Raw genomic sequence first — 57,671 nt, 5'->3', positions numbered from 1 at the left:
GCCTATGTCATCGAGACGATCGTCTTGATGGAGGGCCTCGGCATGATCATGGTCAAGGCGGGCAAGATCGCCACCTACGGCCACGGGCACGCCTCGACCGACTTCTTCACCATGCAGATCGCCAAGCTGCTGCCCGCGAGCCCGACCATGGTGTCGATCTTCGCGTTCATCAAGCTGATGTCGGGCATGGCCTTCCTGTACCTGGTCGGCCGCAACATCACCTGGGGCGTCGCCTGGCACCGCTTCTCGGCCTTCTTCAACATCTACTTCAAGCGCGAGGGCGACGGCACCGTCGCCCTCGGCGCCGCCGCGCCGATGATCTCCAACGGCAAGGTTCTCGACATGGAGAACGTCGACCCCGAGGTCGACACCCTGGGCGCGGGCCGCATGGAGGACTTCTCCTGGAAGGGCTGGCTCGACTTCACCACCTGCACCGAGTGCGGTCGCTGCCAGTCACAGTGCCCCGCCTGGAACACCGGCAAGCCGCTCTCGCCGAAGCTGCTGATCATGTCGCTGCGCGACCACGGTTACGCCGCCGCCCCCTACCTGCTGGCCGGTGGCCGCAAGGACGCCGGTGGCGACGAGGTCGGTCTGGTCGACGCCGACGGCAAGCCCGACGAGGCCGCGCTGGCCAAGATCCCCGAGGCCGCCCGTCTCGAGGCCGATCGCCCGCTGGTCGGTGGCGAGGACGTCCACGGCATCATCGACCCCGAAGTGCTCTGGTCGTGCACGACCTGTGGCGCGTGCGTCGAGCAGTGCCCGGTCGATATCGAGCACGTCGATCACATCATCGACATGCGCCGCTACCAGGTGCTGATCGAGTCGGAGTTCCCGTCCGAGCTGGCCGGTCTGTTCAAGAACCTGGAGAACAAGGGCAACCCGTGGGGTCAGAACTCCAAGGACCGCCTCAACTGGATCAAGGAAGTCGATTTCGACATCCCGGTGTTCGGTAAGGACGCCGACAGCTTCGACGGCTACGAGTACCTGTTCTGGGTCGGCTGCGCCGGCGCCTACGAGGACCGGGCCAAGAAGACCACCAAGGCCGTCGCCGAGCTCCTCGCGACCGCGGGGACCAAGTTCATGGTGCTCGGCGCGGAGGAGACCTGCACCGGCGACTCGGCTCGTCGCGCGGGCAACGAGTTCCTGTTCCAGCAGCTGGCGCTGCAGAACATCGAGGTCATCAACTCGGTGTTCGAAGGTGTCGAGCAGTCGAAGAAGAAGATCGTCGTCACCTGCGCGCACTGCTTCAACGCGCTCAACAACGAGTACCCGCAGGTCGGTGGCAACTACGAGGTCGTGCACCACACCCAGTTGCTGAACCGGCTCGTGCGCCAGAAGCAGCTGGTGCCGGTCGCGACGGTGTCGCAGAACATCACCTATCACGACCCGTGCTACCTGGGTCGGCACAACAAGATCTACAACGCCCCGCGTGAGCTGATGGAAGCCTCGGGCTCCACGCTGGTCGAGATGCCTCGGCACGCCGAGCGCTCCATGTGCTGTGGTGCCGGTGGTGCGCGCATGTGGATGGAAGAACAGCTCGGCAAGCGCATCAACGTCGACCGCGTCGACGAGGCACTGTCGACCAATCCGACCAAGATCGCGACCGGCTGCCCGTTCTGCCGGGTCATGCTCAACGACGGTGTGACCGCGCGTCAGGAACAGGGTCTGGGTGAGGGTGTCGAGGTTGTCGACGTCTCACAGCTGATGCTGGACTCGATCACTCGCATCGATGCCGCGCAACTGTCGGCCAATCTGGTTGTCGTCCAGGAACCCAAGGCCGAGCCGGAACCCGAGCCCGAACCGGAGCCGGTAGTTGCCCAGGTTGCCACCGAAGCCGCTCCGAAGGCCGCGCCTGCCGGTGGTGGGCTCGGCATGAAGGGCGCCGCGAAAGCTCCCGGCGGTGGACTCGGCATGAAGGGTGCGGCCAAGGCTCCGGGTGCGAAAGCGCCTGCCGCCGAAGCAGCTCCGACATCCGACGCCGCTGCGCCTGCGCCCGCCAAGGGCCTCGGGATGAAGGGTGCCGCGAAGGCGCCAGGTGGACTCGGCATGAAGGGTGGAGCGAAGGCGCCCGGTGCGAAGGCTCCTGCGGGCGAAGCGGCCCCGGCCGCCGAAACCGCGGCTCCGGCCAAGGGTCTGGGGATGAAGGGCGCCGCGAAGGCTCCGGGCGGACTTGGCATGAAGGGCGGTATCAAAGCCCCCGGTGCAAAGGCCCCCGTGGCAACTCCTGCGCCGACAGCTCCGGCCGAGGCGGAGACTTCCGCGCAAGCTCCCGAGGTTTCGGCCCCTGCCGAAGCCAAGCCATCGGTGCCCGCCAAGGGCCTGGCCATGAAGTCCGGTCTGAAACGACCGGCCGCCAAGGCTCCCGGCTCCAATGCCGCGGCCACCACGGCACCGGCAGCAGAGGCGACTCCCGCCGAAGCCACCGAGGCTCCCGAGGCGGCGGCCCCGACCGAAGCCACCGAGGCCGCGGCCCCGACCGAAGCCAAGCCATCGGTGCCCGCCAAGGGCCTGGCGATGAAGTCCGGTCTGAAGCGCCCCGGCCCGAAGGCCCCCGGCACCGCTGCGGCTCCGGCCGCAGCACCGGCCGAGACTCCCGCTGCCCCGGCTGAATCCCCGGCCCCGGCCGAACCGGAAGCCCCGGCGGCGGAACCGGCCGGTCAGGCCGATACCACCAACGGCAATGGCAACGGCACCTCGGCAGCCCCGCCGACCGCCAAGCCCGGCGGCCTCGGCTTCAAGTCCGGAGCGAAGTCCCCGGGTCGCAAGAACTAGTAACCGAACATCGAATACCCAGTGAGGCGCGGATTCCCGGGAATCCGCGCCTCACTGTTTCTTCGCAGTCACCCGGCCCGATGCCGCAGGCCCGCTCAGCAATCAGCGAACCAAGCCTTGACGAACCCCGCCGACTGATAGGCGTAATCCCACGCCCAGCGCACCGGCGACAGCTGAGGTTCGGGGTCGGTGAACAGCAACTCCCCCGCCCAGCATTTCCCGAGGATGTACCGGGCGCGGGAGATGTGTGGGGTGAAGGTGACCACGATGACGCGGTCCCAGTCGGCACCGAGACGGGCCAGCTCCCGCCCCTCACCGAGAGTCGTGCGGGGCGAGGGATCGAAGCAGATCACGTCGAAGCTGTAGCCCCCGTGACAGATTCGATTCACCATCGGACTGTGGTCATACGGGTTGGAGATCAGAACGCGTGGCGCGTACCCCTGCGCGGCCAACCGCAGCCCCAGTTGCTCGCGGCCGTCGTGCGCACCACCGAGGACAAGAATCGCATCGGCGACCCGCGGATCGTCCGTGCGTGGGCGCACATACACCGGCCACAGCGCGACCACCGCGATCAACACCATGACCAGTGAGCCGCCCGTGGCGATCAGGACCCGGCGCATAGTCGATGCTCCATCCGCGATGGCGTATTCCTGCGATCCACCCGATTATGCCAATCCGAGCGAACCGGCGCGGCTCGCCGTGAGTGCAGACCCACGATCCGAACCGTGCACCCGCCGGCTTCTCATTTCCCCAGGTGAGAGCCCCGCGACCCGATAGCCTCAGCGCGCGTTTCCCCCTGTACACCAGATGTTGCGCCCCCTCTTGCCTCACTGACGCGGCGTAGCCACGCGCGCCGCTTACCAACAGAACTATGCGATGCACAGTCTTCGGAACCGGGTACCTCGGAGCCACGCATGCAGCGTGTATGGCCGAGTTGGGACACGACGTGGTCGGGGTTGATATCGACCCCGGCAAAGTGGCCAAGTTGGCCGACGGTGTGGTGCCGTTCTACGAACCGGGGCTGGAGGACGTGCTGCAACGCAACCTCGCCGCCGGCCGCCTGCGCTTCACCACCGATTACGCCGATGCCGCGACCCATGCCGACGTGCACTTCCTCGGTGTCGGGACACCGCAGAAGAAGGGCGAGTACGGCGCCGACCTGAAGTACGTGCACGCGGTGGTGGATACCCTCGCCCCGATGCTGGAACGCCCGGCGATGATCGTCGGCAAGTCCACGGTGCCGGTGGGAACCGCCGCGGCTCTCGGCGTCCGGGCTCGCGCGCAGGCGAAGGTCGACGTCGAGGTCGCCTGGAACCCCGAGTTCCTGCGCGAGGGTTTCGCGGTGCAGGACACGCTGCGCCCCGACCGCATGGTCCTCGGACTCGATCACGACCGGGAGCGCTCGGCGTGGGTCGAGGAGCACATCCGCGAGATCTACGCCGACCTCATCGCCGCCGAGATCCCCTTCCTGCTCACCGATCTGGCCACCGCCGAGTTGGTGAAGGTCTCGGCGAATGCCTTCCTGGCGACGAAGATCTCGTTCATCAATGCCGTGTCGGAGGTGTGTGAGGCCACCGGCGCCGACGTCACCATGCTGGCCGACGCGCTCGGTTACGACGCCCGCATCGGCCGCCGATTCCTCAATGCCGGGCTCGGTTTCGGCGGTGGCTGCTTACCCAAGGACATCCGCGCCTTCATGGCCCGCTCGGGGGAACTCGGCGCCGATCATGCCGTGGCCTTCCTGCGCGAGGTCGACAACATCAATATGCGCCGCCGCACGAAGGTCGTCGACATGGCCGCCCGTGCCTGCGGCGGTTCGCTGCTCGGCGCGAACGTGGCGGTACTCGGCGCGGCGTTCAAGCCCGAATCCGACGATGTGCGTGATTCGCCCGCGTTGAATGTGGCGGGGATGATCCAGCTGCACGGCGCCGTCGTCACCGTGTACGACCCCAAGGCAGTGGAGAATTCGCGCCGCGTGTTCCCCACGTTGAACTACGCCACCTCGGTCTCGGAGGCCTGTGATCGCGCCGATGTGGTACTGGTCCTTACCGAGTGGAACGAATTCACGGCGTTGACGCCGGCCGACCTCGACCCGGTGGTCCGGTCCCGTTCGATCATCGATGGTCGCAACTGCTTGGACAGCGCGGCTTGGCGTGCCGCCGGGTGGGTATACGCCGGACTCGGCACCCCGTAGAGTAACGAGCCAAGCGGGGGCTGGGGCGGATCTCGGTCCGCATTATCGCAGTCCTTCGCATGTCGTGCAGTGCGGACGAGATGGGCAGCGGATGAGTTCGGTTCTGGGGATATCGGTGGGGGCCGGGACGGTGCGCCTCGCGTGTCCGCAGCACGGTGGCCCGCACGAGTCCGTTCCGCCGTATTCGTTCGACGTGCAGTCCATCTCGATGCCGGAGCGCCAGGCCGAGGAGTACGCCGCCGACGCGATCGCCGCCACGCTGGCCGCGGCGCCGGACGTCGCCGCCACCACCATCACCTTCCGCAGCGAGCCGCAGGCCAAGGCGGTTCGGGCCGCGATGGCACGGCGTCAGCTCACGAACTACCAGCTCGTTCCCGAAGCCGTTGCCGCCGTGCACTTCGCCCATGCCACCAGTGATATGCGCGAGGTGTCCACGCTGGCCGTCTACGACCTGGGCAGTTCGGGTCTCACGGTGAGCGTGATCAACGCCCGCACCAGCGATGTGTACCAGTGCGAGCGGATCAGCGATATCAGCGGCGACTACTTGGATTCGCTGATCAGGGAGCAGCAGATCGCCTCGGGCCGGATCGCGCATCCGGCCGATCCGGCGGGGTTGGCCGCTCTCGACGGGCTGTGCCGGGCCGCCAAGGAGCAGCTGTCCAACAGCAACGCGGTGGCCCTGCCCAGCGAGCAGGGCCTGGTACTGCTCACGCAGGAGAATTTCGAAGCGCTGATGATGCTGGCGATCGAGTCGTCGGCGCGGATGACCCGCGATGTCATCATCCGCGCGCAGCATCCGGTGCAGGCGGTGCTGGTTCTCGGTGGTGGAGCCCGGATTCCGCTGATCGCGCGCGTACTGGAGCGCACGATCGGCGTGCCGGTGATCGTGCCCGCCGAGCCGGAAACGGCCCTGGCCCGCGGCGCCGCGTTACTGGCGCGTCCCGCCCAGGTCCAGCAAGCGCCCGTGGCCCCGGCACCGATGCCGGTGGGCGAGCACGACGACGCCACTCCCGCCTGGCTCACCGCCCCGACCCGCGGTCGCCGCCCGCTCAGCGCGCTCACCAACCGCGCGCATTCGCGCCGGGAACTGAACGTGGCGGTGCTGACGGTGAGTTCGCTGGTGGTGGTCGCCGCGATCGGCCTCGGCCTCGGCTACGGCCCCCAGGTACTCGAGCGCGGTTCGTCGAGCGACGGTTCGCAAGCCGTCCCAGCGACCACTCCGCCGCGTCCGAGCGCTGTCGGCCCCACGACGGCCCCGGCCGCGACCACCGAGGCACAGCACGAAACCGTCGCCGCGCCACCGGTCAATCCGAATCAGGCCGAGGAGACCACCGCCGCGCCACCGACCCAGGGCCCCAACACCTTCACCGTGGTCCCCGGCCTGCCCCCGGTGGTCCTGCCGACGCTGCCCCCGGTGGTCCTGCCCGGCTTCCCACCTGCCGGTCAGTAACCGTTCCCGCCTGCTGGACGCCGAACCGAGTTCCGGACCGGCGTCCGAGCGGCCTCAGTTGCGCGCGTGCCTGGCCCGCACGGGCACGGTCGGCTTCGCGCCGAACGGGCGGGCCAGCATCACCGCGATCATCGTCGTCAACGGCACCGACAGGGCCAGCGCGATACCGCCCACCGCCGATCGGGTGATCTCGATGGCGACCGCGTCACCGGTCATCACATCGGTAATCGATCGTCCCGCCACGCTGAACAACAGCAGCAGCGGCAGCGCCCCACCGGCGTAGGCGAGCACGAGCGTGTAGACCGTGCTGGCGATGTGGTCGCGCCCGACCCGCATGGCCGCGGTGAAGATCTCGCGCCGCGACGCGCCCTCATCGAGGGCGGCGAGTTCGAAGGCCGCCGAGGCCTGGGTGATGGTCACGTCGTTGAGCACGCCGAGCGAACCGATGATGAACCCCGCCAGCAGCAACCCGGTGATGCTCACGTGCTGAATGTAGGTCGCCACGTTCGTGTTCTGTTCCTCGGACAGACCGGTGAGGTGGGTGACCTCGATCGCCAGCCAGGACAGCACTGCCGCCACCACCATCGACGCGAGCGTCCCGAGCAACGCCGAACTGGTCCGCAGATTCACCCCATGCGCGAGGTAGAGCACCACGTAGAGGATCAGCGCCCCCGACACCAGCGCGACCGGGATCGCCGACTTCCCGTCGAGCAGCGCGGGCAACAGGAACATCACCACCACCGCGAACGCGAAGCACAACCCGACCAGCGCCCGGAAGCCTCGCCACCGCGCGACCACACAGATCACCACGACGAAGGCCAGCACGATCAGGGTCAACGGCAGTCCACGCGAGTAGTCCTCGAACCCGTACATGGTGACCCCGGACGGATCCGCGGCGCGCACCATCCGGATGTCGTCGCCGGCCCGCAGATCGGGCTGGCCCGGCCCCGGCGCGATCTCGAACAGCGTCTTCTTACCCTCGTCGGGACCCGACCTGATGTCGATGATGCTGCGCTGGCAGGTGTAGGAGGCGGTCCGCGGCGGTTCCGGCTTGTCCGCGAACACCTTGCCGTTCGACGAGCTCCCGCAGGGCCCGATGTCCTGCATGACCACGGTCCCGGCCTCGGTCTGCACCGCCCCACCGGACATGGTCTGCATCGGCAGCGGAATCTCGACGTGCTGGGCGCTCGGCCACAGGAATACCGTTGCGACCAACACCACCACCCCGATGATCCCCAACAACCCGACAACGACCTTCGCCGCGGTGTCGCTGATGGCGATGGGCCCGGAATGATCGTGATGGTGATGATGATCGCTCACGGCCCGAAGCTTAAAGGATTTGATTTTCAAGAACACGCCGCGCGACACAGGATCTCACGTAGCTTCGCCGGGAACGAGAAAACCTCCCCGGGTCCAGTTCTTGCCTGGACCCGGGGAGGCGGGTTTGTGGGCGGCGGAGAGCAGGGGGGTGTCTCCGCCGCCGGAGGCAGGCGCCCAGGGGGGTAGGCGCGCGTACCTGAGGCTCTCGGTTGTCCAGGGGGGGTAGACAACCGGGCCGGGCGCCGAAGCGCCGAGGTCTACTGTACACAAAAGTTGGACTTTTGCACTAGTAGATCTTCAAAACATCCAAGATTCCAAACTCACAGTCTGTTTTACACGGCATACCAGGATGCTCACCCCGCCCAGGGCCCATAAACGCACTGGTCAAAGCCGTGACAGGTGAGCATCAGCTGTAACTCTACTGTCGGTAGCCTGCCAGGAAATTTCCGAACCGCTCGATCGCCACGGCCAGATCCCGCGCCCACGGCAACGTCACGATCCGCAGATGATCGTTCGCGGGCCAGTTGAACCCGGTGCCCTGCACCATCAGGATCTTCTCCTGCAACAGCAGATCCAGCACAAGCTTGCCGTCGTCGTGGATCTCGTGCACATTCGGATCCAACCGGGGGAAGGCGTACAGCGCCCCACGCGGCTTCACGCACGACACACCCGGGATCATATTGAGCCGCTCCCACGCCACATCGCGCTGCTCGAGCAGCCGACCACCGGGCAGGATCAGGTCCTCGATGCTCTGATGCCCACCCAGGGCCACCTGAATGGCGTGCTGGGCGGGAACGTTCGGGCACAGCCGCGACGAGGCGAGCAGATCGACACCCTCGAGGAACCCGGCCGCGTGCTCCTTGGGTCCGGTGATCGCGAGCCAGCCCGCGCGGTACCCCGCCACCCGGTACGCCTTCGACAGACCGTTGAACGTCAGGCACAGCAGGTCGGGAGCGAGCGAGGCCAGCGAGATGTGCTGGGCGTCGTCGTAGAGGATCTTGTCGTAGATCTCATCGGCCAGCAGCAGCAACCGGTACTTGCGCGCCAGGTCCACGATCTGCTGCAACACCTCCGCCGAGTACACCGCCCCGGTCGGATTGTTCGGGTTGATCACCAGCAGGGCCTTGGTCTTGTCGGTGATCTTCGATTCGATATCGGCGATATCGGGCTGCCAGCCGTTCTCCTCGTCACACAGGTAGTGCACGGGAGTGCCGCCGGCCAGGCTGGTCATGGCCGTCCACAGCGGATAGTCGGGGGCCGGGATCAGCACCTCGTCACCATTGTCGAGCAGGGCCTGCATCGTGACGGTGATCAGCTCCGACACCCCGTTACCGAGGTAGACGTCGTCCACATCGAGCTCGGGAAATCCGGGCACCAGTTCGTACCGGGTGACGATGGCGCGCCGGGCCGACAGGATCCCCTTGGACTCCGAGTACCCCTGGGCATACGGCAGCGCGGCGATGATGTCGCGCATGATCACATCGGGGGCCTCGAACCCGAACGGGGCGGGATTGCCGATGTTGAGCTTGAGAATGCGGTGGCCTTCGGCCTCCAGGCGTGCTGCCTGTGCGTGAACCGGCCCACGGATCTCGTAGACCACGTTCTGCAGTTTGGTCGACTGCTCGAGAACGCGCGGGGGTACATGCGGCGATTGAGGACTCACGCCTCCATGTTGCCATTCGGGGCAAACCGTTTACGCGTGCCCGTGACTGTGGGCCGAACCTGGGCCGGCGACAGCCAGGTCGACAGGCAGTCGACCCGTCCCCGGCTTACCCATGGTCGTGGGTAACCAGGCGTTGCCTGATCGACTACGGTCGCGGCCGACTGCCGAGCGCCGCGGTAGCCACACAGAACTCCTCGATGCGCTCGTCGAGCCCGCGTGCTTCCACCGCGTCGCGATAGGTCGGGGCGGCGATACGGCGGCGCAGGCCGACGAGACGTTCGCTCAGCTGGGCTATGCGTTTGTCCTCGGGAAGGTCCAGGACCGGGCGCAGCGCGTCGGCGGCGCCATCGATGCTGCCGTTGATGAGGTGGGCGGCCGCGTTGTCGACGCGGGCCAGCGATTCGGCGCCGTAGGACCGTTGCAGCGGGGGACCACTCGAATAGAGGGTGATCGCGCGTTCGGTGGCGGCCAGCGCCTGTTCGGCCCGGCCGAGCTGGATGCAGGTGGCGCCCGCGTAGTAGGCGGCCTTGGGCGGGCCGAACCCGAACACGCCGCCGATCTCGTCGTGCAGCTCGTCGCGGCGGTCACCGGCCGCCACCTCGGCCGCGCGCAGGCATCGGTCGGTCTCGGTATCGCTGCCCAGCCGCGCCCACACTCTGGCCTCGATGTTGAGCAGTCGCACCCGCCCGAGACCCGGACCGACGAATTCCTGTCCGCTGCGGGCTAATTGGACGGCGTTGCGCGGACGATCGGACCAGTTCTCGATCAGCGCGTGCATGCCGCGCGTCCACGCGCGCAACCCGTTGTGCCCGCTCAGTTCCGCGTAAGCCCAAGCGGCCCTGATCTGTTCACCCGCGGCGTCGAGATAGCCCAGGTCGGTACTCGCGTTGGCCAGCAGCCCCGACAGCGTTCCCGCCAGCAGATAGAGGTGGCTGGTATCGACGGGCTTCTGCTGCCCGTCGAGTAGTCGGTACACCCGCCTGCGCACCCGCAGCATCTCCACCATCATCGGTGCCGGTGCGGCATGGACGTATTCGTTGGCGATGCGCCGGACGTCGGCGTCGAGCTGGGCCAACGTCGTGGCCCCCACATTGGTGCCCTCCGCGGCGGCCGCGTGTTCGCTGGCCTCGTGCGCAGCCGCCATGATCAACTCCCTCTCCGACAACACCTCGGGCACAGCACCTTTGACAGTTCCCGCATCGACGAACGCGAGCAGGTCGGCATCACCCGCGGGCGCCAGCAGGGTCGAGAATCGTGCGCGCACAACATCATCGGATCGGGCCAGTGACGTGTCGAGCGCGGCCTGATTCACCGGACGCGGACGAACCCGCGCCCCGCCCGCCTCCCACTTCGACACCAGCCGCTCGTGCACACCGAGATGAGCCGCGAACTCCCGGATGCTCATTCGTTTGGCATCGCGAAGAGCTCTGGCCTCTCTCCCTGTCCACTCCCCGACCACAGCGTCACCTCATCCGACGGACAACTCCCTTCCAGAGTACGAGCGTGACAGTGAGACACGCCGCAAGTTCGTGGAATCGATTGCCAGAGGCAGTGAAAGGGCGGTGAGGGGCAGTGGTCACGCACTCGGGTATAGGCGATTCTGGAAACGTGGAAGCCAGAACTGTCAACGACTGGGTACGTTGTTACCAGCGTGAATTCCGGCTACCCGTCCGCGAGCGCGGCGGCTTTGTGATGCTGCCGATCACCGACCGGCTGTGCGTGGTGCATCTGCCGACCACGCGCGCCGAGAAGGTGCTAGCGGCGCTGCGCGAGCAACGCTGTGAGGGGCCGGTGCTGGCACGCCAGATCCGCTGGAGCGTGCTCGCCGTTCCCGACGCCAGGCCCTCCGAGGAAGAGGCCGCCGAGCTCGCGGGGCTCGATATCGATATCCCCGGCATCGGCAGCGCCGTGATGCTGCCGACCAACCTCGGCCGCTGGAGCCGGGAGGGCTGTCACTGGGTGCGCCCGCCGTCCGGCGGCGGCGACACCCTGCCCGCGCTGTCGCTGGTGCTGCGGATCGCCGTGGCGGCCGGTCCTCAGCGGGTCTCGACCGCGCTCAAGGAATCGGGCGAGAGAGGAAAGTTGAGGTACGACCGCGACGGTGTCGGCCCTCGCTGACCCTGATACTTCGACCCGGCCTTGGCGCTGCCGTACGGGTGCTCGGCCGGGCTGGACAGCCGGATCAGGCACAACTGCCCGATCTTCATCCCCGGCCACAGCGTGATCGGCAGATTCGCCACATTCGACAGCTCCAGCGTGATGTGCCCACTGAACCCCGGATCGATGAACCCCGCCGTCGAATGCGTGAGCAGCCCCAGCCGCCCCAAACTCGACTTGCCCTCCAGCCGCCCCGCCAGATCGTCGGGCAGCGAGCACACCTCGAGCGTCGACCCGAGCACGAACTCCCCCGGATGCAGCACGAACGGCTCCCCCGGCTTCGGCTCGACCAGGCTGGTCAGCTCGTCCTGCTGCTGCGCCGGATCGATATGGGTGTACCGACTGTTGTCGAACACTCGGAACAACCCGTCGAGACGCACGTCGATACTCGACGGCTGAACCATCGACTCGAGCATCGGTTCGACACCGAGCCGCCCAGCGGCGATCTCGGCCCTGATGTCACGATCGGAGAGCAGCACCGACCCAGTGTAGGCAGCTACACCCCAGGTAGAACCCCCACCCCTGAACCCCCACCCCACCAGACCCCCCAACAGTCACATCGCCCCGGCCGAGTTCTGATAGAGTCACCAGCGCACTGCCGATGTAGTTCAATGGTAGAACTTCTGCTTCCCAAGCAGATGGCGCGGGTTCGATTCCCGTCATCGGCTCAACGACGAAAGACCCCAGGATTTCCTGGGGTCTTTCGTCGTTTCTCAGCTCGAACGGTGGGTTCAGCCGGCGTGCAGGGTGCGGAACTTGCTGCCGTGGAAGACCAGTGGGTCGATGTCCTCGCGGGCGGCGACGCGGTTCACGCGCAGGATCACCACGAGATGGTCGCCCGCGAGGACCTGCGTTTCCGGTACCCCTTCGATCCAGGCGGTAGCGCCGTCGATGAATACCGCTTCGCCGGTTCCGCGGTGCAGGGCGGTTTCGCGGAAGCGGTCGCCGTTGCGGGCGCCCAGTGCCTTGGCGGCGGCCTGCTGGTCGGTGCCGAGCAGGCTGAGGCCGAGGTGACCGGCGTCGGCCAGTTTCGGCCAGGTCGACGACGAGTTCTGCACGCAGAACGAGACGAGCGGCGGGTCGAGGGAGACGGGCACGAAGGTGCTCACCGCCAGACCGTGCGGGACGCCGTCGATCTCGGCGCAGACGGCCACCACACCGCTGGGAAAGTTGGCGAAGGCGCGGCGTAGGCCGTTGCCGTCGGCGGGAAAGTCCAAGAGCTCATGCATGATTCGTTGCCTCCACCGGCCGCAGGGCCGGGTCTGTCAGTGCCGCGACGACGGGTCCCCATCGCCGCGCGTATTCCTCGATGACGCCGTCCTCGCCGAACGTCCGGTCGGACAGGTACAGCCCGGGCAGCGCGGCAGTGCCGCCGATCTCCACCAGGACGGGTTTGAGCAGCAGGTCGGGCGCGAGTGCGTGGGTCGGACCCGCGCCGAGCATCACCGGCACGGTCACCACACCGGCCAGCCCGGTGCCGCCGTCGAACTGTTCGAGGAACAGTTTCAGCAGCCCGGTGTAGGTGGCTTTGAAGGTGGGGCTGGCGAACACGACCAGCTCCGACGACGCGACGGTGCGCGCGGCCGCCGCCACCGCCGGGTCACCCCAGCCGAGCAGCCCGGGCCCGAGGGTGACCAGGTCGATCGTGGTGGGCTCGGTGTCGGGGCGCAGCGCCCGTGCGACCTGCACGGCCGCGGTGAGGGTGCGCGATGCCGGTTTCGGGTTTCCGACGACAACCGTCACTGTCATGGAATGTCCTTGTCTCGCATGGTGGTTCTAGATCACGCCGTGTAGCGGCGGCGGTCGGTTGTGCAGAAGAGCCCGCCCGATGTGCTGGTACTTCCAGCGAACGGGGTCGTGCAGCGTGTGGGTGCGCGCGTTGCGCCAGAAGTGGTCGAGTCGATGTTCGGCCGCGGCGCTGCGGGTACCGCCCACTTCGAATATCGCCGCGGATACCTCGTTCGCAGCGCGGTCGGCGAGAATCTTGGCCGTCGCGACCGCGATCGACGCGTGCGCACCGTCGCCGTCCGGACGTGCTTGCGTCGACTGCGCGGCCTCATCCGCCACCGGGTTCTTGCCTGCCGCGTCCGCCCCCGGCCGGATCGCCGCGTCCACGGCCGCTCCCGCGACGATCAGCGTCGCTTCGGCTGCCGCCACCGCGACGGCCAGTTCCCCGAAACGCTGCACGACGAGCGGATCGTCCGCCGCGCGCGCGACCTCGGCCTCGAACCACGGCCTACTGCGGGTGCGCACGAACTCCGCCGCCGCCGCCAGCGCACCGCGCGCGATACCCGCGTCGATGGCGGCGTGCAGGAGCTGCGCGAAAGCGCCGTACCCGGTCGGCGCGTTGACCGCGGACGCCCGCGAGACCAGCTGCTCCCGCCCGACCTCCACCGCGTCGAACTCGACCGTCCCGCTACCGGTTGTGCGCTGCCCCAGCGCGTCCCAGTCATCGACGATCCGCACGCCCGGTTCGAGCGCGGGTACGAAAGCCACGTACTCGCCGGGCGACACGCCCGAAATATCTTGGGGGTCATCGAGTCTGGCCAACACCGCGAGCACATCGGCGAACAGCGACCCGGTGCAATAGAACTTCGTCCCCTCCACCACAAACCGCTGGGCCCCGACAGCGCCGACCGGCCGCAGCACCGTCGCGATCTCCGCGACTGTCGCCCCACTGCGCTCGGACTGCGCGTTGGCGATCCGCGCACCCGTGAGCACCTTGCCGAAGTAGTCCCGCTGCTGTGTCCGAGTTCCGGCCAGCCGCAACAGGTTCAGATACACGAAGTGGCTGTGCGGTACCTGCGCGATGTTCGGGTCGGCCGCGGCCAGGATCCGCACCACGTCGGCGACCACGCTCGGCGGCAGGTCAGCCCCGCCGAATTCGGCCGGAACCGTGATCGCGAGCAACCCACTGGCCGAGAGCTGATCGAGCTCTTCGTGCGGCAGCCGACGCGAATGGTCACGCTCAGCGGCACCGGCGGCGAACGCCTCCGCCAGCTCGGTCGCGATCCGCACCGCCTGGTCCGCCGTGGTGATCCGCTCGGCGGTCACCACCGTCATCAGCGTCCCGCCGCGACCGGTGTCGCGGCGGCCTCCAATTCACGCACCAGCGGCAGCACCTTGGCGCCGAAGTACTCGACCTCTTCCTGGAAGTGCAGGAAGCCGGCCAGGATCAGGTCGACGCCGAGCGCCCGGTAGGCCACGATCCGCTCGGCGATCTGTTCGGGCGTGCCGATCAGCCCGGTTCGGAAGCCGTCGTTGTATTGGACCAGGTCCTCGAAGGTGGAGTCGGCCCACATGCCCTTGCGGTCACCGGTGGACGCACCCGCCTGCTGCACCGCGTCGCGGAACCCTTGCACCGCAGGCTTGTTCGCCTTCTCGACGATCTCGCGCAGGGTGTCGCGCGCTTCCTTCTCGGTATCGCGGGCGATGATGAACCCGTTGAGCCCGAACTTCACCTCGCGCTCGTTCTCCCTCGCCACCGCGCGCAGATCGTCCAATTGCTCTGTGACGCCGTCGAAGTCCTTGCCGTTGGAGAAATACCAGTCGGCATGGCGCCCACCGTTGCGCCGGGCGGCTGTCGAGTTACCACCCTGGAACAGTTCGGGATTGGGGCGCTCGGGGGTGTTGAGCGGTTTCGGCTTCAAGGTGAAGTCGCGGATCCGGTAGAAGTCGCCGCCGAAGTTCACCGCGTCCTCGGTCCAGATCTTGCGGATCACCTCGAGGAACTCGGCGCTGCGCCGGTACCGCTCGTCGTGTTCGAGCCACGGCTCACCGAGCGCGGTGAACTCGCCGGCGAACCACCCCGACACCACGTTGATCGCGAACCGGCCGCCGGACAGATGGTCGGCCGTGGCGCCGAACTTGGCCAGCACCGCCGGATGCCACAGCCCGGGATGGATGGCGGCGATCACCTTGAGCCGCTCGGTGGCGGCGAGCAGCGCGAGGCTGAACGAGGTCGACTCGTGCTGGAACTCGGCGCCGTAGGAGGCGGTGTAGCGCACCTGGGTGAGCGCGTAGTCGAAGCCGTTGCGTTCCGCGGTCTGGGCGAGCTTCTTGTTGTAGTCGAAGTCCCAGCTCGTGCGTTGCTCGATATCGCTGGTCACGAGCCCGCCACTGACGTTGGGTACCCAGTAGGCGAACGAGACCTGGTCGGCGATTGTCTCCGTGGTCACGGGCGGTTCCTCCTCGTCGTCGGCTGTTCCAGTGCAACACCGGCGGCCGAACCCGACGAGGGTTTGAATCGACGCGATCGATAGGGGCCGGCGATCAGCTCCCCACGCGCACGCAGTCCGCCGCGATCTTCGACTGCGCCGCGCTCACCTTGGACGCGTCGCCCTCACTGAGCAGCTTGGCCGGATCATCGGACTTGGCGTTGGACACCATCACCCGTAGCCCGGCCTGCGACATCCCCGAGTCGAGGAACACCTGCGCGGCGCAGTCGGCCAGCACGGGATTGCCCAATCCCTTGTCCTGCAACGACCTCGACAGCTCGGCCTGAGTAACCGGTGCCTCGTCGTCGCTGCCGCAGGCCGCGAGCACGGGCAGCGCGAGCAGCGCCGCGGCCATCAGACAGATCCGCATTCGGTGAGTCCTCTCGATCCTCGCGCGCCGAACGACGCGTGATGCGGTTCGGATCATGCCGCACCTGAGGTCCGCGTGGCCACCCCCTCCAACTGACTCACGAGTAAGATGGCGAGATGGGAGACCACATCACCGTCCGCTTCGACGACAACCGCGCCTATGTCGAGTTGAACAGGCCCGGCAAACACAATGGGCTGACCCTGGAAATGCTCCGCGATCTTGTCGACGCGGCCCGAAAAGTGGCCGATTATAGGACAATCCGCGCCGTCATCCTGACCGGGAAGGGACCGAGTTTCAGTAGCGGGCTCGATATTTCCGCCGCGAGTAGCAATCCATTGGCTATCGTCCGAGAATTCCTTCCACGCCCCCTGCGCGGCACCAATACCTTCCAGGAAGCCTGCTGGGCTTGGCGCCGCCTCGACGTCCCGGTGATCGCCGCGATCCACGGGCGCTGCTTCGGCGGCGGCCTCCAGATCGCACTGGCCGCCGACTTCCGGATCGCCACCCCCACAACCGAATTCTCGGTCATGGAAGCCGCCCACGGACTCGTGCCCGATATGACCGGACCGGCCACGTTGTCACAGCTCATCGGTATCGACCAGGCCAAGCTGCTGGCCATGACCGCCGACCCGATCGACACCGACTACGCGCTGCGCATCGGCCTGATCACCGATATCGCCGACGACCCGGCGCGGGCCGCCGAAGCCCTCGCCGACCGAATCACCGCCCGCGATCGCACCGCCGTGGCCGCCGCGAAGCACCTGTTCGACCACTCCTGGAACCGAGGGTCGCGCGCCACCTTCGCCGCCGAGCGGATGGCCCAACTGCCATTGTTGCTGCGTAAAGCCATGGCCAGTAGCGACTGACAAGCAATCCACCGGGAATTCATGGCGACTACCAAAGTTATGTGCCACATATCACTGTTAGCGGCTGTTAGCATCGCATCAATTCGCTGACCAGTCGATAAGTGGTACGTGACGGCAAGCCTGGAACGTGCCCCGATTTCGGCCCGAAACCGGAGGCTCGAACACCTGTGAACAAGACCGGATCCATACTGATGTCCGCACTCGCAGGAACGACGGCCTTGCTCGTGAGCGCAGCGACTCCCGCGGTCGCGAACCCCAACGCCATCAACCCGATTCCCGTTCTCAACGGCACCAACGGCCTGCCCGTCCTGCACGGGCGCACCCAGGCGGTGTTCCAGGTCACCGGCATGGCCAGCCCCAACAGCACCCAGAACTACAACGTCCTCGGGACCGACCTCGGCATCATGTGGGACAACGGGCGCGGCGAGATGCTCACCGCCTTCGGCGACACCGCGGGGATCGGCTTCCCCAATCTGCTCGCGGGCAGCACCTGGGCGTGGCGCTCCAATATCCTGGTCCGCACCCACGACCAGAACCCGGCCGACGGGATCATGTTCGACAACGCGGTGCGCGATGTCATCGGTCAGGCGCGCGACCTGATCCCCAGCCCCAAGATCCCCTTCCTGGAGATCAGCCGCATCCCCACCGCGGGCATCTCGATCAACGGCGTGCAGTACATGTCGCTGATGTCGGTGCGGACCTGGGACGCGCCCGGCGAGTGGACCACCAGCTTCTCCGGCCTTGCCGCGTCGGCCGACAACGGCGAGACCTGGGCCGATCTCGGTCACACCCGCCGACCCAACGAAGGCGGCAACGCCAACTTCCAGATGAACAGTTTCGTGAAGGACGGCGGCTTCCTCTACGAGTACGGCACCCGCGCCGGCCGCGACAACGAGGCGTTCATCGCGCGTGTTCCCGAGGCCGAGATCGAGAACCTCGCGGCCTACGAGTACTGGGACGGCGGCGAGTGGAAGCTCAACGACGTGAACGCGGCGGCCCCCATCATGGGCGGCGTCGGCGAGCTCTCGGTGATGTACAACGAGTACCTCGGCCAGTTCGTCTCCCTCACCACCGACCCGTTCAACTCCGTGGTGATGCGCCGCGCGTCGTCCCCTGTCGGCCCGTGGAGCGGCCCGGAGGTCCTGATCGACGCCCGCGAACTCCCCACCGCCTACGCCCCGTCGATCTTCCCGTACCAAACCGGTCGCGACCTCTACTTCATGACCACCATCCACACCCAGTACAACGTCGTGTTGATGCGCACCACGCTGTAAGCGGGGACCTTCCCGCCGAGTACGGCGTGGGGACCAGGGCGCCGGTCCTACACTCGACTCATGGACGCGGCGGATTGGGACGCGCGGTACGCGCGCAGTGAATTGGTGTGGGGCGCACCGCCGAACAGCACGGTTGTCGAGCACGTCTACGGGCTGGACCGCAAGATCACCTTGGTTCCCGATGAGTCAGGGGTGACGCCGCCGCTTCCCCGCGCTCTCGATCTGGCCTGTGGCGAGGGTCGTCACGCACTCTGGCTGGCCACCCATGGCTGGCAGGTGACGGCTGTCGACTTCTCCCAGGTGGGGATCGACAAGGGCAGAACGGTCGCGGCTCGACTGTCGCGGTCGGTCCGCTCCCGGGTGCACTGGCAGACAGCCGACATCACCGCGCTCGAGGCGGCCGACGTGACCGGCCCGTTCGAGCTGATCCTCATGGTCTTCGTCCATCTCCCCGCCGACGAACGCCGCGCCCTGCTGCACCACCTGTCCGGCATGCTCGCCCCCGGCGGCGTGCTGCTGATCCTCGGTCACGCCGCCCGCAATATCGTCGATGGTTACGGCGGCCCGCAGGAACCCGAGATCCTCTTCTCGCCCGAGGACCTCCGCGCCGACCTGGCCCGCGACGATGTCACCGTCACCCTCGCCCACGAGGTGTTCCGCCCCACCGAAGGCCCGGACGCCATAGATTCCCTGCTCATCGCGCAGCGCCCGAGCGTCGAGTCCGTCGACTGATCACCGCGCCCAGCGGGCGAACCAGGGCGTCACGGTCGCCTCGATCACGTCGAATCCGGTGCGGAACGAGTGCGCCTGCTTGGGGATCACGCGCACTTCGGCGGCGTCGGCGGCATCGGGCACCCCGAACGGGTCACTTCCCCCGTTGATCACCACCACCTCGATGTCGCCCGGCGCCAGCAGTTCATCGCGCCTGCTCTTGTCGGGCTTACCCGGCGGATGCAGCGGGAACGACAGCGCGATCACCCCCCGCGCCCCGACCTCCACGGCCGTCCGGCACGCCACCCGCGCCCCGTTGCTGCGACCCCCCTGAACAACCGGCACCCCGGGAAACCGCGCCCGCAAGGCCGCGATGACCTCGAGCCAGGCCTCGTCCTGCTTCTCCGCGTTCCCCGGCGCCCGCCGCCCGGCAACCCGATATGGCTGCACCACCCGGGCCACCGATCCACCCCCCGCTACCGCCGAGTCACGCACGGCCAGAATGTCTTTCGCATCGACTCCGCCACCGGCTCCGTGGGTGATCACCAGCAGGAATGCCGGATCAGCCACCTCGTCGAGCTCGATCTCGGCCGGTCCCACAGTCGTCTCGATGCGCACACCTCACGGTAGCCCCGTGGTCGCGGCGAGCAACGTCTCCGCAGCCGTGCGTGTTTTTCACATCACATTGCCGCCTACCCCTTTGCCGAGAGCATTACCCACCGGTAATATGATGAATAAGTTACCCGCGAGTAGCATGCGGAAAACCGGCGACGGGCGGGAACGGCACACCACCGACCGCACCAGAACTCAATGGAGAGTGAGTACTCACATGGGCCACTACAAGGCAAACGTTCGCGACCTCGAGTTCAACCTCTTCGAGGTCCTCGGCATCGACAAGGTCCTCGACGCAGGCGCCTTCGGCGACCTGGACACCGACACCGTCAAGGAAATGCTCACCGAGGTCCGCCGCCTGGCCGAGGGTCCGCTGGCCGAGTCGTTCGCCGACGCCGACCGCAACCCGCCGGTGTTCGACCCGAACACCCACACCGTCACCCTGCCCGAGTCGTTCAAGAAGTCCTACAAGGCGCTCGAAGACGGCGAGTGGGCCAAGGTCGGCATCCGCGAGGAGCTGGGCGGCCTCAACGCTCCCTCCGCCGTCGCGTGGGCCCTGTCGGAGATGGTGCTCGGCGCCAACCCGCCCGTCCAGATGTACGCCGCCGGCGCCCCCTTCAGCCAGGTGCTCTACAACAACGGCACCGATGAGCAGAAGAAGTGGGCCCAGGTCATGGCCGACCGCAACTGGGGCTGCACCATGGTGCTCACCGAGCCCGACGCCGGTTCCGACGTAGGCGCGGGCCGCGCCAAGGCGGTCAAGCAGGAAGACGGCTCCTGGCACATCGAGGGTGTCAAGCGCTTCATCACCTCCGCTGACGCCGACGACCTGTTCGAGAACATCGTCCACCTGGTGCTCGCCCGCCCCGAGGGCGCGGGCCCCGGCACCAAGGGTCTGTCGCTGTTCTACGTCCCGAAGACCCACTTCGACTTCGAGACCGAGACCCTCGGCGACCGCAACGGTGTGTTCGTCACCAACGTCGAGCACAAGATGGGCATCAAGGCCTCGGCCACCTGTGAGGTCACCTTCGGCGGCCACGGCGTGCCCGCCAAGGGCTGGCTGGTCGGCGAGGTGCACAACGGCATCGCGCAGATGTTCGACGTCATCGAGAACGCGCGCATGATGGTCGGCACCAAGGCCATCGCGACCCTGTCGACCGGTTACCTCAACGCGCTGGAGTACGCCAAGACCCGCGTCCAGGGTGCCGACCTGACCCAGATGACCGACAAGGCCGCGCCCCGCGTGACCATCACCCACCACCCGGACGTCCGTCGTTCGCTGGCCACCCAGAAGGCGTACGCCGAGGGCCTGCGCGCGGTCTACCTCTACACCGCCGCGCACCAGAACCCGGAAATCGCCGAGGTCGTCTCGGGTGCCGACTCCGACGTCGCGTTCCGCGTGAACGACCTGCTGCTCCCGATCGTCAAGGGTGTCGGCTCCGAGCGCGCCTACCAGTACCTGACCGATTCGCTGCAGACCTTCGGAGGCTCGGGCTTCCTGCAGGACTACCCGATCGAGCAGTACATCCGCGACGCGAAGATCGACTCCCTCTACGAGGGCACCACCGCCATCCAGGCGCAGGACTTCTTCTTCCGCAAGATCGCGCGTGACCGCGGTGTGGCCTTGGCCCACGTGGCGGGCCAGATCCAGAAGTTCCTGGAGTCCGACTCCGCCAACGAGCGCCTCAAGGGCGAGCGCAAGCTGCTCGCCACCGCGCTCGAGGATGTGCAGACCATGGCCGCCACCCTGACCGGTCACCTGATGGGTGCCCAGGAGCAGCCGACCGAGCTGTACAAGGTCGGCCTCGGTTCGGTGCGCTTCCTGATGGCCGTCGGCGACCTGTTCATCGGCTGGATGCTGCTGAACCAGGCCGAGATCGCGCTGACCGCGCTGGACAACGGTGCCACCGGCGCCGACGTCGCCTTCTACACCGGCAAGGTCGCCTCCGCGCAGTTCTTCGCCCGCAACGTCCTGCCCGAGCTGACCGCCACCCGCGCGATCCTGGCCAACCTGGACAACGACATCATGGACCTGGACGAAGCCGCCTTCTGAGGTTTCACCACCTGATCCACGCAAAAACGGGCCGGAGCATTCAGCTCCGGCCCGTTTTGTCTTCCACGCGGGAAGGCGTCTCGCGATCCTAGGCGGAGCCGCTGGTGAGCGCCGTGAGCGTCTGGAGGAAGTAGAGCAGGCCATCCATGAAAAATCTCCTTCGAAGTGGGTCGGCCATTACTAACACAGACTGGTTACGAACAGGGATCCACTGCTTGAAGGCTTGGTTTTCGGGTTCCGGCCACGCCGCGCGAGTACCCTGGAATTACCGTCGGTCGGGGTGAGGCTCGGGGGGTTGAGATGGCTGAAAGCACCGCGCTCAGTGTGTATTTGCGCGAACGGCGGCTGGCCGCGGGGCTCGCGCGAGCCGAGCTCGCCACCCGGACACAGCTCGCGCCACTTCTGATCAGCCAGATCGAATCCGGGGCCCTCGTCCCGAATCCCGCGATGTTGCAACGCCTTTTCGACAGCCTCGACGTGCCGCTGTGGTATCGCAAGCACATCCTGGTCCGCGGCCTGCCCGCCGTCGAGCCCGGCTCCGCCCCCAGCACCCCGTCGGCCGAAGACCTCGCCGACCTGTCCAGTCTCACCCACCCCGCCTGCCTCGCCCGCTTCCCCACCATGGACATGCTCGCGGCGAACTCCGACTACCAGCGCCTGTTCCCCGGCCTCGGCGCCGGCGTGAACATGCTCGAGTGGATGTTCCTCAACCCCGCGGCGAAAAAGGTCTACCTCGACTGGACCACCGAAGCCCAACTCCTGGTCCACGCCTTCCGCATGCTCTCCCCTCTCGCCCCCACCCCCCGGGTCACCGCCATCACCGACTCGTGCGGCCAGTCCCCCGACTGGGATCCCATCTGGACCAGCGAGGTCCGCCCCCAAGACATCGCCCGCCGCCACCTCCGCCTCCGCGAACGCAGCACCGGCCTGGAACGCCGCATGATGCTGCGCATCTACGACCCAGCCTTCCCCAACCGGCCATGGTGGCTATACCGCCTGATCCCGGTGCGATGAAGCGCGGTAAAGATATCTGATAAACATCAGATATAGGTGTAGCCTGGGTTTATGAGCACTACCGCGACCTTTACCGAGCTACTCCGTCACCCGAAAGAGGTAGTGGAGAAAGCCGGTGACGGCATCGTCCGGATCACCCGCCGCGACGCGGAGGACCTGATCCTCATGCGGGCGGGCCATCTCGACCGCCAAGACGCGGGCATCGCCCTGGCCAGTCGGCTGATGCGCGCAGCAGTTCGTCGACAGGGCGATATCACCGAGGCAGTAACAGATACGTTCGCCTGGGTCGACGCGCTGAGCCCGACCGGACGAGCCGAGTTCGTCGCCGAGGTATCCGAGTTGATCTGGAGCGCAGCGGAATTGGGCGAGTACACCCGCCTGCTCGAATGCGTTCAGAGCTGGCAGGGCACCGCCGAGGCATACGCCGCCGGCCTTTCCCGAGCCGACGACGGGGACCTGACCTGGATCGACGACGACAGTCCTGTCGTCGATCGGCCGTAGGGGGCGGCTTGTCCAAGGACCGTGCTGTCCCGCGCCCGCTGAAATAGTCAGCACCGTGACCATCGGCGGCAAAACGTTCGAACGATGGCAGTACAAGATCACCGACGGTGGCCGCATTTGGTATGCGGTCGAGCGTGACTCATCGGGCGGCGGGACCGTGTACCTGGTGGTCGTCACGCTCGGCCACCCGAACGAGACGGACAGCGGCAAGAACTATCGGTGACCTGGTCAGGCCGCCGATCCGCTCGCCAACAGCCGCATGAGCGATGTCAGCACCCAGAGCGTCGTGGTCGCCGATCCCGTCGGCCATTCCTCGGCAATACCTGTACCCATGCGAAGCCCCTTGTTACTCAGATCATGACCAACGTTCCGACCGAAATCATAGTGAGTCACCCGATACGAAAACGTCGACGGTACTCATTGGGGGTCCGGCGACCGCCGACATCGACCTTAGAAACGACAAAACGGCCCGCACCCCTGTTCAGGGGCGCGGGCCGAGCACTGGGGTTTCCAGTGCGTGCCAGTTCCGTCGAGAAACTGTCCAGAAGCCGTTCTGTCAGAGCCGGTTCGGCGGGTAGCCGCTACCGGACTGGACACTCAGTGCCGAGTGTGGGCCGATGTGCATCGCGCGTGGTTCTCGAAACATCTACCACCGCAGTGTCAGCCGATTCGTAGAAAGGTGACAGCACCACCGGTAATCGTGGCGTACCACAGGGACGAACTCACGGTGTGCGTCAATTCGATGGTCACCACTTCGCCCGCGGCGATCGGCGCCGTCGTGTTCACCACCAATGTGCCGCTCATCCCCGAAATGGCGGCGCTCGTCGCGACGACTGTGGTGCCGACCAGCAACCTGGCCTGGAAAGTACCGACCATTCCAGCGCCTGAGAACACGACATTGGCAATCAACGGCGCAGCTGCTGCACCACCCTGCGCCTGTAGCCCATTGCCGGAAACCACAGAGCCCGGATAACCGACGGTGTCAGCGGTCCATCCGCCGACCACGGTCCACACGTTGGGTGCACCCGTCACCACGTTGCCGTTCTTCGTCATCGCAGACGGACTGAACGAGTCCCCGCCAACAAAGATATGGGGCATCAGTTGCTCACCTCCGCCGTTTCCACCGGGACCTCGTCGTCCGTCGGCGGCTCAGGTTGCGGCTCGACCACGGGCTCGGGCTCGGGCTCGGGCTCGGGCTCGGGCTCGGGCTCGGGCTCGACGATCGCACCGGGGTAACCGGACTCCGCGCTCTTCCAGTAGGGCGTACCGTCGGGACTTTCCGGTTCCGGACGAGTTTCGAGTGCCTCCCACTTCATCACGGATCCTCCGAGGAACATGGTCGCCATCAGACGGTCACCCCTGCCAGACTCGTTTGCAGACCACGCCCCGCCGGACTGTCGACAGTAGTGATCTGCACCGTGATCCGATCACCGGCAGCGAAGGTCCACGCGCCGGTCAGACTGGTGTCGAGTGCGTGATTGGCCGCACCGATAGTCGCCGAGGTCCCCGCGACAACCACACCGTTCTTGCGCAGTTCGACGACCAGATTGCCGGTACCCGCCGTCTCGCCACGGTAGGTCACCTTCGACACCGTCAGCGCCCGCTCGATCCGAATCCCCTCCGGCACAATTGTTCCCGCACCGACAGCCCGGATACCCCCGTGTGACTTGATGGCGATGTCATACGCCTGTCCGGCCGAGGTAGGAGTACGCGCATTCGTCAACCGCGGGTCCGAGTCGGCCACGGCATGGATCGCGCTGCGAACGGCCGCGTCATCCGCGGCGGTGAGCAGGGCGCTGCCCAGCGGACTCGTTCCGGTCAGCTGACCGATCGGATGGGTGTGTGGCGTCGGTGTTCGAGGGTTCGTCAGCCGCGGGTCATCGCCGGCGACCGCGGTCGTGGCGGTATCACCGATAGCCGGCGCAAACGTGACGGGCTTACCCGAGATCCCACTCCACAGCGTGGTACCCGCCGGCCCGCGCACGACAATGCCTTGGCCGTTCGGTGTCCAACCACCGACTGTCCGATAGATGTACAGCAGCCCATCGGATTTGACGATGTACTGGCTACCGTCCGGCGGCGTGGCAGGCAGTTGCGGATAGGTTTCAGCCTGTCCGTCGATCTGGATGCCGTGACCCGCCGGTCCGATGACGACGGCGTTGCCCGACGAAGCGGGCACGGGAGCCACGAGAGTCAGGTCGACCAGGCCCGTAGACCCAGTATCGGGGCTTTCCGGGTTCGGTCCGGAGACATATTTGGGAACCTGGAAACTGAACGGTTCCAATGGAATTCGCTCGCCGTCGTAGGACAGATCGAACGAAACGCGCCAAGTCCATTCGGACGGATTGGTCGCGGGCCCTGGTGCGACCAGGCGCACTCCGCGCTTTCCGCGCCAGGTCAGATAGCCGAACTCGTCGAGTTGGCACTCATAGTGCTGCGGAAGCTGGACATAGGTCGCCGGCGCCGGCTGCGCGTTGCGAACGAGGATCTTCGGCGCGTCGGCGATGAAGGTGATGGTGCCGCTCATGGGCGGGAACTCGGGCAAATCGCCGAGGTCGGGGCCGTCGATAACGTTAGCGAGAAATCGCCCGACGACCTTGCCGTACTCGAGCGGAGGCAGATCAGCCATGGCTCAATACCTTTCGAGATAGTGTGCGAGGGTGCGCCGCATCAGACGGGCAGCGCACGAACCTGGAGGTGGGAGAAGTTGCCGTAGACCGAGTACGTGCCGCTGCCCGCGGCGCGAGTCGCGACCACGTAGAGGGTGGCGGTTTGATTGGCAGGCACGATTCCGGTCTGAGCTCCCGGCTCGACCGGGAAGTCGAATCCTGGAGAAATCAGCACGTGCCCTGATCGCGTTTCCCAGTGACCCCAGCCCCGGGCGACCACTTCGCCGTCCGGCGCACCGATACGAACCGTCGCATCGCACCGGGTCGGCGCCGCGGAGGAAAGCCCGACCGCACCCTCGACCCAGGGCCGCCACGGGGTCGGCTGCGCCGGAATCGTGATGGCTGCCAGTACCTTCGAGTCTTCCTTGAGATTCTGCGCGCTGAGGAACTGGTTGTTGCCGATCGTCCATGGGCCGCGCAGGCGAGGCGAGGGAATCGGCCGGAACTTCGCGGTGGCGCTGTCGAATCCGAGCACATAGCCCTGGCCGAGCGGATTCTCTTCGGTGACCAGGACGTCGGAAGCATCGGCGATTCGTCCCGCGGTGCCAGGGGCGCCCGGCGCACCCTGCTCACCACGGGGAAAAGTGATCTCCAACTGCTGGTTCGGTGCCGTCCCGAGAATTCGGGCCGAGGCAGCCGATCCGACCGCGCCCGCCAGTCCGACACCGGTGAGCACGTTCACCGGGCCCCGGCGCCCCGGCTGCCGAAAAGCATCGTCGAAGGCGATGAACTCGGTGCCGGTCCAGTAGTAGATCGCGTTCTCCGACACCACACGCCAGGCCTTGCGCGCATCGGCAGTGGTCAGCCCCAGTGCTGACAGCGCGGCGACATCGGCGATGTCCCCCTGCCAGGCCCAAGGCCACGCCGCGGCGCCTTCTGTGCCCGCGACACCGGCCGGACCTTCGCGCAGTTCGATCAGGACTTCCCGGTCGACGATCTCGACCGGATTCACGGTATAGGGCAGACCGACCGAGTCGGCCACTCCACGCATGGTGATCGTGACACCCTGGTCGAAGACGGTTGTCGCCTCGTCGTCGTTCACAGCACCCCCACGGGTCGGGCCGTGCACACGATTTCCGCGCCGGCCATCTGATACTCGAAATTCGCCGAACCGGCGCGATGCAGGACCACGACGAGCGTCGTCGCCTGACCTGCTGGAATGACACCCACTGTGCTCGCCGGGGTGATGTTGCGCGCGCCGAAGTGCGGCTGAAACCGCGCTCTCGTCTGCAGGCCGGTGGTGTACCCGGTGCCGAGCGCGACGGTCTGCCCCGTCGCCGAGCCGATATGAACGGCGGCGTCGACGCGGGTGCCGAATTCGCTGGCAGTTCCGTGCGGGCGGACAACCACACCACCGGTGATCATCGGAAGCCACGCGGTGTCTTGCGCGGGGACCTGCAGCGTTGCGATCACCATCGTCGTGGCCGTGACCGTGAACTGTGACGGCGCGAACCCGGGGCCACCGTCCCACGCTCGATCCTCGCGAATGGTCCATGGCCCCCGCAGGCCTGGATAGGGTCGTCCCGACCATTTGTTCGTTGTCGCGTTCCAGACGGGCACCGCCTTGTCGGAGTGCGAACCGTCGGCGTAGTCCGCGGCCTGACGAATGGGACCCGGGGGGCCGACCGGCCCCTCGAGCCCTTTGACGCCGCGGGGCACGACGATATCCAGTACGAGGTTCGGCGCGGTGCCGCTGACTGTCACCTGGAGGTCGGAGTTCGCGGTGCCGGTGGTGACGCTTCCGATCGTGACCGAACAAGACTCACCATCGGACCCCAGTGCGCCGAAGGCATCGGTGAAGGTGTCCATGCCGGTGCCGTTCCAGTACGCGAGTGCGCCGGATGAAACGACACGCCAGGCTTTGCCTGCGTGGGCGCTGCCCAATTTCGCGGTGAGGGCGCTCAAGGCGGCATGGTCGGCGATATCGCCTTCCCAGCGAAACGGACGCGCGGGCTCACCTTCGGGACCCTGCGGTCCGGTCGCGCCGGTCGTCAGTTCCAGGCTGCCGTCACGTGGTGTGCCGTGCAGAGCCTGCACGAGTCCGGGCGTACCGAGTCCCTCGTCCAATCCCCGGATCAGTGTTGCGTCGAAATAGTTTCCTACCGAGTTCATTTCATCTCATTCCGTAGGCTCGGCGAAGGCGACGAGCGAGGCTCCTACCGGGGTGAACCCGATCTGGTCGGAGTCGGGCCCGGTCCCGATCCGCTCGACCGACACCACGAGGTGTCCCGGCTGACCAGCCGGGACTGTCGCGAAGTCGGAGCTCGGCGAGAGCGCCTTGGCGGTGGTGCCGTCGCGCAGGCACGGGAACAGCGCCACGTACATCCAGGCGCCCGGCGCGCCGATCCCGAACGCGGTGCCGGTCGCGACGATCGGGCCCTGCGCACTACCCAGCCGGACCGTCAACTCGGCGGACTGACTGACCGTTTTCGAGTACGCGGCCATATGGCCGTACACGACCGGTCGCCACCGGAACGGCTGCGCGGGGACGGTGAAGGTGCCACCGTCGACCCGGCTGGTCGCGGCGACGTTTTCGCCGAGGAAGTCCTCGTGGTACCATCCCCACGGCCCCGAGCCCAACGGCGCCGGCGTAGAACGGAATCGACGGCTGGCACGGTCATAGGCGAATACGCCGCCGTGGCTCGGCCCGTTGGTGGTCTCGTAGTCCTCGGCTTCGGTGATCGTCCCGGAGTCACCGGGCGGACCGGCCAGGCCACGCAGACCCGCGGGAACCGTGGCCCGAAGCTGCTGGTCAGCGGCACGACCGACAATCTCCAACGCCGGTTCGCTCAACGCCGGTTCATTGACGGTGTCGGTGACCGTGATGCTGTTGGCCTCGGCCGCCGGACCCGCCGGTCCCACCGCGTCGACCGAGTGCACCCACCCCGCGTCGGTCCACACGTCCATGCCGTTGTCGTCGAGCCGGTGCCACCACTTGCCCCGGTCCTGCGGACCGAGACCCGTGGGTCGCGCGGCACTGTCGGCCAGCACGCCCATCTTGCGAAACGACGTCCGCGGACGTCCACGCACACCCGCGATTCCGGCCGGTCCGCCGGGCAGCGGCAAGTCCGCCACCTCTGGTGCCAGCTCGACCCGCACGGTCAGCAGCGGCAACCCGTCGATATCGGTCTGACGATCCGCGCGCAGCCGCGCGGCGAAATTGATGTCTGCCATAGATCTCTCCTTTCGGTTGGCGGGCCGCTCAGAAAATGAGCAGGTCCATGTCGGCCCCCACATCGGTGGACAGGTCCTTGATCGCCGAGGCGACACGGCCGAGCCGCTGCCACGCCTTGACGACCGAGTCCTCTTCGTCGGACCCATCGCCCACGGTGATCTGCCACGACGCCGCGGTTTCGCGGTCGTCGGTGAACGTCAGCTCAGTGACGAAGTCGGTGAATACCTTCTCGCCCATGGCGAATCCGATCTGGTCACCCAGACCGAAGTCACGGCCGATCAGGTAGGGCGCATTGTCCTGGATGGTCACCTTGTGGCTGGTGTAGCCACGAGACAGATGCAGGCCCTGCCGCGCCGCGACGAACCCGTCGAGCGTGAAGGCCTTGTCGCTGCCGGTGATGAACACCTCGCGGAACGCATACGGGCCGGCCTTGTTGACCCGCTCCATATCTCGGTAGACCATCCAGGCGAGGAAAACATCGTCGAGCTGGCCGCGATAGAGCCAGTCCAGACCGATCAGCGACAGCAGCCCCTTGATCGCCATCTCGATGCCCGCGTTCACCCAGCCCGGCGAACGACCACCGACGATGATGTCGGTCGCCGTCGGTTTGTGCAGGGCGATCTCGGAGGCGCCGATCCCGGAATACTCGCCCTCGAAGTACCACACCCAGGGCAGATTCCGCATGGTGCCGAACTTGCCCGGCGTCCCGTACACGGCTTCGTACTCATTGGTCGAATCGAACTTCGGATACCGCATCGGTGTGGTGCCGTCATCGGCGAATTCCTCGAACCACGAGATGATTCCGTCGAGCAGCGACCCGGTCGGTCCCGTAACGCCCGACTTGTCCACCGTCTCCAACACCACGGTCGGCTTGTCGAGGTAGAACCATTCGGGTGCCGGTTGCTCGTCCTCTCCCGGCAGGAAGAACCGAGCTGTCAACATGACACCCGAATCCTCGAGCATCGGCTGAAACAGCTTGTCCGCCATATCGAATCGCGCCGACGCAGCACTCCAACGGCTGGTGTCGGTCCGGGGATCGACCGGAACGACCGCGATCGGAAACGTCGTGTTCCCCTGCAGCCGCATCAGATTCGTTGTCAGGTACGTCGTCACCAGCGTCCGGACCGGCCCGAACAGGATGTGGTGACGCGGGAACTGCGCGAGCACCGGCGCGAACGGACTCGCCCAGCAGCAGATCGTCGACACATGGTTCCAGGCGTGAATCGCCTCGATGTCCACGGTCTCGACACCGTTGTCGTCCCGCACGATCGAGGCCTTGGTGATGTACCCGTCCCACCGAAAACCCCTGGTGTTCACGGTAATCGGCAGGGTCGTGTCCGCGTGGTTGTCGAACAGGTGGTCGAAGTGCACCATGTCGCGCGGACAGATCATCTTCAACCCGCCGGCCGAGTTCCGCGGGAAACTCACCTGCAACGACAGGTAACTCCGCTCCTCCCCCACCTCCTGCATGTCCTTGTCCCAGTACCGAACAAGAACCTCTTGATCCCGAGCCCCCTCCTGCTCGACCCGGAACATCTCATCCATCCGCCGCGACTCCGCGTGCGGTTCCCAAACACCCATCCTCCACCACCTTTCCTTGATTTTGGGCATAAAAAAACCCAACCCGAACCGGGTTGGGTTTACGTGGACAGTGCCGCTATTCGAGTATCTGCCGCACGTGCTCCGCATAGGCAGGGCTGGCCGACGGCTCCCACCACCACCAATGCGACTCAGGAATCCCCTCGGGAATCATATTCCTCGGGAGCGGAGCGACTTCGTCAGCATGATCACGAAATACGCAATCTATCTCGTCGATCAGGTCGATGTCATCATCTTCTAATCCATCTCGCACACCCGGATAATTTTCGAGCATAAATTGAATAGCCGACCGCCGAAGGCTTGGCTTACGCCATCCGTCTACTATCGCCGATGTCGCTCGAGAATAGGAGTTCATCAGATAATACGTCATCGTTCGACTATTCGCTATGGCTAGATCGGCAACCTTATGCCTGAGTTCCGCCAACTCTGCAGTATCGTATTCGCTGCTGAAAATACCGCACTCAACTCGCACGAGTCCCTCCATCGCACGCTCGAAAGCGTCAACCCGAGTGTCGTGCTCGGCCGAGCCGCTGCGATCGAGCTCGAGAGCGATCCCCAGATCGGCAATCACCGCACCCATCAGGTCGCCGGCATTTGTCTCACTATTACTCAATTCTCGACCGCTTTCGGAACCACTGCTTTGTGGTCACCAAAGAAAACCCAAATCGTCACCGAGCGCTTCTCTCACTATGTCCAGCAAGATTCCGGACAGTCCATCACACAGTCCAGTAACGAGCAGGTGCCCGTCACGAAGTCCCTTCGCTGCCGTCCTACAGCTCGATCCGGACATCGATCGATTTCCGTCATCATCTCTCCACACAAGGTGGAACAATTATCCGAAATTCTTCGATTCTGGGACGTAGACCCGACAATCTACTTCAGTAAGGCGACTTAGACCCGACTCGATCACCGGGCGGACATCCTGCCAAAGCAGCCCGCCGTTACCACAGCCAAGCGCAGGTAGTGCGATCGAATTGATTCGCAAATCAACAATAACCTTAACTAGGTCAACCATCCCACTCTCGATGTATTCAATTTGCGATGGTGAACGCCAGTGTGCCTTCGTAGGAAAAGAAACAACCCGGCGTGCTGTTGAGGTTACTGGCGGCTCCCAAACGTGCATCGCACCCAATTTCAGGTCTCCGCGCTTACACGCTTCCGAATAGTCTGAAAACATGTCTGGAAATTCTGCGCGAAACGCAGCAGCGATTCCTTTGCCCATGACGCCAACCGTATTCACCGCATTGACCAACGTCGATACATTTGCATCGAGCAAGTCGCCATTGCACCAGGTTATCACCCTAATCCCTCCATGCTATGACCACGTCGCCTCGGGAGCCTTTTCCCACTCCGTTTCAAAATATGTTGCATCTATCTCGATTGCGTGGAAATCTGGGTCAAGATTGATCTCTTCAATGGAATCCACGGGGATTTGAGCCAAACCGATATCGTCAGCGCCATTTAGGCCGACGCGATGCGATCGACCATCTTTGAATATCTCCACCTTTCGGACTTCGTAGTTATCATCTCCAACCTCAATGAAGAACGTACTCGGTTCAGTCTCCGAGTCATGGCGCCACTCCATCCGCAAATACATCATGGCATATTCTTTCCCGATCGCACAATTCTCCCGGTCAGATCGAGCGGTCCGCTGTTCGGGATCAAGAATACACCTTCCCGTCCAGCGATAACGGTCAATCCAGTCACATCTACTTCGATGTAGTGCGTAAATCTACGCCACCCTCGTGGCGTACTCAAGAACCGATAGGAAAGCTGACCGGGCCGCAGGGTTCCGGGCTCGATATCTGAAAGATACTGTCCATCGCCATATCTTGCATCCTTCGGGTTGTCCGCCTTCCGCGATGCCCACAGTTCGAGGGCATTCAGAATCTGGCTCAGTCGACCCTCTGTGGTGTAGTGATACAGGGTTTGCCGGGGGATACTGCCACTGGGCGGCGTCAGAGAACCATCAACAGGCCTGCTGGGTGGTGCACCTGTAGGCAACCCGCCACCGGTCGTTGTTCGCACGGCGGGCGCAGATTCCGAGGCATGCATCGCAGCGCCTAGCCGCTGCCCGACTGCAACGTCGTGCGCTCCAGCCGTGACGAGTGATTGCGATGTCGACCGAAGCATTACGAATTGCTCGACCTCCGCCACCAGGTCCTTCGCAGCCCGCGCGACGCTCTCCTCGGAAGTGAGCATCTGCGCTAGTGGGAGGCCCTCGCTCGGCCGTACGTATGCGTTCAATGGCATGACTGAGGGGCCGTTTGTCAGCGAGTTCATCGCCGGAGGGCTCGGCATAACGTCTGAGTAGGGGCGCGGCGCAGCATTCGGAACCCGAATAGCTGGGAGCGTCGTTGCTTCTGCCATGTGGACCGGCAGCGATCGCGTCGTCGCTGCGCCAGCCTCGGCCGCAACCCGCGCAGCTCCGACGCTGGCCGCCTTGGTGCCAGCGGCCGCAGCGACGCGCGCAGGTGCACCAATTGGAACGACATAGCTACCGATATCCACCAATGCAATCGCGACTTCGAGCGGTGAGTGCTCTGGCCGAGTCGGAACCACCGGCGCGTTGATCTTTCCGTCCCTGTCCGGGCGTGCGTTGATAGTTGCTCGCATTTCGGCATGCGGTGACAGGTTGACGACGGTGTCCCCGAGGACGACCAGACTGTGCTTAGTCGATTTGGCAATCGCTACAACCGCAGCAGAAATTGGTTTGTCCAGCGGATGCAATTCTGGTGAGGTAGGGGACACATTGACAGGTGGTCCTGCCCATTTCGGCGGATAACGCGGGTCAGTGAGGACGCCTTGTTGCAGCTGTGTTTGCGTCCACTGCTGGACCGCGGGATCCTTCCAGGCGATGCCACCTTCACGTAGCCGTCTGAATGCTGCACGCCAGGATTCGGCTTCTTCCTCGTTTTGTGGCCGGTACTGCGACCATTGCAAGTCGAGGAGCTGCTGATACCGGGTGTATTCGGCTGCTTTCAATCGAGCCACTGCCGCGTCGTATGGGTTCCCCGGCCCCACCCAGTTAGGTCGACCTTGCTGAACCAACGCCTTATCTGCCGCCAGTTGCGGCGCCGAGTAAGTCGCACTTGTCAGGCGCGGTACTTGGCATGGACCGGGGTCTGCCGGTATTGACACCGCGGCAGTGACGACTACCTGCGCCGGTACACCCTGCTGCGGATCATCCTGCGCCCGCGCCTGTTCCGGCTTGTAGGACTGCACGAACTGAACCGGATCAAGAAGGCCGGGATATTGGGTTTGACCGGAAACCGGCTGTTGCACACCGAGCAACACACTGGTCAGGGACGAGGGCAGACTCGCCGGTGTCGCGGGTTTGGGAGTCGGCGGTACGTCCGGGGCAGTTGTCGGTACCGGCTCAGGGGTGGTTGCCGCAGGCGCCGGTGATGGACTGGTCGGCGCGGTTTGTGGTTGGGGCGTGGACGGTGCGGGCGTCGGAGCGGGCCCAGCCGGAGCGGGGACCGGAGCAGGCGATTGTGGTAGAGGTTGGGCTTGCGGCAAGTCCGTCGGCACCGCTGGCCTATCGGACACACTGGGTTTGTCCGTGGTCAGACCGGGGATCGTCGGCAGGCCTTTACCCTCGAGCGGGGCATTGACGAACCGTGCCGTCGAAGTACGGTCTTGGGAGCGCCTGTCCATGTCACGAATGCCGAGCACTCGCTCATACGCCCGCGCTGCCGAAGCTGCCGTCATCCCGTTCAGGTTGTGCACCCGCGGTTCTCGTGTGGAGCCCGAGCCGGATTCAGCTCCCAACGGGGTCAGAGACGAGAGCCATGCAGAGAATTGGGAATGGTCATACGCCACGAAAGGCTCTGGTACCACCATCGCGATACCTCCTTTGAAATCGAGAGAGCCCAACCCCCGCACGGGGATTGGGCTCTCTCTTGTTCGGTATTCAGTTCGGGGGCAGGATCAGAACGGTCGCGATGACCTCGGCGTCACAGCCCCGATAATGCTCGAATCGGTGTTCCCGTTCTCGACCTTCACCACGATGTCGGTGCTGGTCCATGGGTCCAGCGAGGCGAGCCAGCGGCGGCCGGCGAGCTGGCCCCACACATTGACACTCGCGGTGCTGCCCTCGGTGTAGAGGCGAGCAGTGCGGTGGCGCGGGTGGGTGTCGATCCGCAGGGTTTGGCCTGTGATCAGGCGCGGCGTCTGGACCAGGCGCAGCTGGTCGAGACCCTCGACCGGGTCGAGGATCGACCAACGGCCGGGGCCGTTCATCGTGTACCGCGGCCAGGCCGGCTGATCCGCCGCATTGCGCAGGCGCAGAATGCCCTCGCCCGCACCGGAAGCGTTCGTCCACACCATGGTTTCGTCGAAGTGACGCTCGAGCGGATCCATCGCGGTCGCCGACATCTTGTACATCGCGAAGCCGTTGCGCGCCGGATCGATATCGCCCGAAGGTTCAGGGGCGGAGTCGATCTGGAACTGCTGGAAACGCCAGCCCTGGTGCCGGGTGAAGTAGCCGACGGTCACGGGCTTGTCGGTGGACCAGCCGCGGAACCACGCGTCGTGCACGGCGAGGAATTCGCGGACCGGGTTGGACTCCTGAGCGCCTGCCGCCGCCGAGATGATGGCGAGGAAGTCCCATTCCTTCTTCCAGCGGACCGACCGGGCGAAGGTGGCGCCGTCCTGGCGGGCACCCTCGGTGGCGAGCAGCTGAACCGGTGCGAACATGAATCCTGTTTGCGCCGAGAGCCTTACGCCTTCACGACCGGCATTCGGGCCCGCCAGGTGCCAGACCCGGCCGTTGTTGTCCCACACCACGATCTTGGTGTCCTGTGTGTTGAGCATTTGGTGGATCATCGGCCGAGTCCTCCTCCTCGTTGTGCCACGAATGTCTGGCGTCGTTGAACTCGGGCGATGGACATCTGCACGCTCTTGGGGTCCATGCCGTTGAAATTGAAGATGTCGCCGCGGGCGGTGTGTCCGCCGACGCCCTCGGCCAGGTCTGTCAGACCGAAGCCGGTTCCGACGACTTCCTTCGCGGTACTCGCCAACCATTCGACAGGTTTCGCGACCAGGTCCACCGCCTTGCCCGCCACCGTGGATCCGACAAGGGATCCGAGCACGCTGCCGACCGCAGCACCGGCTGGGCCCGCGACCGCGGTGCCGAGTGCTGTGCCGATGAAGCTTCCGGCTTGGCCCGCCAGGTCTTGGGCGACTCCCTTCGCCGCCCCGGTGATGCCTTTGACCAGACCACCCGAGGAATTACCCGAAAGGAAGCCTTGAATGCCGGCTGTGAGGTTTGACTCTTCGTTGTTGTCGAACGCTTTCTGCTGTTCGAACGGTACGAAGAACTCACTGTCAGAATTGATCCCGAGCTGCTTGGCAAGCTCACCGTCGGCTGAGAGTGCGTTGGAGATGGACGGGATGCCGAGGGCACCGGCCAGCGCACCGACCGTAGAACCGGCTTCACGCAGGGCTGTGGTGTCGCTGAGACCCAGCGACTCCCCGAAGTTCTTCGCCAGCTCGCTGCCGACGATCGATCCGCGATCGATGTAGTCGGCTCCGCCGTAGGTTGTGAAATGCGTGGGGTCGGCAAGGCTCGTGCCTTTGAGACCCTCACTCAGGCTCGGCGTACGCGGTGTCGTGGATGGCCCGACAGCCGAATATCCGCCGGCGCCATTGGGCACATACACCGTGCTCGAACCACCACCGGACCCGCCGGTGACTACAACGCTGTTCGAACCACCGCTCGACCCACCGTCACCACCGCCGAAGCCTGTCGGCGTCATCGGCGAAGCGCCACCCGGCGCAACCGAACCACCGGCGCCACCCGACGACAGATCCGCGCCTTCCGATGGCATCGCTCCGATCGCGGACTTCAACGACATGGATGCCGCGAACCCACCACCGAACCGAGACCCGATCGTCTGACCGAGCTGCTCGCCGATTTCCGGCGCCAGCTGCCCCGCCGGTCCGAGCGCAGGCGCGATAGCCGCACCCAACGCCGCACCGACCCGACCACCGGCTTCCGTCGCCGAGGCGACGATCCCTGCGGACAACGCCTCGGAGAGTGCCGACAGCGGAGCCGTGGAACCCTGGGCAGACGAAGTTGACTCCTGGGCGAATGCGGGCATCGCGCCCAAGAGCCCCTGCGGTTCCACGTTCAGCGAGGCCGAGATCGGTGGTCCGTCGCCGGTGAACGGCGAGTTGGTGCCCAGATCGACTTTCATGGGTTCAGGCGCACGCCGACCGAACAGCCCGCCCGCGCCCAACACCGGAGCCAGTGCCCCACCGAGCGCCGCACCCGCGGTACCGGCGGCATTGATCGCCGCACCGCCGATGCCGCCGATCACATCGGCGATCAAGCCGGTCCCGAGTAGCTCGCGCCACTTCTGCGGATCACCCATCCCGGAGTCGCCGACCAGACCGCCGGAAGCGAAGCCGGGAAGCATGCCCGCCAGGTATCCAGCTGACGGAACCCAGCCGGAGTTGATCGCTTCCAGCAGCGGCAGCGCACCGGCCGTCGCGGCCGCGTTGACCACGAATTCACCGTTGGACAGTCGAGCCAGGATCGAATCACTACTGCCGGTCCCGGGACCGCGAACCGAGCCACCACCCGCGTAACCCGCAGGTGCACCGCTATTTTCAACTACGTAGCCGGGATCAGACTTCGCTGGATTGAGCAGCGTCGTCTTCGAGGAAAATTTGATCAATCGGGTCTTGGTATCGACCGCGTCCGTGTCGGGACGGAGCAGGTCCATCGCCTGTCCCGCTACCCGCTCGGCGATCGCGCCTGGCGCAGTGCCGAGCACGTCGGACAGCACACCGAGCAAACCCGCCCCGATCAGGCTGTTCGGCGGAATTCGGCCATCCTCATCGAGGGTGACCGGGTTCTCTTCGGGCAGGGTGATCGTGGCGGTGCCGCCGCCGGAGCCGCCTTCCCAGACGGCCCCGCTCGGCAGCCTGATCCGCATCCCCGGAGCCGGTGTGCCGCTCGTGGTCATCGCAAGAACGTCCGGCAATGTCATCGCCGTTGGGCGTCTCTTCTTCACAATTGGTATCCACTTTCTGCGTTCGACCGCTCCGGGGCTGCCACCACTAGTCGTTCCAGCCGAGGAAGTCGTTCATCTGATCGAGTTCCGTTGCTGTGCCGACCCGTTCGCGAGTCGACTTCCTGCCGGGCCGAACGATCGGCTCGGGCATGTTGCGCCCGCGCCGACCGTCATCGGTCCGTGCCCAGGCCAGCCACCGCAGACTGTCGGCGACATCCGCCAACAGGTGTTCAGCGGTCCGCCATCGACTTCCCTCGGGGTACATCGTGCGCAGCAACGCCGACTCGAGCGGCAGGTGCTTCACGATCGATCGCAGGTCGGCCCAACCGAGTACATCGGTGCCGAGCATCCGCAGCCGCAGCCCCAGGACGATCAGGTCGTATTCGATTGCCTCGCTGTGCTCTTCGAGAAGAGCGTCGAGGCTTAGGATTCCCCCAGGCTCAGCCCCGAGTGCGCGCGCCACGCCTCGAGCAGCTGGTGGTAGGCATCGGGGTCCATCTCGTCGAGCGCGGCCAGCGCTTCGGGCGCCAGGCTCAGCTCGAGCAGGGTGTACATCGCGTCCACATCGCCGAGACGGCGGATCCGGCGAACGAGACCGGGCTTGAGGTAGGACAGCGACGGCAGCACGATTGTGGCGCCGTCGACGGTATAGGTGAAGTCGTCCTTCACGACCGCCGGCTGGGCGATCTTGATGGGAGCAGCAGGAGAAGTCATGGGTAGCAGACCCTTTCGTTGTGCAGTGATGTGAATGAGAGAAATAGGAAGGGCCCAACGGCAGCGGGCGGGCCTGCGCATAGGTGTTTTACCCGCCGCCGTTGGGGGCTTTAATCAGGCAGTCTTGAGACCGTCATCGAGGTAGCGGTACGCCTTGATGCCGGAATCGTCCTTGAATGCCTCGACATTGATCGTGAAGCCGGCCAGTTCGTTGGACACGAACTTCTTCTCGGTGATCGAGGAGATCTTGGCGTTCGGCAGCACGATGCGGAGCTTCTTGTCCTCGGTCTTCATATCGAAGATCCACGAGCGACGCGGCAGAACCACGCCGGTCTCCCGGACGGTGATCAGCTTGCCCGAGGTGGAGGTGGCCGCAGTGGGGGTCACGTTGTTCTCACCGAAGATCTCGCTGAGCACATCCTGGTCCCACACCGCGTACAGGGTGAGGCCGAAGCGAACCGAGTGCTCGGTCTGCAGCTGGGCGATGATGTCGGCGTTCCAGTCCTTGACCGTCTCGACCTTGCGCTCACCGAGCGACTCGATGCCGTCCTCGGAGACATAACCCAGGGCCTTGAAGGCGGGGGCAATGGTGCCCGCCGCGGTGGTCGGCAGGGTGGTGTTGAGCGGCGCCACCAGGACACCGCCGGAAACGGCCAGGTTCGGGGTACCGGCGCCGATGAAATTGCTGGAAGGCAGAGCCATTGTTGTTATCTCCCTTGGGATTGTTGCGCAGGCCCTCGGGATGGGTACTTCAGTTCGACTCCGCATCGGAGTCAGGCGAGGACAGTGCCTCGCACAATCAGGTCGGCGACAAGTGTGTACCGCGGAGCGGCTGTCACCGGATCGGTGTCGTTCTCCATGCCGGCATCCTCGACCTGGTCGCACCACACGGTGCCCAAGTAGCCGGGAGCGGCCGCACTCAGGATCGAACGCACAACCGCGGCAAGGTTCGCCGCCGCGCCGGCGTCATCGGTGCATTCGAGAACAACACGAGGACGATCGAGAATCAGCTGAGCGCTACGGCGCCCCTCCCGATCTTCGACATCGACTCGGGCTTTTCGGTCGTTTCTGGTCACTCGCACCATCCGCGTCGGACGCGGATCCGGGACCCGGCCGACCACAGTCGCGGTATCAGCTATCGCGGTGAGTTGCGTCGTCAGATAATCGACCAGAGTTTGTTCGATATCAGGAAACAGTATTCTTTCATTCATGTCAAGTCCTTGAACAGATTGATCTGAAACCAATATTTGGGCATGAAAAATCCCGACCGGTCGACCGATCGGGATAATCCTCCGTAAGCAATTACAGCATGAATCAACGCCTTCGCACAGCGGGATTCATTTCGACTGCACAGCTATTCTACTCAGACCGGTTCATAGTCAAACTTTGCAGACATAACCCATGACCCGCTCGACTCCTTATCATAATGATAGGTAGCAGCTCGCAAAGGTCGCGCACCATACTCAATATGAAGAGATACTAGCTTCCCAACCGATTCCAGCAGATCGTCATCCGGAAAAATGATCGGTTGCAAAGTCGACTTCAGAGTGACACTGTACTGATCACCCTCTACACCGATCAGAAGGTCCGCTGAATCATCATCTTCATACATCTCCCTTAACACTAAATACCCGATTTCCACATCTATATCAGCATGCAGATCGAGAGGAAATTCAGGCAAAGTACGCATCCTTCAATGGGATCACTAAGATCATGGACTCGCATATATCGGATCGGGTAGATCGGTTCGCACATCTACGCAACCCGGCCTATTTGTATTCTACATCACAACCGTGAACTCCGAAATCTCTATACCGTTGAGATAGAACGCCTCATATCGCCAAGTACTACTACGGTCCAGAATGCGTTGAAGAAGTCCGCTGGCGTCATCGCAACATGGTCAAGGCTGTTCTAACCTGCGCGTTGGAATTCACCGAGACCGGAATCTTGGTTACCGCCGTGAATACGGCCGCGAACGCTTGGTTCTGTTCAGACGGACCGCTGGCCAGGATTCCCGCCCCGGTCCGCCAGCCGCCTTATATCCTACAGAAATCCGAATCACGTTCCTTTCTTGATCACGACACCTCTCGCGTGCCTAACCGCATCGTGAACAGAAATTTGTTGAGATCATGATTTGGGCATGAAAAATCCCGATCGACGTAGCCGATCGAAATATTAACCCAAGTTGGTGCCGAACCCTCGCTAGGACTTCTTACGCGTCGGGGGCCAGTCTGGCAGCACGTAATCGTCCTCGGGTTCACTATAGTCGCTACCGTAAAGCAGCGTACAAATTCGATCGACCTCTTCATCGCTCACTACCGGCGGAGTGTAATCATTCGTCTTGATGTGATCTAAAAATTCAGTGGGAGGTGCCGCGCGATGCACGCGTACGTAGTCGGCCCACGCCAACGACCAAAACCATTCCCCATCGGTGAACTCACCCACTCGAATATATCCGCACCCCTCGCCCAAGAATGGGTCATCTACCACGCCTGGAGATACCAATAGCGGCGTACAATTCTCCAGATAGGTTGCGACGCGCTCGGCCTCCACGAACGTCATTTCGCCTGGTGTCACCTCGACCGCGATCTCCTCGTCACCGATTCTCTGCGGGGCAATAATCGTAACCACACCGTGCACCTTCCACTATTTTTTCGGACCAGAAGGGTAGAACCACTGAAACGTACCACGGATAGTAGGATGCATTTTGCCGTTTTTCCCGTACGGCGCTACAACCATCCGCCCATTTGGATGGATCCACAAGATTTCAGTTGGAGCATACACCGCCACGCCCAGCCTATTAGAGAGATTTTGCGCGAATCCATCGGGATTCATCCCAGTTCTACAGGACAGAAGCCTAATAGGCTGACCGGGAACCCAGCCATGTCCTTGGAGTATCCGCGAAACCTCGCGGTGGCTAAAGTTCCGCCAATTCTTGGGTAGGTCAGCCTGTCCGTCACGAACCTGGAGACCGACGTACTTTGGCGCGCCATGTATACCTACATCAAATACCTGAGGCATTGGCTTCACCTTTGGCATATGGATAAGTACGTCGTCGTCCGAACGAAACATCATTAGCCCCCGCCTATTGTCCGGAAATGATCGAACATCGATAGTTAGCGGCCGATTACCCGGGATCGTTACAGGATTCGGCCCAGGTGCAGGAATCACACTCGGCGCAGGTATTATACTTGGTTCATGCGTATCAGTAAAGCTTCGTCCGCCAGGCAGAGGAGCGGTCGTGGGGCCGAGTACCGCTGACGGAGAGGTCTTTCCCCCATTCCGAACCCCTGCCAACCAACGCGCTCGAGGTATGGGGATCGGCAGGAATAGCGTCGCGAGGTCGATCACCGCCACGGCTGCCCAGAACACTTCACCGGCAGTATGTTCCTTCTCCGCAGGTGTTTCATATGACGGGAAGGATATTCCGTTTGATCCTGCCCTCGCATTCATCGTTGCAATGAGCGGACCGGTCCAGTAGTTGGAAAGCTCATCGCCGATGGCCGTGAACGCACCCTTATAATGCTCGATTATTCCCTCGGAGCGCTGGGGGATAGGGGTGGCCCATTCGATACCTGGAATATCGCCCGATTCGAGATCACGCTGCTGTTCTTCTGCAAGGTTGACGAGTCGATAGTAAGTCTGTGCGGAACCGTTAGTCGGGTCGTACACCACTCGCATATCCGCAACGCCCTGTTCACGGATGTATCTGTCTATATATACCTGACTGGGCGTGAAAGTTGTGATTCCGTTGACCTGGGTAAATCGGCCGAGGTCGATGCCTTCCCGGTCGACATAGTGCCCATTTGTAATGACTCCATCAACCGTTGTGTAGTTCTTTCGAATGCCGTTGGGGTAGGTGAAGTAGCCCTCGCCAGCCCCTCGTCGGTCAATCGGTCCTGATTCTTCGCTCTCACTTCCATCTGTCCCCGAAAACCTGGCGAACAGGCGACTTCCGAAATTACTCTGCCAGGTTGTTCCAGCTGCCGATGTGTGCGTGGAGTACGGTCCAGATGGAGTTATCTGGGTCGTTTGCGTTCCACCGTCTACATCTTGTGTTTGAAGTCCGATGTCGCCACCCTGAAATAGGACGACATTCACATCACGGCCATCGACAGTATCGATATATGAGGTAACCCCTTGTGTCGCATAGGTATCGACAACTGGCACAGAGGCGCCTGGTTGGGTAATTTTTGTATTTGTCCACGGCCGGTCCGCCCCGTCACTGCCACCCCCCTGCTCAACCTTGATCGATACTCCGTTGGCTAGCACATAGTCCCAATGGCGTACACCGAATTCATCGATGAACAGCGAACCCTGTGTGTTGTTGCCGTCGACCCATACCACCGCAGGCCCACCTCGAACAGGAGGTGATACGCCCTCGGGAAGAATCTGATTGACGCGACTCGTATCGAGTTCCTGCTGGGTTGGGGGCAGCTGCGGTACGGACACTGCACTCGGCGCGGCGAATAGAAGCTGACCGACAGCGCTTTGCTCAATCGCCACCCGGTCCTGCGGCGATATGCTCGGCGGAATCTGAGGGCTCGTAGTACCAGTCGACTGTGCTTCCATACCTTCGGTGTGACCGAAATCGTATAGCTCTGCGAATACAGGATTCTGCTGAAAGCTCTTGGGGAGCTGTGTCGCCGGAGTGGTCGCAGTAGGGCCATCGGCTCCGGGAGCAGTCGATGCCGGAGGCTGCGCGGGCGGCTCTGTGGGAGCCGGTTGAGTACTGGCAGGTCCTGTCTGGACCGGCGTGGGATTCTGCTGAGCGGGTAACCGCGGTGCTGGGGTGGGAGCCGGAGTCTGCTGGGGTGTCGCATCTGGTCGCGGCGGTGCCGGCATCGTCACACCCGGCTGCTCCGGAGGCTTCTTGTCGGTCGGAGGCTTCCAGTCCGGATTCACGCCCGGCTGTGTGGGGCCCTTATCGTTGACGAACTGCGCAGCACTGATGTTCTGCCCAGCCGAATCTAGTGCTCGACCAGCGAGAACCCTGTTGTACGCCCGCGCGGCAGTAGCCGGGGTCATTCCGGAGTGGTTGAACACCCGGGGTTGACGCTCGGGCTCGCGCGACTCGGCACCGATCGGTGTCAGACTTTGCAACCACCGACCATCACCCGTCGGGTCCGTTACCGGGCCGTTCACCGCGGAGGCTCCGCGTCATCGATCCGGCGGCGCAGTTCGGCGACCATCGCCGCATACGCCTCCGACTTCGTCTTCCCCTCACACGCGATCCCGCGAGGATGCGTCGCGTACCAGGCACTTCCCTCGACCTGCTTCACCGAGATCTCGTCGAAGTCGTAGAACTCCTCGGCATCAGGTGTCGGCCAATTGCCTTCGTCGTCAGGGGTGATGTGGGCGCCGGTGTCGAACGCACCCGGGGCACCCGCTGGGGTCGGGACCCACCTGATTTCTTCGAGCGCGGGGTGCACGCGCACACCGCGCTTGATCAGGTACTCAGCGACCCGGGTTGCCTGCTTGATCGAGGTGACGGTCGGTTCGGCGAGCTTGCGGCCGACGGGGCTGGTCCATTCGGGGAGGTGGATGACCGAGAGTTCCTCTGCCAGTGCGCGAACCTGCGGGTCGAGCTCGTCGTCGTGGTCCGGTTCGGCGAGCTTGCCGGAGAGGGTCTGCTGGAGGAGCGCCAAAAACTCGGGAGTGACCAGCTGTCCGGATTCGGTCTGGATGTATTCCGGAGGCGACGTTTCGTTGATGCCGAAGTCGACCGAGCCGATGATTTCCTTGCCGGACATTTGGGTGAGCCTCCCGAGTTTTTGGGCATGAAAATGGCCCGTGCCTGCTGGCCGGGCCGTTGTGTTGTTGCGGGTATCGAGTTAGCGGGCAGCGTCAGGTGATGCGCACATACGACGCCGAATTCACCTGTGCTGTCGGGTTGAACTGCGCGAGGAATTGTGTGCCCAGCGCCTGTACCCGGACCACATCTCCGGACGCGATGGAACGGACCACCGAGACAGTCACGGTCGCCGTTGAGCTGGCGGGAACAGTCGTCGCCGTACCGGTCGCGACGACGACTCCGTTGACTGTCAACCGCAGCGTGACATTGGCGTTCGCTGCCCCGGCCGCGGTGAAGACGATCGAGGCCGCCAGTGTCGCTGAGGCTTTCGCCGCCTGGGCGACGATGCCGTCGGTATTGACCGTCGATCCGGGGTAGGTGCCGGTATCGGCCGCCCACCCGGCCACCGTCAACCAGTCATTGGCCATCTGCGTCCACGCGGGCGACGACTTCGTCATCCCTGCCGGAGCGAAACTCGGCACTACGACCATCGACAGCTGTCCGGTACCGGTGTGCGCCATGTCGACACCCGCCTTCGCGCTGCTCACCGTGAGCAGCGCACCCGAACCCGTGGTGTCCACGGGCGCACCCTGGGCCATCGCGAGCTGCCCGACGCCGCCGAACGCGACCGGCTGTCCCGTTGCCGCCGATAGCGAGCCCTGTCCCGCAGTGCCGCCGGACACGACAACAGCCCCGGCGGCCGCGGCCGCGACCTCGATGCTGCCATCACCGGCGAACGCGAGATCGAACGGTTTCAGGCCGGAGAACCGGCCATCACTACCGAACAGCGCTTCCGCGCTACCGATCACGACCAGGTCCGTAGTCGTGGTGCCTTCGGCTTCGAAGGCCATGGGAAGGTGCGTGTTGAGCGACGCGCTGGAGCCACTGGCCCCGGTGAGTCCGGCCTCGAGCAGCACCTTCCCCGATTTGACCACAACCTTGGCGACCAGTTTCCCCAGGGCGCCCGCGGTGCCCAATGCCCCGGAACGAGGCGAGATCACCGCGGCCACCTGGCCGATCGCAGCCGACGCAGGCGAGATCTGCGATCGCACCTTGTTCAGCTGTGCGGCGAAGGCACCGTTCCCGCCCGACCCGGCGACAATGTATGGCTTGATGATCGGCACAAAGGCATCCGGTACGGCTGTCGGTGCCGTCGGCGCCCTCGACGTGGTGATGGAAACGCCGGGCAGTCCCACCGCGGCTGTTGTCGGCGCCGGCAGGGTGGCCCGCGTCGGTTGTTGCGTAGCCATGCGGCGCCCTCCGTCAGCTCTGGGTAAAAGTGGGGGTGATCAGCAGCTGGCCCTGGGCACCCAGGGTGGTGGAGCTGATCGCGACCTTGTCGATGAAGTCCGCGGAGCCACCGGCGAGGGTCTTCCACAGGCCGACGTAGGTGTAGGAGCCGGCGGGAAGGTCGATCGTGACCTGCGAACCGGTGACCACGCCACCGGTGCCGGAGGTCCAAGCCGACTGCTTACGGGCATAAGCGGGCGAACCACCGCTCGCCTCGTTGGCGCCGGTGGTGCCGGGATCGGCGGTGTGCACGCTGATGTAGACGGTGTTCGATCCCGCGACGTTCTTGTAGGCGTCGGCGAGAGCCTGGCGAGTGGTAGCAACGGCGATAGCCATGACAGCTCCTTGTTTCAGATATTTCGAGGGTGAAGGTTGATTTTTCGAGTTACGCGGATGCTCTAGGTCCGGATGACCGAGCCCACGTACCACGCGTAGGTGGTGGCGGGGGTGGTCGGATAGGTCACGAGCATCGTGTACCGCGAATTCGCGGGAATGGCGTCACAAATGGCGCTGGATACCGCCCAGGAGGCGGCGGTCGGGGTGACGGTCGCGGACCAGGTGGCCAGCGATACACCGCTCGGCGCGGTCAACCCGATGGAAATTGTGGTGCCAGTGGGAAATACCGCGCCGCCGGACGGCTGAATCGTCTGCACGAAACTGGCGCCGGTGGTCAGGATGAGAGGCTCGACCGTAGGCTGATACCCCAGATAACCGGGGTCGACCGGTGATGTCATGACACTTCCTTTACTTCGTAGCCGGCCAGCCAGAGCGCGCCTTCGTGAGTCGCGTCGGGATGGATGTAGGAGCCCGGCAGCTTTGTCATCGTGACTGCCGAACCGTCGGGTCGCGCCGCCACGATGACCGCCTCGGCGGACTGGCGACCGAACGCTTGCTGCGTCCACACGATGACGTGGTTGTTACCCGAGAGCGGTTCCGAGAGTTCGTAGAGCCGAGCGGGGCCGGCGAATCCGGTGACTTCGATGGAAAGCGTTGTGGCTGTGTTCATATCGCGAAATTTCCGTTCAGTAGGTGAAGTGATATTCGATGACGGTGACGAGTCCGGCCGCGCCGATCGCACCCGCGCCACCGCCGCCCGCCGGGAATCCGCCGCCGGCGCCGGCGTTTCCACCGCCACCGGACTGCAGCGCCTGCCAGAACGGCGGATTGCTGGTGCCTGCGGCCACCAACCCCGATCCACCGCCGACGGACCCCGCACCGGCACCACCGCCCCCGCCCGCGAGCAGAGCGATATCGCCACCGGAGACGGATTCACCGCGCTGCCCGTTCGGACCGCCGTTGCCGCCGCGCTGGAACCCGAGGCCGCCCCCGGCCCCGCTACTGGCTCCGCCGGATCCGCCGGCAGCGACCAGCCATGTGCCGAAACTGGAGGTCCCGCCATCGCCGCCACCGCTGCCCGCGACGCCGACGACAACGGGCACAGACTCAGCGAGCACGGCAGCCGGGATTCGCCGCGCGGACCGAATAGCCTGTCCCCCACCGCCGCCCACGGTCGCGTTGCCCGCTCCGCCGCCGCCGCGCAGGATCACATCCACCGCGAACAGGTTCGGCGGCGGGGTCCAGGTGTCCGATGCGGTGAACACACGGAGGTTGGCGGTGAACATCAGCTGGTCCGTTCGATCAAGAACACGATCCCGCCGGCGCCCTGCGCGCCTTTGGCCGCGCCGACGCCGTTACCGCCACCGCCACCGCCACCGCCCGCGGGGAATGCGCCTGCGCCGCCCGGGTCACTACCGGTGACTCCGCCACCGCCGCCGCCACCGCCTGTCGCGATGATCGTGGAGGGCGCCGAACCGGCCTGACCGGCGGGACCGCCCTGCGAAATCCCGCCCTGCCCGCCGGGCGCGCCGAGGCCGCCTGTGAATCCGGCTGCGCCACCCCCGCCCCCGCCGCCGCCGTACAGCGCGTAGGCGGAAATGGAATTGCCGCCGGCTCGTGGAGCCGGGTCGGGTTCTCCCACTCCGGACGCGCCGCTCTTTCCGCCCGCTCCGCCGGGGATCATGCCGGTACCACCGGCACCACCGGGCCCGGCGATGCCGTATTGGAACAGGCCGCCGAGTCCGCCGCCCGCCATCAACCACGAGCCGAACAAGGTGTTGGTGCCGTTCAAGCCGTTCGAACCACCGGCCGCACCGCCCGCCCCGCCGACGCCGACGGTAATCGGGATCGGGAGAAAGTCGCCATTGGTGTCCACCGGCAGTAGCGACGCGGGGATATTGGTGTGCACCTCGCCACCGCCGCCACCGCCACCGCCAGACCCACGATTGCCCGCGACAATATCCCAGCGTCCGCCCGCGCCGCCCGCGCCGCCGCCGATCAGGATGATGTCGAGAGACAGAATTCCCGGTGTCGGTATGTAATCTCCCGATGAGGTGAACACAATCGCGTTGCCCTGCAGCAGGATCTGCTGAAATCTCGTTTGCAACATCGTCATTGCTGGGAGAACATCGGATGGATCACCCGAAGCCGTGCCCGTGATCGGGCCGGTGATCCCCTTGGAGATCGAGTCCACCCCCGACAGTGCCTCCCCGGCCTTCGCGTCCAGATCGGTGGCCCACCCGTTGAGGAAAGCCAAGGGGTGCATGCCGAGCACCTCGACCCCGGCCAGCGCCCGGCAGAGGTTGGCCAGCATGCGGTCGATCGCGACACCGACATACGCACCCAGTTGGGCATCGGCCTTGCGCACCACGCTCGAGACCGCGGCATTGGTCATCGCCTGGAAGGTCTGCTGGCTGTAGTTGCTGATCTGGGTTTCGTTGCCGCTGAACGCGACCTCACGGGAGTCGGTGAGTCCACCGAAGCTGCCGACGACCTGCGCCCCATCGGGGTAGTTCCGGTCAGGTGCGGTCACGCTCGGTCACCTCCGCCTGGGTGAGCAGATGGTTGAGGTCGCCGTGCTCACGCAACTGGCTGACCAGATCGGCCCGCTCCTGCTGGGTCAACATCGCCACATCGGGCGCGGTGATCCGGGCGGGCTGCGGGGTCCCCTTCTCCACCCAGGTGCCCGCGGAGTTGAGCCAATGGTGGTGGCCCCGGATCGGCGGGTGGTATTCCTTGGTCTGCGCATCGGGATGATGCCGGAAACCCAAGTCCCACAGATGCTTCGACCACTGCTTGAGCACCATGGGATGCACGATCATCGGGGCGTTCTTCGGACCGGGCAAACCGACGAAAGCCCAGGAAAAGGCCTCCTCGGGATTATTGGGATCAGATTCGTGCTGCTGTGGAATTGACATGGGAATTGCCGTCTCTAATCAAAGTTGATTTTCACGCCGAGGTCGTGCATGGTCGATTTGATCTCGTCGATCTTGCGCATCGACTTCACCAGCGGCTCCTCGACTTCCTGATTGGTGCCGATGGTGATCTGCCAGGCCGGGGTCTGATCGCGGGCCCAGGCCAGTTCCAGCTGGGTTACCTGGTCGATGTAGATCTCGTCCGGGTTCATGCCGTGGACGGTGGCCCCCACCCGGTCACCGAGGAAGAAGTGGCCGTGGCCCTGATCGCCGATGAAGTAGGGCTGACCGTCGGCGACGGTGAGTTCGTGCGAGTAGAACGACCGCGTCGCCCACAGTGCCGAGCTCAACGCGGTCAGCGAGTTCAGGCTGTAGGCGTCGTCCGCGCCGTCCTGGAAGTGCTCGTAGTAGTGCGACCAACCGGCCTGCGCCGCGCGCATCGGGTCCTTGTAGGAAACCCAGGCGAGCAACGTGTCCTTGAATCCGGGATACAGCCAGGTCTCGGCGAGTTGACCGCCGATCGCCGACCAGTCGCCAAGACCCGCCGTGGCGATCTGCAGCAAACCGCCCGCGAGTTGACCGGCCGAGGTGAGGGCCTGCTTCACGCCGGCGTTCACCTGCTCCGGCGAATGCCCACCCGTGAGGATCTGCACATCGGTGAACGGCGTGATCGTGAACGACGACGTCTGCACGCCCGTGTTCCGGTCGGGCCGGAAGATCACCCATGGCGCCTTCGACAGCGTTCCCAGCCAACCCGGCTGCTGATATTCGTCGGTATTGGGATCGGGCAGGATATTGCGCGTCGTGCCCAGGTAGTCCTCGGTATACACCTGAGCGGTGTAGACCAGCCCGTCCAGGACGCTGCCGCCCTCGCTCGTGCCGGTGGTGAAGCCACTCTTGTCGACAATGTCGACCACGAGCGCGCCGTTGCGCAGATTCGCCCCCGGCCACGGCGCCGGATCGCCGACCAGCCACCGCCGGGTGGTGATCATCAACTGCGCGGTGGCCAGGGTGTCCTTCGCCAGGTCGTGGAACATCTTGAACCGAGAGTTGAGCAACGTCCACACCGACGAATCCGCCAGCAGATCATGGGGTTTCACCACGATCGACCAGTTGGACATATCCAGGTCGAACCACTCGGACACATCGAGCGGGTTGTCCGGCAGTGCCCACAGGGAGGTTTCCAGCCGCAGCACGTTCAAGAACAGGGCCAGCTTCAACGAGGAAACCGATGGCCCGGCCAGGATGAAGTGCTGTGGAATCTGCAGAGCGGCCGGGAGCAGCGGGTTGGCCCAGACGCAGATGTGCTTGAGTTCCTCATAGGAGTGCAGAAACGACATCTCGACCGTCGTGACGCCGTATTCATCTTGTTTGACAACAGCTTTCGACAGACGGCCGTCCCAGCGCGCGCCATCCTTGTCGACGGTGATGTGGATGTTCTGGGTGGTCCGCGTGCGCGAGATCGCCCACTGCGAAAGATGATGCTCATAGGGCAGCACGATCACGCCGGTCCCGGATTCATTGAGCATCCAGGTGAAATTGGCGCTGACCTCGCCCGCGCAGATGCCGCGAAGCTGCCAGTCGCCATCCCAGAACCGGATGAGCGGCGGTTTGGTTCGCAACACCTCACGCTGCGCCTTGTCTTGCAGCGCGTTCTCGTAGATGACAGGCAGATCGTTCACCGTTGTCATTGCAGCCCCCAGGGCCGCGACCAGCTGCGCGGCTGCACAGCCATCACCGAGGCGCCCGCCGGCGCGCCGGTCACCTGCACCGGCAGCAGCGTCGATGGCGTGTAGGGCGGGATCATGTACTCGAAACCGCGCCCACCCATGAGCGCCCACATCTGCGATCGGTCGGCCGCGACGAGGGTTTCCCGCGCCGGGTCGGTGTCAACGACCAGATCCTGACCGACGGCCGTATTCGGCAGCACCACAACACGATCCGCGTCCTCTTCGGCGCGGTTGTGGTAGTTGTTGCCGAAGGAGAAGTCGGGCAGTGTCCAGCGTCCCGGCGCCGAGCACACCCATTGCAGGTACATCGGCTGATCGGTCGGATTGGCGACGGCCACCGTGCCGGATTGCGTTGTGCCGCTCGTGGTGCTGATGGTCGAGACCCAGCTACTCGTCGCGGGTTCCTCGAACCACCACGGCACGCCCGCGGTGCAGGTCATGGTGACCTGACCCCACAGGTTCAGGTGCGGGTCCTTGTTCGGTTTGAAGTCGGGTTGCTGCGACATCCGCAGCGCGAGCGAGCGCGAGCCGTAGCCGGTGGTCACCGTCATGATCGAATCCGCGTCGTAGGCCCAGGCTTTGCGCCAGGCACTGTCCACGGACTCCCAGGAGCGACCGGCGATTTCGAAGATGTTGACGCCGAAGACCACTTCGCGTCGGTTGGTGCTGTATCCGCCGTAGGTCGCGCCGTTCTGGAACGCGGTCTGGTTCCAGATCGTCGTGACCGGCGCGTCGTAGAGTCCGCTCGGCGCGGTCCCGAGGTCGACACCTTCCCGGCCGCGACCTTGTCCACTGATCGTCCACGTCGAACCATCGACGCCGGTGATCGTTATCAGCGCAGGACTAGTCCCCACTGGTTCACCTCAACTCTTTCCCTTGTGCTGCAATGAATGTGGTTGCGCCGTCAGCTGACGTAGACGGCCGCGATGACGCCCGCGCCGACCGCGAGTCCGGCACCGTTCTGGCGCACTTGCACGTCGATCACGTCATCGGCCTGGAGTACCGGCGCGACCGTGATCGGCACGGTCAACGGCATCTCGGCGGCCAGGTTGGTGCCGGCGGTGAGCGTGAGCGAGGCGAAGCTCTGCTGCACCACTCCCGCCCGCAAGTGCCGAACTGTGAAGGTGGCATTGTTGGTCGCCGCGCCCGTCACAGTGACGAATCCGGCTGGTGCGACGAGAGTTACGTCGGTGACGGTGTCGCCGCTATAGAAGGCCGACCTGTACACCCCGGCGACGCCGATCACGTCGGCACCGCCGGCGGCCTGCGCGGGCAGGATTGCCGAATAGATCATGTGTTTTCCGTTCTCTGTTGTCGCGACATCGCCGCTACGCCCACGACGCGGCGACTTCACGCTGTGCCGCGAGTGTTGTCGCGCGAACATGCGCGCTGTCGACGTGATTGGTCGTGAGGTTGACCGTGGTCGAGTGATCGAAATGGTGCCGGTTGACCACGTGTGGCAGCGCCCGGGACGGGACCGCGAAGGCGTCTCGCCGTACCGCGATCACCTGCGCGTCCCGACCGCTGATGGTGAGCGAGTCACTATTGATCGCTTCCAGCAAGGCGATATGCCGACTGGTAGACGCGGCATTCACGACGAATTCGCCGTTGGACGCCATAATCGGCACCTGGTCATCGCGCGGACCACCCGGACCACGCACGATGCCACCGGTGGCCATATGCGCCACAGCCCATTCGACCATCGCGTCACCGATGAACCCGTATCCGATACTGCCGCCGCCGAGCCAGTCCGGCAGCGGAATATTGAGGCGCTTGAGCACCGATCCGATCGCGTTCACCACGACGGCGACATAGTGGGTCACCGTCTTGAACACGCCTTCGACCCCCGAACCCAAGCCGCTGAACGAGTCCGAGATACCCTTCGTCACGTTGCTCAGCCCGGCGGTCGCCGAGGCGAAGACGTCCTGGAAGAATTTGCCCACCGGCTCGAGCGTGTTCTTACGAACGGCCTCGAAAACTTTCTCGATCGTGCCCCAATTGCCGATGATCAGCGTCACCACGCCGATCAGCGCCGTAATCCCCAGCGCGATCATGCCCAACGGGGACTTCATCATCGACGCGTTGATCCTGCCGTGAGCGCCGATCCACGACTTGGTGGCACCTTGCACATTCTTCTGCGCGGTCGACGAATTCTTCATCGCCTTGGTGAGATTCGTGAGACCCTTCGGCGCGTTCGCCAAGCGAGAAACTATTTTCGCGTGGGCGACACCGTGATCCCGCATCGCCTTGTGGCTATCTTTAAGCGCCGAAGACTTGGAATTTAGCGCCTTGGTTCTTGCCTTGATCTCAGCGACAAGACTCTTGCCGCCGTCAAGCGCAGCCGGGCTTGTTCCACCCGGACCATCCTTCTTCAACTTGCGAATGGTATCCGCATGCGTTCCAGCGAGATTCCGTTGCGCGTCATAATATGACGACAGCGGCATACCGTTCCCCGATCGGTGCGCACGCATCTCCTTGCCAAGGGCCATCGCAAGGTTCTTCTCGGCTTCACTGACCTGAGAGAACGTAAACCTCTTCGGGTGATTCTTCGCGAGCGCTTCCAACCTGCGCTGGATCTTCTTGTCAACCTTCGACTTGTCGGTCACATGCCAGTGCACCCTGCGGCCCTGCTTGAGCGCGGCTTCGTCCTTGCCGAGCTGATCATGCGGGTGCTTTCCGCTCACCTTGCCATATTTGGTCTCGTGACCAGTCGCGCCGGCGCCGTCTTTACCAGCGTCGTACCGCCGGCCACCCTTGTCTGTTACGACATTATGTTCAACCGCCCACCCATTATCATCTGTCCAACCGCGGACGATCGCCATTCCATCTCTGAAATCGTCGCCGTATTGGCTCCTATAACTCCAGTTTCGAACAGCGGCGAGCCATTCCTTGGGACCCTTTTTTCCGCCCTTATCTACATATACCCGGTGTTTTTCTTTCTGAACATTCGACAGATCCTCGCCATTTTCTGGTTGCTCGTGTCTCCACGAACTATTTTCGCCATGGTCGGGACTCACGTTCCGGCCTCCTCATTACCTACTGCGCGCACAACGAATAGACTCCGTGCGATAAGCGCAAAGAATGACCGAACGCAAAACGTCCGGGATGAATTTACAAGTGCTCAGATAGACGCTCCGCAGCATTGCCGATCGGAGCGGGAATCTATCTAGACATTATGCCTCGCGCCGAGCCTTCTTTGCCTGCAACGAGATCCATTTATCCATCGGCAAACGTCCGCCCACCTGCCATTCGGCATAGTCATTGACGGAGTGACCGTAAACCCACGTCCACTCTTCACCATTACGGTAATGAACTGCCCCAAGCAACTGCGATAGCGTGTCGACGTAGAACTCAGCGAAGGGGCAACGGACAACCGGGCTGCAACCGCGACGATCAAAAAAGACGTCTAACGATGCGGAGGCGGCGACGCGAACGTTCATCCATCGTCCTTCGAAGCTACGGACAAATGCCTCACCGAAGTAGCGTTGAAACCGATCAGCCGCTGCAGCGTTCTCCGGGGCCAGTACTGCCTCTACTGAGGAAAATCGCGCTATCGCAGCTAGTTCGGCCGTTGCCACACCGTCCGCGCTGAATGGATCACTTGGCATATCTGTCACATCTTCAGCGAAGAACGTCTCGAGCGCGGGATCCATCTCGGCCAGCCATGCCAGCCACGCCGGATCCCGCTGATCCACTTCCCGCCGGCGAAGCTCCGCCTTGGTCGCCTTGCGGTAGCTACCCATGCCGGTTCCTCACGTTAGTTACTGACAGTTACCGCAGCTGATGCTGGCGCAGGAACTCGCCGGCATCAGCATCGCGGCGGGTACCCAGCAGGAAGGCATCGAGAATCTCATCGCTGACCGGTTGGCCGTCGGGGTCGTTGAGCATCAATGCGTAGACACCGAAGCTCTGCGACGGGCTCACCGGCCGGTAGGGCACCAACACGTCGAACGAGCCGTCACCATGCTGAAATTCGTAGACCTCGCCGATCAGGGCATCGAACTGCTCACCATCGCTGTTGGAGATAGCTCCGTCGTAGACCATGACACCGCGGGCGGCTGACCTGACGACCATGAGACCGCGACCGTAGTCCAGCGGCGACTCGTCACCACCCTGCGTGAGATCAACCAACGTCACTCGAGCATCGCTCTTGCCCAGGTAGGCAAGGAACGGGCCGGCCGTGCCCTCTGAAACCCACTGCACCGCCTGCGCGACCATCTCTCCGGCCAACTCAGCGGCAAGCTGCATGTTCTCCAACTGACACGACTCCCGAACTAGTTGAGAGGGCCGACGGCCCAACGTACCCGCAGCGACTGACTCAGCGGTCGCGAATATACCGGGAAATCTCCTCGATATCACTCTTGGAGCCGGCCACACGACCTCCTTCATCGGGCCACCAGCTGAATCTGAGAATTCGCTTCCCGCGCTTCAGGTGAGTGCGGTTGTAATCGATACCCGCATCAGGACCATCGTATCCGTATACGACACGCCATCCGTCAGCAATGTAGGCGTCGAGAACCTCGCTGTAGCATTTCGTCGGAATATACGACTCCGTAGGAAGTCGGCGAATTCGTTCGACGCCATCAAAATATGAAGCCTGCACCATGTTGCAGAGCGCCTTGAACTCCATATCAATCCTTAATTCCAGAGTCGTCGCGATCCTGAGCTCGCACCAAGGATATCAACGCCGAACCGCGGCGTAGGTCAATGCCTTTCGGGCTGCCAGCGCGGTGTCGTGCGTATGCGCGTGACCGGACGTCGGCGCGCTGATGTTGACCGAGAGGGAGCGGTCGAGGCGATCGCCGCTCGGCGCGATCGGGCTGACGATCGCCAGTTGGGGGCGGTCGGCGAGGGCCAGTGCCCGGGCTTGGGCGCCCGCGGTCGCAGGCAATGAGCGCGCGGTGGCCGCGTAGCCGAACCCGGTGGTCGACCTGGATTCGTTGTTGATCGCCTCGAGCACACTGCGGTGCTTGGCGGTGGCGGCCGCGTTGACGACGAACTCACCGTTGGACATCAGCACCGGGACCGCGTCCTCGCGCGGTCCGCCCGGTCCACGGACCAGGCCACCATCGCGCATCTTGGTCGACCATTCGATCAGCGTGTCGCCGATCTTGGCCAGGCCGAGACTGCTTCCGCCGACGACGGGAACCCAGCTGGGAATGGTGAAGTCGAGCTTCTTCAGTACCTCGCCAACGGCTTTGAGTACGGTCGCGCACGCCCGTTTCAGGGCATCGAAGACCTTGCCGACGACTTCGCCGACGGATTTGAACGCTCCCGAGACCACCTGGACGGTCTTCTTGAACGCCGGGACAACCGTTTGGCTCCATACCTTCTCGAAGAAGTTGATGACCGGTTTGAGAGCCTTCTCGAACGCCTTGACCAGTGCGTCTTTGAGCTTGTTCAGCCAGTTCATGATCTTGTCGATCCATGGCTTGAGGTCGTCGACGATCTTCATGATCATGCCGAGACCGCCCTCGCTCAGGGCCTTGTCCAGCTCGCCTTGCTGCTTCTCGTGCTCGCCGTGGTCCTTCGCGGCGTTCTTGTGATCGCCGCTCGAGTGCTTGACCGCGGCGGTGAGGGGCGACATGCCGATCGCGGCGGCCTTCGCCGAGTCGACCAGCTTCTTCGTCGCCGTGGTGTGCGGGGTCTCGAGGGCATCGCTGGCCTTCTGCGCGGCGTCGAGTTCCTGCTGCGCGGTCGCTATCGCCTTGGCATCGTCGCCCTGGCCCTTCTCCGCAGGGCCGCCCTTGCCAGGGGGCTTCTTCTGTGCCCGCGGTCCGGCGGCTCCGGCTGGTTGTTTTCCGCCGGGCCGTTTGCCCCCCGGTGCCGGACGCGCGGCCCCCGGTTTCCCAACCGGCTGAGCGGGTTTGGCTGTCGACTTGGCCACGCCCCCGGGGGACTGCTGTTGACGTGCCCGCATACCCATCGGCGCCGCTGCGGCAAGCGCGGCGGCGCCGGCGACGCCACCAGCCGCCGCCACACCACCGTCGTCCTCGGCCGAGTCGTCGCCGTCGTCTTCGAGTTCGTCTTCCCCGGGATCGAGATCGTCGAGTTCTTCTTCGTCCGCGTCGAGGTCGTCTTCGGGCCGGGATCGGTCCATCGTCTACTCCTTGGTCGTGCGTCGCCGCGACTTACCGCCGTCCAGCCGCGTAGGTGATATCTCGTTGCGCGGCCACGGCTTTCGAACGCAGGTAGGCGCCGTCGTGCTGCGTCGTCGTGAGGTTGATCGTGGTCGACCGATCGAATCGGTGCGTGGTCGCCACATCGGGCAGCGCTCGCGCCGGTTTGACGCGCGAAAGGCCCAATGAGGCAACAACTTGCGCGTCTCGCCCGCCGACATTGAGAGTGTCTTTGTTGATCGATTCCAACAGTGGCCCGTAGCGAGCCGTCGCCGCGGCGTTGACCACGAACTCGCCGTTGGAAGCCAGCACCGGCACCCGGTCCTCGCGCGGACCACCTGGCCCCCGCACCACGCCGCCATCGGCCATCCGCGCCGACGCCGCCCACGACGTCATCGCCCCACCGAGCCCGGCCAGGCTGAGCGTCGCGCCACCGAGCCAACCGGGAAGACTGAACTCGATCTTGGCGACCACCGAGCCGATCACGGCGACGATGTCCGCCACCTGGTTGACCACCCCGGCGAACAGGCCACCGATCCCGCTCCCCAAGCTGCCGAGCGCGTCTTTCACCTCGTCGATCACCGTCGTGAACGGCGCGAGGCACGCGGCGAACACCTTCTTGAAGTAGTCGCCAACTGGTTCGAGCACGTTCTTCTTCACCGTGTCGAAGGCCTTCTTCACGGAGTCCCAATGCTCGATGAGCAGCCCGATCACGACAATCGCGACCTCGATCGCCGCGACGATCTTGCCGATCACCGATTTGCCGACGGCCTTGTTGAGCTTGCCCTGGGACTTGTCCCACTTGTTCGACGCGCCTTCGACATTCTTCTGGGCACCCGCTGAGTCTTTGTGCGCCTTGGCGAGATCGTCGAAACCCTTCGACGATTTGTCGACGTTCTCGGTCATCTTCTGGCTGGTCGCCGCGTGCGTGCCGAGGTTCTTGACGTCGCCGCGCAGCGCTGAGGTTCGATCCTTGAGCGCCTTGGTCTCATCGGTGATCGGTTTGGCGTCATTGGACTTGCCCGGCGACGCTTTATCCCTCGCCCCACCCGCCGTGTCCCTGACCTGCGAGACGGCGTCCGACAGATTCGCCGGATCAGCCATTCCGGCGAGATAGTCCTTGCCCTGGGC

At 64.5% G+C, this 57,671-nt stretch carries 59 protein-coding genes and 1 tRNA gene (2 of these 60 only partly in view); 12 read left to right on the top strand and 48 right to left on the bottom strand.

From position 1 onward, the window contains the following. Positions 1-2,772 carry the 3' portion of a heterodisulfide reductase-related iron-sulfur binding cluster gene (locus NA12_RS23570; RefSeq protein ID WP_067455329.1) on the top strand. The gene continues 462 nt to the left of window position 1, outside the view, so only the last 2,772 of its 3,234 coding nucleotides appear in the window; the start codon falls outside the window, past its left edge; its stop codon occupies positions 2,770-2,772. Positions 2,773-2,867: 95 nt separating this feature from the next. On the opposite strand, the gene NA12_RS23565 is transcribed toward NA12_RS23570, so the two are convergent. Next, positions 2,868-3,392, bottom strand: coding sequence for a YdcF family protein (locus NA12_RS23565; RefSeq protein ID WP_067455326.1), 525 nt, complete (start codon positions 3,390-3,392; stop codon positions 2,868-2,870). A gap of 251 nt (positions 3,393-3,643) precedes the next feature. On the opposite strand from NA12_RS23565, the gene NA12_RS23560 reads away from it, so the two are divergent. Both NA12_RS23560 and NA12_RS23555 read left to right on the top strand, forming a co-directional pair. After that, entirely contained in the window at positions 3,644-4,966 is a 1,323-nt protein-coding gene (locus tag NA12_RS23560) for a UDP-glucose dehydrogenase family protein (RefSeq protein ID WP_067455324.1), read from the top strand. 91 nt (positions 4,967-5,057) lie between these two features. Further along, positions 5,058-6,416 carry a DUF7159 family protein gene (locus NA12_RS23555; protein ID WP_165914761.1) on the top strand — a complete coding sequence of 453 codons (1,359 nt, stop codon included), beginning with the start codon at positions 5,058-5,060 and terminating at the stop codon, positions 6,414-6,416. Between the two features lie 54 nt (positions 6,417-6,470). On the opposite strand, the gene NA12_RS23550 is transcribed toward NA12_RS23555, so the two are convergent. From NA12_RS23550 to NA12_RS23540, 3 genes are all read right to left on the bottom strand, one after another. Continuing rightward, complete coding sequence (locus NA12_RS23550; protein WP_067455322.1) at positions 6,471-7,736, bottom strand: YibE/F family protein; 1,266 nt, start codon at positions 7,734-7,736, stop codon at positions 6,471-6,473. 418 nt (positions 7,737-8,154) lie between these two features. Further along, complete coding sequence (locus NA12_RS23545; RefSeq protein ID WP_067455318.1) at positions 8,155-9,399, bottom strand: pyridoxal phosphate-dependent aminotransferase; 1,245 nt, start codon at positions 9,397-9,399, stop codon at positions 8,155-8,157. A gap of 145 nt (positions 9,400-9,544) precedes the next feature. Then, entirely contained in the window at positions 9,545-10,804 is a 1,260-nt protein-coding gene (locus NA12_RS23540; RefSeq protein ID WP_132369711.1) for a helix-turn-helix domain-containing protein, read from the bottom strand. Between the two features lie 203 nt (positions 10,805-11,007). Between NA12_RS23540 and NA12_RS33265 the strand changes: the two genes are divergently transcribed. Beyond that, a complete protein-coding gene (locus NA12_RS33265; RefSeq protein WP_243654769.1) occupies positions 11,008-11,517 on the top strand; it encodes a hypothetical protein in 510 nt (169 codons plus the stop codon). Here the strand turns inward: NA12_RS33265 and dcd are convergent. Next, positions 11,436-12,035 (bottom strand): dCTP deaminase, encoded by a 600-nt coding sequence (gene dcd, locus NA12_RS23535; protein WP_067455312.1) that lies wholly within the window; start codon positions 12,033-12,035, stop codon positions 11,436-11,438. The genes NA12_RS33265 and dcd overlap by 82 nt on opposite strands. A 118-nt stretch (positions 12,036-12,153) precedes the next feature. Between dcd and NA12_RS23530 the strand changes: the two genes are divergently transcribed. After that, a tRNA-Gly gene (locus NA12_RS23530) sits at positions 12,154-12,224 on the top strand. Between the two features lie 63 nt (positions 12,225-12,287). On the opposite strand, the gene NA12_RS23525 is transcribed toward NA12_RS23530, so the two are convergent. From NA12_RS23525 to NA12_RS23505, 5 genes are all read right to left on the bottom strand, one after another. Then, positions 12,288-12,785, bottom strand: coding sequence for a flavin reductase family protein (locus tag NA12_RS23525; RefSeq protein WP_067455309.1), 498 nt, complete (start codon positions 12,783-12,785; stop codon positions 12,288-12,290). Further along, positions 12,778-13,305: an NADPH-dependent FMN reductase gene (locus NA12_RS23520; RefSeq protein WP_067455306.1), complete on the bottom strand. Its 528-nt coding sequence runs from the start codon at positions 13,303-13,305 to the stop codon at positions 12,778-12,780. The genes NA12_RS23525 and NA12_RS23520 overlap by 8 nt, the downstream gene beginning before the upstream one ends. Positions 13,306-13,332: 27 nt before the next feature. Then, entirely contained in the window at positions 13,333-14,619 is a 1,287-nt protein-coding gene (locus NA12_RS23515; RefSeq protein WP_067455303.1) for an SfnB family sulfur acquisition oxidoreductase, read from the bottom strand. Then, positions 14,619-15,734 carry a dimethylsulfone monooxygenase SfnG gene (gene sfnG / locus NA12_RS23510; protein ID WP_067455300.1) on the bottom strand — a complete coding sequence of 372 codons (1,116 nt, stop codon included), beginning with the start codon at positions 15,732-15,734 and terminating at the stop codon, positions 14,619-14,621. Before sfnG ends, NA12_RS23515 begins: the two co-directional genes overlap by 1 nt. 94 nt (positions 15,735-15,828) lie before the next feature. Then, the gene (locus tag NA12_RS23505) at positions 15,829-16,143 is read right to left on the bottom strand and encodes a hypothetical protein (protein ID WP_067455297.1); all 315 of its coding nucleotides are present in this window, start codon (positions 16,141-16,143) and stop codon (positions 15,829-15,831) included. Between the two features lie 116 nt (positions 16,144-16,259). Between NA12_RS23505 and NA12_RS23500 the strand changes: the two genes are divergently transcribed. The 3 genes from NA12_RS23500 (at position 16,260) to NA12_RS23490 (ending at position 19,015) form a co-directional block, all read left to right on the top strand. Continuing rightward, the gene (locus NA12_RS23500; RefSeq protein WP_067455294.1) at positions 16,260-17,009 is read left to right on the top strand and encodes a crotonase/enoyl-CoA hydratase family protein; all 750 of its coding nucleotides are present in this window, start codon (positions 16,260-16,262) and stop codon (positions 17,007-17,009) included. A gap of 167 nt (positions 17,010-17,176) precedes the next feature. After that, a complete protein-coding gene (locus tag NA12_RS23495) occupies positions 17,177-18,283 on the top strand; it encodes a glycoside hydrolase family 183 protein (RefSeq protein ID WP_067455291.1) in 1,107 nt (368 codons plus the stop codon). 60 nt (positions 18,284-18,343) lie between these two features. Next, positions 18,344-19,015, top strand: coding sequence for a class I SAM-dependent methyltransferase (locus NA12_RS23490; RefSeq protein ID WP_067455288.1), 672 nt, complete (start codon positions 18,344-18,346; stop codon positions 19,013-19,015). Here the strand turns inward: NA12_RS23490 and NA12_RS23485 are convergent, their stop codons facing one another. Continuing rightward, positions 19,016-19,612 (bottom strand): alpha/beta hydrolase family protein, encoded by a 597-nt coding sequence (locus NA12_RS23485; RefSeq protein ID WP_067455285.1) that lies wholly within the window; start codon positions 19,610-19,612, stop codon positions 19,016-19,018. 211 nt (positions 19,613-19,823) lie between these two features. Here NA12_RS23485 and NA12_RS23480 point away from each other — a divergent pair, with 211 nt between their 5' ends. The 4 genes from NA12_RS23480 to NA12_RS33835 all read left to right on the top strand — a co-directional run bounded on the left by NA12_RS23480 (position 19,824) and on the right by NA12_RS33835 (position 23,397). Beyond that, a complete protein-coding gene (locus NA12_RS23480) occupies positions 19,824-21,659 on the top strand; it encodes an acyl-CoA dehydrogenase (protein WP_067455282.1) in 1,836 nt (611 codons plus the stop codon). A 300-nt stretch (positions 21,660-21,959) separates the two neighbouring features. Beyond that, complete coding sequence (locus NA12_RS23475; protein WP_067455279.1) at positions 21,960-22,673, top strand: helix-turn-helix domain-containing protein; 714 nt, start codon at positions 21,960-21,962, stop codon at positions 22,671-22,673. A gap of 51 nt (positions 22,674-22,724) precedes the next feature. Continuing rightward, a complete protein-coding gene (locus tag NA12_RS23470; RefSeq protein WP_132369712.1) occupies positions 22,725-23,174 on the top strand; it encodes a hypothetical protein in 450 nt (149 codons plus the stop codon). Between the two features lie 55 nt (positions 23,175-23,229). After that, on the top strand, positions 23,230-23,397 hold the full coding sequence (locus NA12_RS33835; RefSeq protein WP_157106410.1) for a hypothetical protein: 168 nt from the start codon (positions 23,230-23,232) through the stop codon (positions 23,395-23,397). Between the two features lie 437 nt (positions 23,398-23,834). Here NA12_RS33835 and NA12_RS23465 read toward each other — a convergent pair whose 3' ends face one another. From NA12_RS23465 to NA12_RS23320, 37 genes are all read right to left on the bottom strand, one after another. After that, positions 23,835-24,227, bottom strand: coding sequence for a hypothetical protein (locus NA12_RS23465; RefSeq protein ID WP_067455273.1), 393 nt, complete (start codon positions 24,225-24,227; stop codon positions 23,835-23,837). A gap of 44 nt (positions 24,228-24,271) precedes the next feature. Then, entirely contained in the window at positions 24,272-24,490 is a 219-nt protein-coding gene (locus NA12_RS34375) for a hypothetical protein (RefSeq protein WP_157106409.1), read from the bottom strand. Between the two features lie 29 nt (positions 24,491-24,519). Then, entirely contained in the window at positions 24,520-25,803 is a 1,284-nt protein-coding gene (locus NA12_RS23455; protein WP_067455267.1) for a hypothetical protein, read from the bottom strand. Positions 25,804-25,844: 41 nt separating this feature from the next. Next, a complete protein-coding gene (locus tag NA12_RS23450; RefSeq protein WP_132369713.1) occupies positions 25,845-26,885 on the bottom strand; it encodes a hypothetical protein in 1,041 nt (346 codons plus the stop codon). Then, positions 26,882-27,955 (bottom strand): hypothetical protein, encoded by a 1,074-nt coding sequence (locus NA12_RS23445; protein WP_067455261.1) that lies wholly within the window; start codon positions 27,953-27,955, stop codon positions 26,882-26,884. The genes NA12_RS23450 and NA12_RS23445 overlap by 4 nt, the downstream gene beginning before the upstream one ends. 6 nt (positions 27,956-27,961) lie before the next feature. Then, on the bottom strand, positions 27,962-29,017 hold the full coding sequence (locus NA12_RS23440) for a hypothetical protein (RefSeq protein WP_067455258.1): 1,056 nt from the start codon (positions 29,015-29,017) through the stop codon (positions 27,962-27,964). A 28-nt stretch (positions 29,018-29,045) separates the two neighbouring features. Next, on the bottom strand, positions 29,046-30,599 hold the full coding sequence (locus NA12_RS23435) for a Gp37-like protein (protein ID WP_067455255.1): 1,554 nt from the start codon (positions 30,597-30,599) through the stop codon (positions 29,046-29,048). A gap of 76 nt (positions 30,600-30,675) precedes the next feature. Beyond that, the gene (locus NA12_RS33830; RefSeq protein ID WP_132369714.1) at positions 30,676-31,230 is read right to left on the bottom strand and encodes a hypothetical protein; all 555 of its coding nucleotides are present in this window, start codon (positions 31,228-31,230) and stop codon (positions 30,676-30,678) included. Between the two features lie 219 nt (positions 31,231-31,449). Continuing rightward, positions 31,450-31,857, bottom strand: coding sequence for a macro domain-containing protein (locus NA12_RS33260; protein ID WP_255284097.1), 408 nt, complete (start codon positions 31,855-31,857; stop codon positions 31,450-31,452). A 75-nt stretch (positions 31,858-31,932) separates the two neighbouring features. Beyond that, the gene (locus tag NA12_RS23430; protein WP_067455252.1) at positions 31,933-32,217 is read right to left on the bottom strand and encodes a DUF6881 domain-containing protein; all 285 of its coding nucleotides are present in this window, start codon (positions 32,215-32,217) and stop codon (positions 31,933-31,935) included. Then, positions 32,214-33,902 carry an HYD1 signature containing ADP-ribosyltransferase family protein gene (locus NA12_RS34445; RefSeq protein ID WP_207905565.1) on the bottom strand — a complete coding sequence of 563 codons (1,689 nt, stop codon included), beginning with the start codon at positions 33,900-33,902 and terminating at the stop codon, positions 32,214-32,216. Before NA12_RS34445 ends, NA12_RS23430 begins: the two co-directional genes overlap by 4 nt. A gap of 648 nt (positions 33,903-34,550) precedes the next feature. Continuing rightward, a complete protein-coding gene (locus NA12_RS23425; protein ID WP_243654770.1) occupies positions 34,551-35,435 on the bottom strand; it encodes a phage tail protein in 885 nt (294 codons plus the stop codon). 8 nt (positions 35,436-35,443) lie between these two features. Continuing rightward, positions 35,444-37,594, bottom strand: a complete 2,151-nt coding sequence (locus NA12_RS23420) for a peptidase associated/transthyretin-like domain-containing protein (protein ID WP_132369715.1) — start codon at positions 37,592-37,594, stop codon at positions 35,444-35,446. Between the two features lie 94 nt (positions 37,595-37,688). Next, positions 37,689-37,991, bottom strand: coding sequence for a DUF5361 domain-containing protein (locus NA12_RS23415; protein WP_067455245.1), 303 nt, complete (start codon positions 37,989-37,991; stop codon positions 37,689-37,691). Positions 37,992-38,065: 74 nt separating this feature from the next. Continuing rightward, the gene (locus tag NA12_RS23410) at positions 38,066-38,356 is read right to left on the bottom strand and encodes a hypothetical protein (protein ID WP_067455239.1); all 291 of its coding nucleotides are present in this window, start codon (positions 38,354-38,356) and stop codon (positions 38,066-38,068) included. Between the two features lie 114 nt (positions 38,357-38,470). Then, positions 38,471-39,058 carry a phage tail tube protein gene (locus NA12_RS23405; RefSeq protein ID WP_067455236.1) on the bottom strand — a complete coding sequence of 196 codons (588 nt, stop codon included), beginning with the start codon at positions 39,056-39,058 and terminating at the stop codon, positions 38,471-38,473. A gap of 71 nt (positions 39,059-39,129) precedes the next feature. Next, on the bottom strand, positions 39,130-39,600 hold the full coding sequence (locus NA12_RS23400; protein WP_132369716.1) for a hypothetical protein: 471 nt from the start codon (positions 39,598-39,600) through the stop codon (positions 39,130-39,132). A 119-nt stretch (positions 39,601-39,719) separates the two neighbouring features. Next, positions 39,720-40,046: a hypothetical protein gene (locus tag NA12_RS33825; protein WP_132369717.1), complete on the bottom strand. Its 327-nt coding sequence runs from the start codon at positions 40,044-40,046 to the stop codon at positions 39,720-39,722. Positions 40,047-40,558: 512 nt separating this feature from the next. Next, the gene (locus tag NA12_RS23395) at positions 40,559-40,987 is read right to left on the bottom strand and encodes a hypothetical protein (protein ID WP_067455231.1); all 429 of its coding nucleotides are present in this window, start codon (positions 40,985-40,987) and stop codon (positions 40,559-40,561) included. 15 nt (positions 40,988-41,002) lie between these two features. Then, entirely contained in the window at positions 41,003-42,703 is a 1,701-nt protein-coding gene (locus NA12_RS33820) for a DUF8616 domain-containing protein (RefSeq protein WP_132369718.1), read from the bottom strand. 794 nt (positions 42,704-43,497) lie between these two features. Next, complete coding sequence (locus tag NA12_RS23390) at positions 43,498-44,109, bottom strand: hypothetical protein (RefSeq protein WP_067455229.1); 612 nt, start codon at positions 44,107-44,109, stop codon at positions 43,498-43,500. 94 nt (positions 44,110-44,203) lie between these two features. Further along, positions 44,204-45,400: a hypothetical protein gene (locus NA12_RS23385; RefSeq protein WP_132369719.1), complete on the bottom strand. Its 1,197-nt coding sequence runs from the start codon at positions 45,398-45,400 to the stop codon at positions 44,204-44,206. A gap of 13 nt (positions 45,401-45,413) precedes the next feature. Continuing rightward, positions 45,414-45,776, bottom strand: coding sequence for a phage tail fiber protein (locus NA12_RS23380; protein WP_067455223.1), 363 nt, complete (start codon positions 45,774-45,776; stop codon positions 45,414-45,416). A gap of 62 nt (positions 45,777-45,838) precedes the next feature. Further along, entirely contained in the window at positions 45,839-46,174 is a 336-nt protein-coding gene (locus NA12_RS23375) for an LtfC-like domain-containing protein (RefSeq protein WP_067455220.1), read from the bottom strand. Next, positions 46,171-46,446, bottom strand: coding sequence for a hypothetical protein (locus NA12_RS23370; RefSeq protein WP_067455217.1), 276 nt, complete (start codon positions 46,444-46,446; stop codon positions 46,171-46,173). The genes NA12_RS23375 and NA12_RS23370 overlap by 4 nt, the downstream gene beginning before the upstream one ends. Before the next feature lie 16 nt (positions 46,447-46,462). Further along, entirely contained in the window at positions 46,463-47,062 is a 600-nt protein-coding gene (locus NA12_RS23365) for a hypothetical protein (protein WP_067455214.1), read from the bottom strand. After that, positions 47,062-48,309 (bottom strand): glycine-rich domain-containing protein, encoded by a 1,248-nt coding sequence (locus tag NA12_RS33815; RefSeq protein WP_067455211.1) that lies wholly within the window; start codon positions 48,307-48,309, stop codon positions 47,062-47,064. Before NA12_RS33815 ends, NA12_RS23365 begins: the two co-directional genes overlap by 1 nt. After that, the gene (locus tag NA12_RS23355) at positions 48,296-48,694 is read right to left on the bottom strand and encodes a phage gene 29 protein family protein (RefSeq protein WP_067455207.1); all 399 of its coding nucleotides are present in this window, start codon (positions 48,692-48,694) and stop codon (positions 48,296-48,298) included. Before NA12_RS23355 ends, NA12_RS33815 begins: the two co-directional genes overlap by 14 nt. Before the next feature lie 14 nt (positions 48,695-48,708). Then, a complete protein-coding gene (locus NA12_RS23350) occupies positions 48,709-50,373 on the bottom strand; it encodes a Gp37-like protein (protein WP_132369720.1) in 1,665 nt (554 codons plus the stop codon). Between the two features lie 5 nt (positions 50,374-50,378). After that, on the bottom strand, positions 50,379-51,275 hold the full coding sequence (locus NA12_RS23345; protein WP_067455201.1) for a hypothetical protein: 897 nt from the start codon (positions 51,273-51,275) through the stop codon (positions 50,379-50,381). Positions 51,276-51,325: 50 nt separating this feature from the next. Next, entirely contained in the window at positions 51,326-51,715 is a 390-nt protein-coding gene (locus NA12_RS23340) for a hypothetical protein (protein ID WP_067455194.1), read from the bottom strand. Positions 51,716-51,749: 34 nt separating this feature from the next. Next, the gene (locus tag NA12_RS33810; protein ID WP_132369721.1) at positions 51,750-53,438 is read right to left on the bottom strand and encodes a hypothetical protein; all 1,689 of its coding nucleotides are present in this window, start codon (positions 53,436-53,438) and stop codon (positions 51,750-51,752) included. A gap of 156 nt (positions 53,439-53,594) precedes the next feature. Further along, complete coding sequence (locus tag NA12_RS33805) at positions 53,595-54,164, bottom strand: hypothetical protein (protein WP_132369722.1); 570 nt, start codon at positions 54,162-54,164, stop codon at positions 53,595-53,597. Positions 54,165-54,192: 28 nt separating this feature from the next. Beyond that, positions 54,193-54,678 (bottom strand): hypothetical protein, encoded by a 486-nt coding sequence (locus NA12_RS23330; RefSeq protein ID WP_132369723.1) that lies wholly within the window; start codon positions 54,676-54,678, stop codon positions 54,193-54,195. A gap of 61 nt (positions 54,679-54,739) precedes the next feature. After that, positions 54,740-55,051 carry a hypothetical protein gene (locus NA12_RS33800; protein WP_132369724.1) on the bottom strand — a complete coding sequence of 104 codons (312 nt, stop codon included), beginning with the start codon at positions 55,049-55,051 and terminating at the stop codon, positions 54,740-54,742. A 51-nt stretch (positions 55,052-55,102) separates the two neighbouring features. After that, positions 55,103-56,521, bottom strand: coding sequence for a hypothetical protein (locus NA12_RS23325; protein WP_067455184.1), 1,419 nt, complete (start codon positions 56,519-56,521; stop codon positions 55,103-55,105). Between the two features lie 31 nt (positions 56,522-56,552). Further along, positions 56,553-57,671, bottom strand: the 3' portion of a protein-coding gene (locus tag NA12_RS23320) for a phage tail family protein (protein ID WP_132369725.1). It continues 522 nt past the right edge of the window; only the last 1,119 of its 1,641 coding nucleotides appear in the window; the start codon falls outside the window, past its right edge — the gene reads right to left on this strand; its stop codon occupies positions 56,553-56,555.

This window comes from Nocardia alba NBRC 108234 (assembly GCF_001612665.1).
GTDB lineage: Bacteria > Actinomycetota > Actinomycetes > Mycobacteriales > Mycobacteriaceae > Nocardia > Nocardia alba.
Note: the sequence above shows the minus strand (reverse complement) of the source record. Positions and strands in the feature narration are given on the sequence as shown.

Excerpts from the sequence above, each read along its gene's own strand:
- NA12_RS23565 (WP_067455326.1), bottom strand. The coding sequence starts at position 3,392 with ATGCGCCGGGTCCTGATCGCCACGGGCGGCTCACTGGTCATGGTGTTG.
- NA12_RS23560 (WP_067455324.1), top strand. The coding sequence starts at position 3,644 with ATGCGATGCACAGTCTTCGGAACCGGGTACCTCGGAGCCACGCATGCA.
- NA12_RS23555 (WP_165914761.1), top strand. The coding sequence starts at position 5,058 with ATGAGTTCGGTTCTGGGGATATCGGTGGGGGCCGGGACGGTGCGCCTC.
- NA12_RS23540 (WP_132369711.1), bottom strand. The coding sequence starts at position 10,804 with ATGAGCATCCGGGAGTTCGCGGCTCATCTCGGTGTGCACGAGCGGCTG.
- NA12_RS23525 (WP_067455309.1), bottom strand. The coding sequence starts at position 12,785 with ATGCATGAGCTCTTGGACTTTCCCGCCGACGGCAACGGCCTACGCCGC.
- NA12_RS23520 (WP_067455306.1), bottom strand. The coding sequence starts at position 13,305 with ATGACAGTGACGGTTGTCGTCGGAAACCCGAAACCGGCATCGCGCACC.
- NA12_RS23515 (WP_067455303.1), bottom strand. The coding sequence starts at position 14,619 with ATGACGGTGGTGACCGCCGAGCGGATCACCACGGCGGACCAGGCGGTG.
- NA12_RS23505 (WP_067455297.1), bottom strand. The coding sequence starts at position 16,143 with ATGCGGATCTGTCTGATGGCCGCGGCGCTGCTCGCGCTGCCCGTGCTC.
- NA12_RS23500 (WP_067455294.1), top strand. The coding sequence starts at position 16,260 with ATGGGAGACCACATCACCGTCCGCTTCGACGACAACCGCGCCTATGTC.
- NA12_RS23490 (WP_067455288.1), top strand. The coding sequence starts at position 18,344 with ATGGACGCGGCGGATTGGGACGCGCGGTACGCGCGCAGTGAATTGGTG.
- NA12_RS23480 (WP_067455282.1), top strand. The coding sequence starts at position 19,824 with ATGGGCCACTACAAGGCAAACGTTCGCGACCTCGAGTTCAACCTCTTC.
- NA12_RS23475 (WP_067455279.1), top strand. The coding sequence starts at position 21,960 with ATGGCTGAAAGCACCGCGCTCAGTGTGTATTTGCGCGAACGGCGGCTG.
- NA12_RS23470 (WP_132369712.1), top strand. The coding sequence starts at position 22,725 with ATGAGCACTACCGCGACCTTTACCGAGCTACTCCGTCACCCGAAAGAG.
- NA12_RS23465 (WP_067455273.1), bottom strand. The coding sequence starts at position 24,227 with ATGACGAAGAACGGCAACGTGGTGACGGGTGCACCCAACGTGTGGACC.
- NA12_RS34375 (WP_157106409.1), bottom strand. The coding sequence starts at position 24,490 with ATGAAGTGGGAGGCACTCGAAACTCGTCCGGAACCGGAAAGTCCCGAC.
- NA12_RS23455 (WP_067455267.1), bottom strand. The coding sequence starts at position 25,803 with ATGGCTGATCTGCCTCCGCTCGAGTACGGCAAGGTCGTCGGGCGATTT.
- NA12_RS23445 (WP_067455261.1), bottom strand. The coding sequence starts at position 27,955 with ATGAACTCGGTAGGAAACTATTTCGACGCAACACTGATCCGGGGATTG.
- NA12_RS23440 (WP_067455258.1), bottom strand. The coding sequence starts at position 29,017 with ATGGCAGACATCAATTTCGCCGCGCGGCTGCGCGCGGATCGTCAGACC.
- NA12_RS23435 (WP_067455255.1), bottom strand. The coding sequence starts at position 30,599 with ATGGGTGTTTGGGAACCGCACGCGGAGTCGCGGCGGATGGATGAGATG.
- NA12_RS23430 (WP_067455252.1), bottom strand. The coding sequence starts at position 32,217 with ATGATGTATTTGCGGATGGAGTGGCGCCATGACTCGGAGACTGAACCG.
- NA12_RS23425 (WP_243654770.1), bottom strand. The coding sequence starts at position 35,435 with ATGCTCAACACACAGGACACCAAGATCGTGGTGTGGGACAACAACGGC.
- NA12_RS23420 (WP_132369715.1), bottom strand. The coding sequence starts at position 37,594 with ATGACCACGAGCGGCACACCGGCTCCGGGGATGCGGATCAGGCTGCCG.
- NA12_RS23415 (WP_067455245.1), bottom strand. The coding sequence starts at position 37,991 with ATGCTCGGCACCGATGTACTCGGTTGGGCCGACCTGCGATCGATCGTG.
- NA12_RS23410 (WP_067455239.1), bottom strand. The coding sequence starts at position 38,356 with ATGACTTCTCCTGCTGCTCCCATCAAGATCGCCCAGCCGGCGGTCGTG.
- NA12_RS23405 (WP_067455236.1), bottom strand. The coding sequence starts at position 39,058 with ATGGCTCTGCCTTCCAGCAATTTCATCGGCGCCGGTACCCCGAACCTG.
- NA12_RS33825 (WP_132369717.1), bottom strand. The coding sequence starts at position 40,046 with ATGCGTACTTTGCCTGAATTTCCTCTCGATCTGCATGCTGATATAGAT.
- NA12_RS23390 (WP_067455229.1), bottom strand. The coding sequence starts at position 44,109 with ATGTCCGGCAAGGAAATCATCGGCTCGGTCGACTTCGGCATCAACGAA.
- NA12_RS23385 (WP_132369719.1), bottom strand. The coding sequence starts at position 45,400 with ATGGCTACGCAACAACCGACGCGGGCCACCCTGCCGGCGCCGACAACA.
- NA12_RS23380 (WP_067455223.1), bottom strand. The coding sequence starts at position 45,776 with ATGGCTATCGCCGTTGCTACCACTCGCCAGGCTCTCGCCGACGCCTAC.
- NA12_RS23375 (WP_067455220.1), bottom strand. The coding sequence starts at position 46,174 with ATGACATCACCGGTCGACCCCGGTTATCTGGGGTATCAGCCTACGGTC.
- NA12_RS23370 (WP_067455217.1), bottom strand. The coding sequence starts at position 46,446 with ATGAACACAGCCACAACGCTTTCCATCGAAGTCACCGGATTCGCCGGC.
- NA12_RS23365 (WP_067455214.1), bottom strand. The coding sequence starts at position 47,062 with ATGTTCACCGCCAACCTCCGTGTGTTCACCGCATCGGACACCTGGACC.
- NA12_RS23355 (WP_067455207.1), bottom strand. The coding sequence starts at position 48,694 with ATGTCAATTCCACAGCAGCACGAATCTGATCCCAATAATCCCGAGGAG.
- NA12_RS23340 (WP_067455194.1), bottom strand. The coding sequence starts at position 51,715 with ATGATCTATTCGGCAATCCTGCCCGCGCAGGCCGCCGGCGGTGCCGAC.
- NA12_RS33805 (WP_132369722.1), bottom strand. The coding sequence starts at position 54,164 with ATGGGTAGCTACCGCAAGGCGACCAAGGCGGAGCTTCGCCGGCGGGAA.
- NA12_RS33800 (WP_132369724.1), bottom strand. The coding sequence starts at position 55,051 with ATGGAGTTCAAGGCGCTCTGCAACATGGTGCAGGCTTCATATTTTGAT.
- NA12_RS23325 (WP_067455184.1), bottom strand. The coding sequence starts at position 56,521 with ATGGACCGATCCCGGCCCGAAGACGACCTCGACGCGGACGAAGAAGAA.